Here is a 56750-nt window from a genome sequence, read left to right as displayed (position 1 = left end):
GTCCGCCTCTCGGGCCAGGATTGCACCCGCGGCACCTTCTCGCAGCGCCATTCCGGCTGGATCGACCAGACGACCGAGGAACGCCACTATCCCCTGAACCACATCCGCCCCGGCCAGGCGCGGTATGAGGTCATCGACTCGATGCTGTCGGAATATGCCGTCCTTGGCTTCGAGTATGGCTACTCGCTGTCCGAGCCGAACGCGCTGACCCTGTGGGAAGCCCAGTTCGGCGACTTCGCCAACGGCGCGCAGATCATGTTCGACCAGTTCGTCAACTCGGGCGAATCGAAATGGCTGCGGATGTCCGGCCTTGTGGTCCTGCTGCCGCACGGGTTCGAGGGCCAAGGCCCGGAACACTCCTCCGCCCGCCTGGAACGGTTCCTGCAACTCTCGGCCGAGGACAACTGGATCGTCGCCAACTGCTCGACCCCGGCGAACTACTTCCACATCCTGCGCCGCCAGCTGCACCGCACCTACCGCAAGCCGCTGATCCTGATGACGCCGAAGTCGCTGCTGCGCCACCCGATGGCGATCAGCCGGGCCGAGGATTTCACCGATGGCTCCACCTTCCACCGCGTCCTGTGGGACGACGCGCAGAAGGGCAACTCGACGCTGAAACTGAAGGCCGACGACCAGATCAAGCGCGTCGTTCTCTGTTCCGGCAAGGTCTACTACGACCTCCTCGCCGAACGCGACGCGCAAGGGATGGAGGACACCTATCTCCTCCGCGTGGAACAGCTTTACCCGCTGCCCACCATCTCGCTGGGTCAGGAACTTGCGCGCTTCCCGAAGGCCGATTTCGTCTGGTGCCAGGAAGAGCCGAAGAACCAGGGCGCCTGGTCCTTCGTCGAACCCGAGATGGAAACGATCCTGACCAAGGTCCGCGGCACCACCACCCGGATGTCCTATGCCGGCCGCAAGGCCAGCGCCTCGCCCGCCACGGGCCTGGCCTCCCGCCACAAGTACGAACAACAACAACTCGTCGCCCAGGCCCTGGGCCTGAACTGACCTCGGAAAGACCGGAGACTGACAATGACTGACGTTATGGTTCCCGCCCTTGGCGAATCCGTGTCCGAGGCCACCGTATCGACCTGGTTCAAGAAACCCGGCGATGCGGTGAAGCAGGACGAAATGCTGTGCGAACTTGAGACCGACAAGGTCTCGGTCGAGGTTCCCTCGCCCGTCTCCGGCGTCCTGGCCGAGATCCTGGCACCCGAAGGCACCACCGTGGCCGCCAACGCCCGCCTCGCCATCGTGACCGAAGGCGCGGCCGCCACCCCCGCGCCCACCGCGCAGGCCCCCAAGACCACCGACCCGAACATCCAGGCCGCCGGCGAAGTCGGCTCGCCCGGCGCCGGGCATGAGGAAATGCAGCCCCGCAAGGATGTCGAGGACGCGCCCTCGGCCAAGAAAGCCATGGCCGAGGCCGGGATTTCCCGCGATCAGGTCCAGGGCTCGGGCAAGGACGGCCGGGTGATGAAGGAAGACGTGGCCAAGGCCGCCGCCGCCCCCGCGCCCTCGCCCGCCCCCGCCCCGACCTCGGTCCCCCGCGCCCCGGTCCCGGCCGACGACGCCGCGCGTGAGGAACGCGTCAAGATGACCCGCCTGCGGGCCACCATCGCCCGCCGCCTGAAGGACGCGCAAAACACCGCCGCGATGCTGACGACCTATAACGAGGTCGACATGTCCGGCATCATGTCCTTGCGCAACGAATACAAGGACGCCTTCGAGAAGAAGCACGGCGTCAAGCTTGGCTTCATGTCCTTCTTCGTCAAGGCCTGCACCCACGCCCTGAAAGAGGTCCCCGAAGTCAACGCCGAGATCGACGGCCAGGACGTGGTCTACAAGAACTACGTCCACATGGGCGTCGCCGTCGGCACCCCCTCGGGCCTCGTCGTCCCCGTGGTCCGCGACGCCGACCAGATGGGCTTTGCCGCCATCGAAAAGAAGATCGCCGAACTCGGCCTCCGCGCCCGCGACGGCAAGCTGTCGATGGCCGAGATGCAGGGCGGCTCCTTCACCATCTCGAACGGCGGCGTCTACGGCTCCTTGATGTCCTCCCCCATCCTGAACCCCCCGCAGTCCGGCATCCTTGGCATGCACAAGATCCAGGACCGCCCGGTCGTCGTGAACGGCCAGATCGTCATCCGCCCGATGATGTACCTCGCCCTCAGCTACGACCACCGGATCGTGGACGGCAAAGGTGCCGTGACGTTCCTGGTGCGGGTCAAGGAAGCGCTGGAGGACCCGCGTCGGTTGCTGATGGATTTGTGAGGAGGCAGTCGTGGCGGGCCTGGCAAAGTATTGTGCGCGAAAGGGAAACGAGTGGACCTCAAGGACTTCATTAAAGAGACAGTTAAAGCGATCACTGAAGCCGCCCATGAGCTGAAGTCGGAACTTGCCGACGTTGGGGCAATAGTAAATCCACCGACGAATGGCAGCCGGGCCGACACCTATAAATCGGCTGGGGCAGGCGACATACTTCGCAGGGTTCAAAACATAGAGTTTGATGTTGCACTCACCACGACATCGTCGGTCGCGGCGGGTGGCAAAGCCGGCCTAAAGATCTTTGTGGTTGAGGCTTCTGGAGACGCTGCTCACACCAAGGCTAACGAAGAGGTAAGCCGAATAAAGTTCTCAATTCCAATTGCTTTGCCTCCTAGCGACGAAGAGGCGATGAACAGGCAGCTTTACGATGACCGGATGGCACGCGACTGACATCTTGCGCTTACGGCAAACGACGCGGACGTCCAAGTTCTTCCTCCTGCTCTGGACCACATGACCCATCCCACCCCCACCGCCGCCACAATCGCCTCCCCTCCCCCTCGTGGAGAGGGCATGGGGCTGGGGGACCACACCGCAAGACCCCGCCCCGGCCCTGAGCCGGGGCCTCGGCAAGCCCCTCGGCCAACCCGCAAGGCCCCGGGTCAGGCCCGGGGCGGGGTCGCCCTTTGCCTCGCCGCCCTCTTCGTCACACCCGCCGCCCAGGCCCAGATCATCCCCACCGGCACCCCGGCGGCTGACATCCTTCTGACCAAGGCGCTGGCCGAGCAACGCATCTTCCTCACCTGCTCGGCGCTGGAACCGCAGACCCACCAGCAGATTCTGCAGAACTGGCAGCGCGACGTCACCGCCGCCAGCGCCGCCCTTGCGGCCGCCAAAGTCCCGCAGGACGCCGTCACCGCCTTCACCACCGCCGCGATGCAGGAAAACCTGCTCCCAGCCCCCGATACGCCTTTCGAGGACATCCGCCAGCTCTGCGACAGCCAGCCCGACTGGGCCACCCGCTATGCACAGATGAACTACACCCTTCTTGAATTCCAACTCCCACAGGCGCTGCAATGACCCCCGAACTCACTGCCCTCGCCCTTGCGGGCCTCTTGCAAGCCGTGCAGTTCATCCTGTTCGCCGTCCCCGCCAATATCGAGCTTGGACCCGGCTACACCTCCAGCGCACGCGACCGCCCGCCCTCGCGGCAGTTGTCCACCGTCACCGCGCGGTTGCAGCGCGCGATGAACAACCATTTCGAGGGGCTGATCCTCTTCACCCTCGCCGTCCTGGTGGTCACCCTTGGCGACCAGTCCACCCCGGTCACCCAGACCGCCGCCTGGACCTATCTTGGCGCCCGCCTGCTCTACATCCCCGCCTATGCCCTGGGCCTGCGCCCTTGGCGCTCCGCCATCTGGGCGGTAGGCTTCTTTGCAACCCTGACGATGATCGTGGCCAGCCTCCTCTGACCCGATTTTCTGTCCACAAATATCCCACGGGGGTGCGGGGGTGTGAAACCCCCGCTCCTCGGCCAGACCAAAGGACCTGACCCATGGCAGACTTCGACACCATCATCATCGGCGCAGGCCCCGGCGGCTATGTCGCCGCCATCCGCGCCGCGCAGCTTGGCCAGAAGGTCGCCTGCGTCGAAGGGCGCGAGACCTTGGGCGGCACCTGCCTGAACGTTGGCTGCATCCCATCGAAGGCGATGCTCCATGCCACCCACATGCTGCACGAAACGCATGAGAACTTCGAAAAGATGGGCCTGATGGGCGCGCATCCGACCGTGGATTGGGCCAAGATGCAGGCCTACAAGGACGATGTCGTCTCTGGCAACACCAAGGGGATCGAGTTCCTGTTCAAGAAGAACAAGGTCACCTGGATCAAGGGCTGGGCCACCATCCCCGCCCCCGGCCAGGTCAAGGTGGGCGACGAGGTCCACTCCGCGAAGAACATCGTCATCGCCACCGGGTCCGAAGCCTCCAGCCTCCCTGGCGTCGAGATTGACGAGGAAACCATCGTCACCTCCACCGGCGCGCTGACCCTCAAGTCCGTGCCGAAAACCATGGTCGTCATCGGCGCGGGCGTCATCGGGCTGGAGATGGGCTCGGTCTACGCCCGCCTCGGCACGCAGGTGACCGTGGTCGAATACCTTGACGCCATCACCCCCGGCATGGACGCCGAGGTCGCCAAGACCTTCCAGCGCATCCTGACCAAGCAGGGCCTGAAGTTCGTCCTCGGCGCCGCCGTCCAGTCGGTGACCAAGAGCGACACCGGCGCGACGGTCGCCTACAAGCTGAAGAAGAACGACAGCGAGGCCACCCTCGACGCCGACATCGTCCTCGTCGCCACGGGCCGCAAACCCTACACCGCCGGTCTGGGGCTAGAGGCCCTTGGCGTCGAAATGGGCCCCCGCGGCACCGTCAAGACCGACGCTCACTGGCAGACCAACGTCCCCGGCCTTTACGCCATCGGCGACGCCATCGCCGGCCCCATGCTCGCCCACAAGGCCGAGGATGAAGGCATGGCCGTGGCCGAGGTCCTCTCGGGCAAGCATGGCCACGTCAACTATGGCGTCATCCCCGGCGTGATCTACACCACGCCCGAGGTGGCGAACGTGGGCCTGACCGAGGAACAGCTGAAAGCCGAGGGCCGCGCCTACAAGGTCGGCAAGTTCCCCTTCATGGGCAACGCCCGCGCCAAGGCCGTGTTCCAGGCCGAGGGCTTCGTCAAGCTGATCGCCGACGCCGCCACCGACCGCATCCTGGGCTGCCACATCATCGGCCCGGCCGCAGGCGACCTCATCCACGAGGTCTGCGTCGCGATGGAATTCGGCGCCTCGGCCCAGGACCTGGCGCTGACCTGCCACGCGCACCCGACCTGGTCGGAAGCCGTCCGCGAAGCCGCGCTGGCCTGCGGCGACGGGGCGATCCACGCCTGATCAGGTGCTGTGCAGCTTCGGCTCCAGCGCCTGTGACGGGTCCAGCGCCAGGGAACGGAAGAGCGGGAAGCCCCGCTCGACCTCCTCGCGGCTGCTGACATAGTCGAACAGGCCAAAGAACCGCTCGACCCCAAAGCCCGCCAGGTCCAGGTCCATGTACTCGGCCAGGATCCGGGCATAGTTGTCCTGCAAAACCCGGTTGCCCGGCTGCAGGTTGGTGACGCACAGCAGCCCGGTCGGCCGGCTGTCCAGCATGGTCAGCTTCAACTCCGGCCGCCACTTTTGCAGGATCGGCACCAGCTTCCAGACATCCCCGGTCCACGAGCCCCGGATCGCCGTCAGGTCGCGGGTCGTCATCTCATGCGTAAAGGGGGCGCAGTCATGCAGCATCACCACCCCCTGCGGATGGCTGGCCGCCTCGGTCTGCATGAAATCGCGCAACAGGAACTCGAACAGGTGCATCCCGTCCAGAAAGCTGACCGCCAGCCGGATGTCGTTCTTCGCCAGAAAGCCGCTGGCAAAGAAATCGTCGCTGGTCTGCTGGAACACATGCAACGCGGGCTTCACGCCGATGATGTTCAATTCGGCCCGGAAAAACGGGTCGACGGCCACGGTCTTGCTGCGCGACAAGGCGACGGACTCACCCGTCCGGCAACCGATCTCCAGGTACCAGTCGAACAGAAGCGTCCGGTGCAACGCGGTCAGGAACGCATAGTATCTTGGCCCCAAGGCCCGCTTGAACATCCGCCCGACCCCGCAAAAAGCGCGGGCGGCCGGATCACCGACCGCCCGCTTCTGTGGCTAGCGCCTTGGCGCGCTGTCGTCAAACCGGCTTAATGCGCGGGCTTGATGAAGGTCCCGTTGCGCAACTCGGCAAAGGCCTGGCGCAACTCGGCCTCGGTGTTCATCACGATCGGCCCGGCCCAGGCGACCGGCTCTTCGATCGGCGCGCCGCTGATCAGAAGGAACCGCACACCATCCGGCCCGGCCGTCACCGTCACCTCATCCCCCGCTCCAAAGCGCACCAGGGTCCGGTTGCCGGACAGGTCACGGATATTCACTTCCTGCCCCGCGACTTCCTTCTCCAGCAGAACACCCTCGGGCCGCGCGGCATCGCGGAAGTTGCCTGCGCCGTCAAAGACATAGGCAAAGGCCCGGCGGCGGGTGTCCACCTTGAAGGTCTTGCGCTTGCCCGCCGGGACAAAGACATCCAGGTATTGCGGGTCCGCCGCGATCCCCTCGACCGGGCTTTTCACGCCGCGATAGTCGCCGATCACCACACGGATGCTGGTGCCATCATCCTCGAACCGCTCGGGCAGTTCCTGCCCCGGAATGTCCTGATAGCGCGGCGCGGTCATCTTCAGCGCGCGTGGCAGGTTACCCCACAGCTGGAAGCCATGCATCCGCCCCATCGCGTCGCCCTTCGGCATCTCCTGGTGCAGGATGCCCCGCCCCGCCGTCATCAGTTGCAGCGACCCCGGCCCCAGGATGCCCCGGTTGCCCAGACTGTCGCCATGCTCCACCGTGCCGGCCAGAACATAGGTGATCGTCTCGATCCCCCGGTGCGGGTGCCAGGGGAACCCGGCCTGATAGTCGCGCGGCCGGTCGCCCCGGAAATCGTCGAACAGCAGGAACGGGTCCTCGGCCAGCGGGTCCTGGCCCCCGAAGGCGCGATGCAGATGGACGCCTGCGCCCTCCAGATGCGGCTGGGCGCGGCGGGTCTCGATGACGGGACGGATGGACATGGGTGCCTCCTGATTGCGTTGCGCAGAAGATGGGGCGGTGGGGCCCCCACGCCAAGGCGCAAATGCGGCAGGACATTGTGCGGGAATGCACCGATGCCCGTGCCCGCCCGATCCGGGAACAAAGCTTTGTCCTGCTGTTTCATCCCTCTACAAATGCGGCAAAGGTTACGGAGGACGGCAATGATTGGCTATGTCACGGTTGGGGTGGATGACATCGAGAACGCCCGCCAGTTCTACTCTGCCTTCCTTCCAAGGCTGGGATACGATCTTGACGTGTCGGACGAGGGGCTGGGCTACAGCCTTTCCCGCCCATCGACGCTGCAGAACGCTTTGCCCGATCTTTACGTCAGGCGGCCTTTCGACGACCGGCCTGCCTCGGCCGGCAATGGCACCATGATCGCGTTCCAGGTCCCGACCCAGGCCCTGCTGCGTGACCTGCATGCGGCGGCCCTTTCTGCGGGCGGGCAGGATGACGGGGCTCCGGGTTTTCGGGCCGCTTACGGTGCCGGGTTTTACGTGGGCTATCTGCGCGACCCGCAAGGCAACAAGATCGCGCTTTACTGCGACAACCTGGCCGAACCTCGCCGCGCTGGGTGACGAAAGACTGCTTTTCGGCCGATCTTGGCCTCTCGGCGCGCGCTTAGAACAATTCCAGGATCGTCTGGGTCAGCCCCAGCTGCGCCAGACCCATGCCAAGCACAAGGCCCGCAGGCAGGCTCATCAGCCGCGCCATCGGCCTGCGGCCCCTTGGTTTCGGATTGGCCGCGGGCTGGATACCACCTGGGAAGATCCGGTCGGTCGCCCGGGTGAGCAGCTGGTCAAAGGCCAACACGGCCAGCGCGGCCCCCGCACCGATGACCGCCATGGCCAGCGCCAAGACCCAGAAGCCATCGGCGACCAGCCCCAGCAACCCGTTCAGCGCCAGTCCAAGAAAGAGCCCGATCCCGACGTTGAACGCCGCGCTCATCCAGTCCAGGGGTTCCATCGCGGGTCGCTCACTCATCCTGTCACCTCTCGTCGCTCCGCCCCGACATACCAGCTTTTGCCCCCGGCGTCTGTGGCCTTGCCGCCAAGCCCTGACCCTGGCACCAAGGCGCACGCGACCGGCCCCGCACAATCCTTGCCAAATCCTTAACCCGTCCGGTCAAGCCCTTGCAATCGCTGGATTATCTCGATCTGTCCACCGTGGACACTCACCCCGCCAGATGCCGCAGCCCCTGGGTCACGTCGGTCCGCACCGCCAGCCGCAGGCCCGGCTCGTCCCCCGCCTTCAGGGCCGCCAGGATCACCCGGTGGTGCATCGGCGGCTCCCTCCGCTTGACCCTCGCATAGACCGCCCGCATCGTCGGCCCCAGCTGCAGCCAGACCGTCTCGCACATCGCCAGCATCGCCGGCGTCTGGGCCCGCAGGTAGAGGGTCCGGTGGAACTCCAGGTTGGTGCGGACATAGGCCACCGCATCCCCCCGGACCGCCGCCTCGCCGTTCATCAGGTTGATCGCCGTCAGCCGCTCGATCAGGGCAAAGTGAGCGCGGGGCAGCGCCCGGGCCGCCATCTCGGGTTCCAGCAGCGCCCGGATCGCAGCCAGTTCCTCGATCCGTTCCGGGGTCAGTTCGGGGGTGGAAATCCGGCCCGACGAGGACAGCGTCAGCGCCCCCTCCGCCACCAGCCGCCGCACCGCCTCACGCGCGGGGGTCATCGACACGCCGAACTGCTTGCCCAGGCCCCGCAAGGTCAGCGACTGGCCGGGGTCCAGCTCGCCATGCATGACCTGCTGACGCAGGGTCCGGTACAACCGCTCATGCGCGGCGGCGTTCGGGTCGGTGGGGCGCGGGGTCAGCATGGCGCCAGAGGGAACACCCCGCAGGCCAGCCGGTCAATCCTGAAAGCGCAGCCGGTGCAGCGTCTGGCCCTGGGCGTGCAACCAGGCGCGGTGCAGCCGCCAGTCCGGGCAGATCGCGGTCACGACCTTCCAGTAGGCCGGCGAGTGGTTCAGCTCGACCAGATGGGCCACCTCATGCGCGGCGACATAGTCCAGCACCGCCGGCGGGGCCATGATCAACCGCCAGGAATACATCAGCCGCCCGTCGGGCGAGCAGGACCCCCAGCGCGAGCGGGTGTCGCGCAGGGCCAGCGTCGAATACTGCCGCCCGACCTGCGCCGCATAGCGGGTCGAGGCCTCCGCCAGCCGGTCGCGGGCCAGCACCTTCAGCCAGGCCGCAACCCGCGGCCCGACGCGGGCCGGATCGCCCGGCACCAGCAGCGCCTCGCCCTCGACCCGCAGGGCGCGGCCGGTGCCGGCTGCCAGTTGCAGGGGCCGCCCCTCGACCGGCACGACCGAGCCGAGGCTGACCGGCCGCAGCGCCACCTCCGGGATCGCGGACAGGGTCTGCCGCAACCAGCCCTCATGTCCGCGCAGGAAATCCAGCGCCTCGGCCTCACGCGCGCGGGTGGGAATCGAGAGCGTGACCTTGCCGTCCAGCCGCGACACCCGCAGCGAGAATCGCCGCGCCCGGGCCGAGCGCTTCAGATGCACGTCGAGCGGTGGAGAGCCCGGCAGGACCGGCATGAAAACCCCTTGAAAGCTTTGCCCAGCATAGCCACTTCCACCGGCACACAAAAGGCTTTGACAGTCGCCTGCACCTGTGGCAAGCGGCAGCTTTCCTGCTACCGAGCACTCGAAGGGATCACCATGCCCAAAGCAGAATGGGGCACAAAGCGCATTTGCCCGACGACCGGCAAGCGCTTCTATGACCTGAACAAAACCCCGATCGTCAGCCCCTATACGGGCGAAGTCGTGGACATCGAATCTGTTCGCCGCAAGATGGCCGCCTCGGTCATTTCGCGCGCCGTGCCGGACAAGGACGATGATGTCCTGGTCGAGGATCTGGAGGCCGAAGACGTCCTGCTGGAGGGCGCGGCGGCCGACGACACCGAGTTGGACGACGATCTGCTGGAAGATGATGCAGACGACAACGTGTCGCTGGACGACCTGGCCGACGTGCCGGGCGACGAAGAGGAAGTCTAAGGCGGAAGCCGGGTGAGAAAAGCGCGAATTTTCCGCTTGCACCCCCCGGCGACCTACCCTAAATACCCGGCATCGCGAAGGAAACGACGCGGTTCTTCTCTCCGGTGGGGTCATAGCTCAGATGGGAGAGCGCTTGAATGGCATTCAAGAGGTCGGGAGTTCGATCCTCCCTGGCTCCACCAAAGAGAGACTAAAAACAGCCGCCTTCGGGCGGTTTTGTTTTGTCTTGCGCTGGGTTGCCCGTCCCCGTTGGCCGGGAACAGGCGGGACCGGCTCAGTACATGGAGTTGCGGTAATCCGCGTCCAACCCCTCATCGATCTTCTGCATAGCGGCCGGATCCTGCGGCGCGCCGGTCGTCTGGTCGAGAATCATCTTCAAGAGTGAGGGCATTTCCTTGCGGTTCTGCCGGGCTTCGGGATCCCAAAGTCGCGAACGGCGGAACGCCTTGGCGCAGTGCAGGAAAACCTCGGTCACGGATACGACGATGGCCAGGGTCGGCACACGGTCGTTGACCGCTAGCGGCGCCAGGATCTGCGGGTCGGTCGTCAGCCGCGCGGTGCCGTTCACCCGCAGCGTATCGTCAAAGCCTGGGACCATGAACAGAAGCCCGACGCTGGGGTTGGCCAGGATATTGGACTGGGTGTCGAGCCGGTTGTTTCCCGGGCGGTCTGGAATCGCAAGCGTCTGGTCGTCCAGTACCGCGACAAATCCAGGCGGGTCGCCACGCGGGCTGACATCTGCCTTGCCTTCGGCATTCTGAGTGCCGATGCACAGAAACGGCGAGCGGCGGATGAAGTCGCGCGCATGGCTATCCAATGCGGGCAGGGATTTCAGCGCAGCCAGGGTATGCGTCGCCGGGAAAAGCGCCCGGAGGGCGACCTCGTCCGGAACCAGGTGTTCGGGTTTGAGAGCGTAGGGCATGCGGTGTCCTTCAATGGAGGCGAAAGCCTGCACAGATGCGGGGCGTCTGGTCGGACTGAGGGGTGCGCCAATGAAAACCCAACGGCCACGAACTACAACAATAATTTTTTTCTCTGAATTAAAAATTGTGCGGTTAGCCGAGATGGTGGAGGCGACAACGCGGCCGGGGCAGAAACACCCAATCTGTTTTACGTCGCAGGTGGCCACCCAAAGGTGGACTACAGATTTCTTTCAGCGATCGAATCTATAGTGACCGGCTTGGGCGTCTTTCACTCTGCCGGCTGTGCCCTACCCCGTGCGGCGCGCCAGGCCTGGCGCTTGGCGCGTTGCCAGAACCAGGGCTTCGGATGGTCGTCCCGCATCACCAGCATCAGAAGCGACGGGATGACGATCAGCGTCAGGACCGTGGCAAAGGCCAGGCCATAGACGATGGCGCTGGAGAGCGCGATCCACCACTGGGTGGAGGGCGCGCCGATCGTGACCTCCTGGTGCAGAAGCTCGACGTTCAGGCCGAAGGCGATGGGCAGCACGCCAAGGATCGCCGTCAGCGCGGTCAGGACCACGGGACGCGCCCGCTCGCGGCAGGTCTGCAGGATCGCCTCGATCTTCGGCCGGCCCTCGCGTCGAAGGGTGTCGTAGGTGTCGATCAGCACGATGTTGTTGTTCACCACCACGCCGGCCAGCGCGATGACCCCGATCCCGGTCATCACCATGGTGAACGGCTGGGCCATGAGCATCAGGCCCAGCAAGACACCGATGGTGGACATGATCACCGCCGACAGCACCAGCCAGACCGAGGTGAAGTTGTTGAACTGCGCCAGAAGGACCACGAAAATCAGGAAGATCGCCGCGCCGAAGGCCTTGGCCAGGAAGGCCCCTGCCTCGGCCTGTTCCTGATCCTCGCCGGCAAGTTTCCAGCGGACGCCGATCTTGTCCAGCTCGGCCTGCTCCAGCGCGGCGCTGACGGCGGCGCGGACCTGGTCGGGCTGCACGCCCTCGCGGATGCCGGCCTGCACGGTGACAGTGCGGGCGCCGTCCAGCCGGGTCAGGGTGCCCGTGGTGGGGGCCGAGACGCGGGTGACGAAGTTGGTGATCGGTACCGAGCCTTCGGCGGTCTGGATGCGCAACTGGTCCAGCGCCGCGATGGTGCGCTGGTCGGCTGGCAGGCGCAGGACGATGTCCACCGCGTCGTCGGCCCCGGCAGGCCGGTAATCCGACAGCTTGAGGCCCCCGGTCACCAGCTGCACCATCGCCCCAACGGTCGCGGGTGCGATGCCGTAGCGGGCAGCGGCGGCGCGGTCGACGCGCAACTCCCAGTCCACCCCGGGCGGCGGCAGGCCGTTCGAGATGTCGATCACGTCCGGAACAGCGGCCAGTTGGTCGGCCACCGCGCGGGCCACGTCGTTCAGCCCCGAGGGATCGTCGGCCGAAAGCTGGATCTGGATCGCCTTGCCAGTGGGCGGCCCCGCCTGCGGCACCGAGACCTCGATATCCACGCCGGGTATGCCGATCATGGCGACACGAAGATCGGTCAGGATCTCGGATGCGGGCTTGCGCTCGCGCCAGTCGACGAATTCGTACTGGATCGTGCCGATCACGTCCGGCCCGACCTCGTTGCCCATGCCGCCGCCCGCACCGGTGCGGGTGTAGACCGTGGCGATGCCGGGCCAGCCCAGGATGCGTTCCTCGGCTTGGGCGACCAAAGCGTCCTTTTCCTGGATCGACAGGTTGCCCCGCGCCTTGACGTACAGCAGGCCGAACTCGGGCTCGACGTCGGGGAAGAAGATCACGCCCTTGCCGTACTTGGCATAGGCGAAGGGCACCGCCACCAAGAGGCCCACCGCGACGAAAAGGACGATGAACGGGTGCCGCACCGCCTTGCCGACGACCCACATATAGGCGCCGTCCTTGTGCTGGGGCGGGTGCTTGAACGGTTTGGCGATCAGCGCGCCCAGGGTGGGGACGAAGATCAGCGCATAGACCAGCGAGGCGGAGAGCGTGACGATCAGGGTGATCGGCAGATACTTCATGAACTCGCCCACGATGCCGGGCCAGAACAGCAAGGGCGAGAAGGCCGCAACCCGCGTCAGGGTGGCGGCCGTGACCGGGCCGGTCATGCGATGCGAGGCCTGGGCGAACGCCTCGCGCTTGTCCATGCCTTCGGCCATGCGGCGTTCGGCGTATTCGGTGACGATGATCGCGTCGTCGACCAGCATCCCGACGGCCAGGATCAGCGAGAACAGGACCACGATGTTGACCGTGTAGCCCCAAAGCGACAGCGCCAGCATCCCCATCAGGAACGAAGCCGGAATCGCCAGGCCGATCAGGATCGAGGCCCGCATCGACAGGGCGTAAAGGATGACGATGAAAACCAGGATCACCGCCGTCAGGACCGAGTTCTGCAGGTCGAACAGCAACTGCCGGATGTCCTTGGACTTGTCCTGGCTGAAACTGATCTCGGTCCCTTCGGGCAGGAGGGGACGGAAGGCCTCGGTCACGGCTTTCACCTGGTCCACGGTCTCGATCAGGTTCGCGCCCGAGCGTTTCGAGACCTCAATCGCCACGGCGGGACGGCCGTCAAGGCGGGTGATGGTGGCGGGTTCCTTCAACGTGGGCAGGATGGTGGCGATGTCGCGCACGCGCACGGTGGCGGTGCCGGTCGAGATTACCGGCAGGTTCGCCACATCGGCCACCGTTTCCAGAAGCGACGGAACCTTGATCGCATAGCGGCCTTCGCTGCCCTCCAGCGCGCCGGCGGCGACAAGCTGGTTGCCGGCGGCGAAGCCGGCGATGAGGATATCGGGGCGCAGGCCATAGGTCGCAAGCTTGCCGGGGTCGATCACCACCTCGACCAGATCGTCGCGGACACCTTGCAGGTTCGCCTCCAGCACCGGGGGCAATTCCTCGATGCGGTCCTGCAACTCACGCCCCGCGCGGGCCAGGACACGTTCCGGCACGTCGCCCGACAGGGTCACGACCAGGATCGGGAATTCCGACAGGTTGACCTCGTTGACCGTCGGCTCATCCGCGCCGTCGGGCAATTGCGGGCGGGCGGTGTCCACCTTGTTGCGCACGTCATCCAGCGCCTTGTTCAGGTCGGCCCCGGCCTGAAACTCGATCAGCACGTTGCCCCCGCCCTGATAGGCGGTCGAGGTCATCTTCTTGATACCCGAGATCGATTTCAGCGCCGTTTCCATCGGGCGGAGTAGCAGGCGCTCGCTGTCCTCGGGCGAGATCCCCTCATAGTGCAGGCTGACGTAGAGGATCGGGATCTGGACGTCGGGCTCGGCCTCCTTGGGGATCGAGACATAGGCGAAGGTGCCCGCGACCATCAGGAACAGCAGGATCGAAAGGGTCAGGCGCGCGTTGGCAATGGCGGTTTCGACCAGTTTCATGGTGCGGCCTCCGTCTCGGCGACCTCGACCGTCTCGCCGTCGCGGACCAGGTCCTGACCGGCGACGATGATGCGCTTGTCCTCGGGCACGCCGGTCACGACCAGGCCATCGGGCGTGTCATCGATGATCGAAACCGCCGCAAAGCCCGCGACATTGTCGCTGCCCACGACGCGGATACCCAACTCCCCCGTCTCGGCCAGGGTGATGACCGAGCGTGGCACCACCACGGCCCGGACCGGGGAAGCCGACAGCAGGACCTCGGCCGTCATGCCCGAGGGGATCGCCAGGTCGGGATTGGCAAGTTCGATCTCGACCGGAAAGGTCCGGGTCTGGGCCGAGGCTTCGCGCGCGATCAGGCGGACGGTTCCGTCCAGTTCGGTGCCGTTGACCAGCCGGACCACGGCCTTGGCGCCCTTGGTGACGCTGGCCAGGTCGACTTCGCTGATTTCGGCCTGCACCAGGATCGGGTTCAGCGCCAGGATCGTGGCAACGGGCGCGCCGGTCTGCACCCATTCGCCCAGTTCCACCTCGACCGTGTCGACGATTCCGGTGAACGGCGCCTTCAGTTCCAGCCGATCCACGGCGGCGCGGGCGCGTTCAAGTTCCGCTGCCGCAGCATCGCGGGCAGAGCGGGCGTTGTTCAACTCGATCTCGGGCAGGTTACCGCCGGCGAACAGCTTGTCGGCGCGCTCGAACTCGCGCTCTTTCTGCGCAAGCGAGATTTCGGCGATCTTGGCCTGGGCCAGGGTTTCGGGGCCTTCCAGGGTCATCACCAACGCACCCGCCGTGACGGTTCCGCCCTTGGTAAGCGCAAGGCTTGCGACCACGCCTTCCGCCCGCGCGGCCAATGAGACCCGCTTGTCCGCAGCCGTCAGACCGGACAGCCGGATCGTGCGGGCGTGGTCCACAAAGACCGGCGTCACGGCGGCAACCGTGCGGACCAGTGGTTTCACCTCGGCCACCGGCTGGGTCGGGGATTCCTGACCTTCGACCCCTTGGGCACTGCCGACCGACGAAAACTCGCCCGTGGCAATCCAGGCGCCAGCGGCGACAAGAACGCAGAATGCGGCGATACGATGGAACTTCGGCATGGGGACAGGCCCTGATAAGGTGTTGAAAGTGTGTGCTGTCCTGCTGTCCGGTCTGGGCCGGAGAGCGGGAGGACGGTAAAGGCAGACTCGGCACAAAGGCGGCACAGACATACGCCCAAGCCGCGGCAAGGTCCAGCGACGGCTTCCCCGACCCGGCCCGGGGCGCTTTATTGCGCCAATTTTAGGCATGGCATTGACTTTCAGGGCGATCCGGCCCATGTCCCCCCTGTCCGAAGCCCGTGCCGCGTGAGCACCGAAAGGCCCGGACGCTCTGGTTCCCACAGTCACGCAGGGGCGCCGCTTGCGGCACGGTCACGGGCAATGGTCCGGGACGAGGGTCGTAGGCCCTCTGAACGACGGGACCATTCTCATGGCCACTTTTGCCGACCTCGGCCTTTCGCCGAAGATTCTGAAAGCGCTGGAAAAGACCACGCTCAAGACGCCCACTCCGATCCAGGAGCAGGCCATTCCACATATCATGCAGGGCCGCGACCTGATGGGCCTGGCCCAGACCGGCACCGGCAAGACGGCGGCCTTTGGCCTGCCGCTGCTGCACCGCCTGCTGGACATCGGCCACCCGCCGGGCCCGAAGAACGTCCGCGCCCTGATCCTGGCGCCGACGCGCGAGTTGATCGCGCAGATCAAGGACAACTTCGAGGTCTTTACCAAAGGCACGGCCGTGAAGATCACGATGGTCGTCGGGGGGGCGTCGCTGTTCAAGCAGGCGCAGGCCTTGTCCAAGGGCACCGACGTGCTGGTTGCGACGCCGGGCCGTCTGATCGACCTGCTGGAGCGTGGTGACGTTTCGCTGGAAAAGTGCGGCTATCTGGTGCTGGACGAAGCTGACCACATGCTGGACATGGGCTTCATCCATTCGCTGCGGAAGATCGCCAAGCATATTCCGCTGAAGCGCCAGACGCTGCTGTTTTCGGCCACGATGCCCAAGGACATCTCGGAAATCGCGGATACCTATCTGCGCGATCCGATCAAGGTGCAGGTCGCCCCGCCCGGCAAGCCCGTGGAGCGCATCAGCCAGGGCGTCCACTTCATCCCGAACGGCGACAAGGCCCGGATGCTGGAAGAGTATCTGAAGAAGCACCCGGGCGAGCAGGCGCTGGTTTTCGGCCGCACCAAGCATGGCTCGGAAAAGCTGGCGAAACTGCTGGCGGTCTGGGGCTTCAAGGTCGGCTCGATCCACGGCAACAAAAGCCAGAACCAGCGCGACCGCACCCTCACCGAGTTCCGCAATGGCGAATTGGATGTTCTGGTCGCGACCGATGTGGCGGCGCGGGGAATCGACATTCCGACGGTGCGCCACGTCTACAACTTCGACCTGCCGAACGTGCCAGAGAACTATGTCCACCGCATCGGACGCACCGCGCGGGCGGGGGCGGAAGGCTCCTCGATCAGCTTCTGCGCGCCAGCCGAGATGGGCGAATTGCAGGCGATCGAGAAGCTGTTGAAAAAGCCGCTGCCGATGGTGGGCGGTGCCCCTTGGGCGGCAGATATCGCCGCCGCGGCGCCGAAGCCGGGGCAGAACCGGGGACAGCGGCCCGGCAATGGCGGACGCCAGGGCCAGAAGCTGACCGCAAAGCCGCAGGGCCAGCGCGCGGGCGGATCGGGCAAACCTGCGGGCCAGGGGCGCCCAGCCGGTCAGGGCAAGCCGGCCGGCCAGCGCCCGGCGCAAGGCAAGCCGCAAGGCGGCAGCTTCGCGCCGCGCCGCGACGCGCGCTAGAAATTGCGGGCGGGGTCGGTTTGACCGACCCCGTCAGCTTACTTCTTCTTCCAGGTTCAGCTTCATCTCCAGCAGGACCTGCTGGATCGCCAGCGTCTCGCGCAGCAGGCGCTTCGCCTCATTGACCGAGATTTTCCCGTCGCCGATGGCCTGGTTGTATTCGGCCATCAGCATCCCGAACCGCTGCGCCAGGGCGACCACGTCCTGGTTGACGCCGGTGGACGTGGAATTCCGCTTCTCGCTGTCATAGGACAGCGTGATGCCGCGCAGATCGGCCAGGGCGGCCGTCACATGCGGAAAGCGGCTAGCGGCTTCCAGTTCGGCCACCACGTCGATCGGCATGAAGCGGTCATCGTGTTCCTCGTTGTCCGAGTAGTAGCGGCCCAGCGTCGCCTTCGACTTGCCGGTCAATTCGCAGGCGGCTTCAATGCCAACATCCTTTACCAAGGCCTCGGTGTGCTTCTTCAGGTAGGACGCGACCGACATCATTTACTCCACTGCGCAGGCAATCCGGGGAAAGCCCTTGGAATTTTCCCATTAACCCCGTGGGAACCGTTTGTCATGAATAAAGAGGTGTCGGCAAGTTGCCGGCGCGTTGGTGAGTTGCCGGTGTCCCCAGCACCGGTTTGGGTGGGGGTCCGCTGCCTGTCTCCGGTGGAGGCACAAGCGATCCGCCGGGGTGTGGCGGGCCCTTCCTTAACAAGTGTGGCGACGGTGTCGCCAGGTTACTCGTTCCGGGCCGTCATACCCCTGCCCACCCCTACCCCGTACCAGTCCCCTGGCCGGTCCCGCCGCAGATCTTGCGGCCGGGGTCGGTGATGGGCTAGGTCGGGCACACCATGGCCAAGCTGTATTTTCACTATTCGACGATGAATGCGGGCAAGTCGACCTCGCTCCTCCAGGCCTCGCACAACTACCGCGAGGGGGGCATGGCGACCTATCTGATCACCGCGCAGTTCGACAACCGGGCCGGTCAGGGGCGCATCGCCAGCCGCATCGGCATCGGCGAGGATGCAGACACCTTCGCCCCGGGCGAGGACCTGTTCGCCAAGCTGCAAGTCCGTTTCGCACAAGGGCCGGTCGCCTGTGTCTTTATCGACGAGGCGCAGTTCCTGTCGAAAGAGCAGGTCTGGCAACTGGCCCGTGCGGTGGACGATCTGGGCGTGCCGGTCATGGCCTACGGCCTGCGCGTCGATTTCCAGGGCAACCTCTTTCCCGGCTCGGCCGCGCTTCTGGCCTGGGCCGACGAGATGCGTGAGGTGCGCACGATCTGCCATTGTGGAAAGAAGGCCACCATGGTCATCCGCCGCGGCCCGGACGGACGCGCGCTGCGCGACGGCGAGCAGGTGGTGATCGGCGGGAACGAGACCTACGTCAGCCTGTGCCGCCGTCACTGGCGCGAGGCCGTCGGCGACTAAGCCCGCGCCGGCCGGGTGATCAGCACGCCGGCCAGCGCGATCAGCGCCATGCCGGCGACCGCCAGCCAGGTCAGCGTCTCGCCCCACAACACGAAGCCCCAGGCGGCCGAGGCCGGCAGGATCACATACTCGAACACCGACACGCGGGACGCGTCCGCGATCTGGTACGCCTTCACGATCATCCCCACGCCCAGAAGCGAACCCGCCGCCTGCACGAAGGTCCACCACAGGAAGCCGCCAGTGGGCCAGACCGGGCCGCGTTGCAGAAAGCCCTCCGCCCCCGCAGGCACAGTCATCGGGAACAGGGCCAGCACCGCCATGCCGATCAGGCCGATCCCCCCCAGCATCCCGAAGAAGCCCGCAACCAGCGTCTCGGCGCTTTCGCCCTGGCACCATTGGCGGGTGGCGATGTTGCCCATGGCATACAGCGCACCCGCAATGACCGGCAGCAACGCGGCGAAGGTGGCGCCAGAGACGGCCTCGGGGCCAAGGACCATGACCACGCCGCCGAAGCCGACCAGAACCGCCAGGATTTGCAGGGTGCTGATCGGCAGGCCATAGGCAAAGCGCTGGATCAGCAGGACAAAGATCGGAGCGGTGAACAGGCCCGCCGCGACTTGCGCCACCGGCAGGAAGGCCAGCGCGCCGAAATAGATCACCATCGCCGAACCATGGATCGCCGACCGCGCCAGCACGCGCCCGGGCCGATTGGGCCGCAGCTTCAGCCCCAAGGGCAGCGCGACCAGGGCCAGGATGGCGAACGCCATTGCCGTGCGCGTGGCATGGAACTGCCACAGCCCGCCGTCCTGCGCGATGACCCGGACGTAGTTGTCGGTATAGGCGATCACGCTCGCATAGATCAGCACCGCGCCAAAGGCGGCCAGGGTGCGGTTGGGAAGGTCGGTCATGGTGCCTGCTGTCTTGCCTGCTCGCCGTTCTGCCCGCCCCCGGACCGTGCCGCCCGCCTGAACGCGACGCCCCGACCGGGCTTTCTGGTCGCGGATGGCGCAAGGCGGTCGGTGATTGTGGCCGGCGGCCACAGGCAGTAAGGTCGCGCGAAAGCACGCAAAGACCGGGGCCCGATGACGGCGCTGAAGAAGTATCAGAGGCTGGAATGCTCGGGCCTGTGGCGCGAGACCCCGCAGGACCAGCGCCGCGAGGTGTTGGTGCGCTTTGGCGAGGCGACGCTGATCCTGTCCGACCCCCGCAGCGGCGAGGCGGTCAGCCACTGGTCGCTTCCGGCGGTAGAGCGGACGAACCGCGGCGAAGAGCCCCCGGTCTTTGCGCCGGGTCCGGAATCCACCGAGAGTCTGGAGTTGACCGACCCCGACATGATCGCCGCGCTGGATGCGGTGCGCGCGGCGGTGAAGGCGGCCATCCCGCGTCCGGGCCGGTTGCGCGGGCTGATGCTGGGCGCGACGGCAGTGGGCGTGGTGGCGCTGGCGCTGTTCTGGCTGCCGGGCGCCCTGGTGCGGCACACCGCCTCGGTCGTGCCACCGGCGCAGCGGGCCGAGATCGGGCAGCGGGTGCTGGACGACCTGGTGCGCGTCACGGGTGCGCCCTGCGACAACCAGTTGGGTTTGCAGGCACTGGCCGGATTGTCGGAACGGGTGTTCGGCCCGGTCGATACGCCAATCCTCTATGTCCTGCCCGAGGGGGTCGAACGGCCCCTGCATCTGCCGGGCGATGTCATCATCCTGCCGCGCCAGATGATCGAGCAGATGAACGGCCCCGAGGCGGCGGCAGGGGCAGCGCTGGTGGAACGGTTGCGATCACGGCAGTCGGATCCGATGTTGCCACTCTTGCAGCACGCCGGTCTGCGCGCGACGTTCCAGCTTCTGACCACGGCCGAACTGCCCACCGCCGCCATCGCCGGCTATGGCGAAGCAGCCCTGCGGGATACCCCGCAGTCGGTTGCCGACGATGCCGCACTCGCCGCATTTGAGGCGGCACAGATTCCGGTCTCGCCCTATGCCGTCGCAGTCGACCCGGACGGCGCGGTGACGGGCGGCCTCGTGGAACGCGATCCCTACAAGGGCCTCGCGCCGACGCCGCTGATCCCGGATGAATCCTGGGTCGCGCTGCAGGGCATCTGCAACGCCTAGTCCTGCCGGCGGATCACGGTCGCATCGGGGAAGCCCTGGCCGCGCAGCTTGGACTGTGCGTCCTCGGCCGCCTTGGCCGAAGGCAAGGGACCGGCAAACACTGTCTGGAGGCCAGCTGCTCCAGTCGCCCGACCCTGCGTCGCGGGGTAGCCCAGCACCCGCAACCGCTCGACCGCCCGGTCGACATTGCTGGTCTGGCCGAAGCTGCCGACGGCGACGTACCAGCCCGGTTCCCCGCCATCACTGGCAGCCAGCGTTGCATCAGCCTGATCCGGCGCCACTTCGCCTGTGTCCGCCACCGCTACGCGCTGGCCAGACGTCGGATTGCCGCACAATGGCACCCCCTCACGGGTCACGCGCGGCACCCACAGGACTTCGCCCACGCGACCGGCCCGCAGGAAAAGACAGCCCTTGCTGTCCACATACTGTTGTCCTGCATAGCCCGCAGGTGGCAGCTCGGCAGGCTGCGCCGGCTCATCGGCCAGGACCGGGGCGGCAAGCGCCAGAATGGCCAGCACGGCCCCCCGCGCCAGCATCACTTGGTGCCGAACATCCGGTCCCCGGCATCACCCAGGCCCGGCACGATATAGCCATGGTCATTCAGGCGGCTGTCCACCGCGGCCGTGACGATCGGCACGTCCGGATGCGCCTCTTTCATCCGGGCAATCCCTTCGGGGGCCGCCAGCAGACACAGGAAGCGGATCTGCTTCGCACCCGCCTTTTTCAGAAGCGAGATCGCCGCCGCCGACGAGTTCCCGGTGGCCAGCATCGGATCTACGACGATGGCAATGCGGTCCTCCATCTTCTCGGGCAACTTGCAGTAGTACTGCACCGGCTGCAGCGTCTCGGGGTCGCGGTACAGGCCGACAAACCCGACGCGCGCCGCAGGGATCAACTCCAGAATGCCATCCAGAAGCCCATTGCCGGCCCGCAAGATGCTGACAAGGGCCAGCTTCTTGCCCTCGATCATCGGGGCATCCATTTCTTCCAACGGGGTCTCGATCCGCTTCGTGGTCATCGGCAGTTCGCGGGTGACCTCGTAGGCCAGCAGCAGGCTGATCTCGCGCAGAAGCTTGCGAAAGCTGGCGGTCGAGGTGTCTTTCTCGCGCATCAGGGTCAGCTTGTGCTGGACCAGGGGGTGCGACACGACGGTCAGGTGATCCAGCATTCAGGCCTCCAACAGCTTTCCGATCCTTGCCTTGGTATCCGCATCGCAGAAGGCCGCGTCAAGCGACTGGCGCGCGATCTTGCGGAACTGGCCATCGTCCCAATCGAAGGCCCGGTGCAGTTCTTCGTACTCGCGGGCCATGGTGGTGTGGAAGAACGGCGGATCGTCCGTGCTGACGGTGACCTTCACGCCGCGCCGGTCCAGTTCCGCAATCGGATGGTCGCGGAAGCTTGGGTAGACGCCCAGCACCACGTTCGAACCGGGACACACTTCCAGCACGATGCCCTTTTCGGCCAGCTCATCCACCAAGGAAAGATCCTCGATCGCGCGCACCCCATGTCCGATCCGCTCCACCTCCAGATCGCGCACGGCATCCCGAACGCTGTCCGGCCCGCCCCATTCCCCTGCGTGGGCGGTCAGCCGCAACCCTGCCTCGCGCGCGCAGTCGAAGGCCCAGCGAAAGTCCTTGGGCGCGCCGATCTTCTCATCACCCGCAATTCCAAAGCCGACGATCCAGTCCCCGGCGGTCTCGGCCGCGCACAGCGCCGTCTCGCGCGCTTTGTCCGGGCCGAAATGCCGGATGCAGGTGATGATTCCGCGCAGGGTGATCCCCATCTGCCGTTCCGCCTGGGTCGCAGCCTCCTGCATCGCGTGCAGGTATTCCCGCCAGGCCCCCACGTCGCGCCCACCGCAGAAATCGGGCGACAGGAAGGTCTCGGAATAGACCACGCCGGACTTCGCCGATTCCTCCAGCACTGCAAGCGTCAGCCGCGCGTAATCCTCGGGCGTCTGCAGCGCCGAGGTCGCGGCCTCATAGACCTTCAGGAAGTCCCAGAAGTCCTTGTAGCGATAATTTCCGCGCGTGTCGAAGATGCCGGATATGTCCAGATGCTTCTCCTTGGCCAGCCCCGCGATAAAGCTGGGCGGCGCGGCGCCTTCCAGATGGAGATGCAGTTCGACCTTCGGCAATCCACTCACGCAGCGCTCCTCATTTCATCTTTGCACAAATATCCTCGGGAAGTCCGGGGGGCTAAGCGCCCCCGGGGGCCGTTACAGGAAACTGCGCCCCGGACCTTGGCCAACGACCCCCAGATGCGCGGCGACACTTGCGCCAACATCAACGAACCCGCACATCCCTACCTCGCGCGCGCCAGCGCCCCAGCCCACAACCGGGACCCGCTCCCGCGTATGCTCGGTGCCGCGCCAGGTCGGGTCGTTGCCGTGGTCTGCCGTGAAGATCGCCAGATCACCCGGCCGCAGGGTTGCAAAGAACCGGGGGAGGCCCGCGTCGAACCACTCCAGCGCCCGGGCATAGCCAGAAACATCGCGCGGGTGGCCGTACAGCGTGTCGAACTCGACAAGGTTTGCAAAGGTCAAGGAACCGTCCTCGGCTTCAGCCCCAAGTCGAACAAGATGTTCGAAAAGGTCAGCATCGGACTTGCCTTTCCAAAGCTTTCCGATCCCCCGCATCGAGAAGATGTCGCCGATCTTGCCCACGCCATGCGTCGCCCGCCCAGCGTCCGCGACCCAGTCCAGCAGGGTGGGTGCCGGAGGGGCGATGGCAAAGTCCTTGCGGTTTGACGTACGCTTGAAGTCCCCGCAGCTTCCAGTGAACGGGCGCGCGATCACCCGGCCAACCTTGCGGGCGTGCAGGCTGGGCGCAAGGTCGTGGCACAGCTTCAACAGGCGATCCAGACCGAAAGCCTCTTCATGCGCGGCGATCTGGAACACGCTGTCGGCGCTGGTGTAGCAGATCGGCCATCCCGTCCGCAGATGTTCCTCGCAATGCTCGGCGATGATCGGCACGCCCGAGGCATGGCAGTTGCCCAGGATGCCTTCGGTCCCCGCCAGCCGGCAAACCTCGGCCACCAGATCTTCGGGGAAGGCGGGGACTGTGTCGGGAAAATAGGTCCAGTCCCAGGGCACCGGCACCCCCGCAAGTTCCCAATGTCCCGAGGGCGTATCCTTGCCCTTCGACACCTCGGTCGCAGCACCCCACAGCCCGTCCGGCACCGCGTCCAGTCCCGGGGTGGCCGCCCCCGAAGCCAGCCGGATCGCCGCCCCAAGCCCCAGCCGATCCAGGTTCGGCATCAGCAAGGGTCCGGTCCGCCCGACCTCGGCCCGGCCTTCGGCGCAGGCCTGGGCGATGTGGGCAAGCGTGTTCGATCCGGCATCGCCAAAGGCCGCCGCATCCGGCGCGCCACCGCAGCCGACGCTGTCCATCACGATCAGAAAGGCGCGTGTCATCCGGCAATCCTTTTCTGTATCAGCGCCGGTTCGTCGGGCAGGTCCGGCACGATCCGGTAGGCGGCCTGAACTGCCGCAACGGCCGCCCGCGCGGCCTCTTCCGTGGCGGCGTGGACCATGGCCAGGGGCACGCCCTCGCCCGTTTCCTCGCCAATCCCGGCAAGGTCGGACAGGCCGACCGAAGGGTTCACCTTGTCCCCCTCGCGCAGGCGCCCGCCGCCAAGATGCACGACCGCATGGCCCAGCGCCTCGCCGCCGATCGCGGCGACATAGCCGTCCTGCAGCGCCGGCACTTCCAGCACCACGGGGGCCGAGGGCAGCCGGTCCGGCCAACGCTCGACGAAATCGGCAGGCCCTCCCTGCGCCGTGACCATGCGCCCGAAGATCTCGGCCGCCTGACCCGATTGCAGCGCCTCGGCGATGCGGCCCTCGCCGTCCTTGGGATCGGCGGCCAGGCCCGCCAGCGCCAACGCCTCGCCGCCCAGCGCCACGGTGAGGTCCCAAAGCGCGGTGTTGACCGAGGTGCCGGTCAGCGTCTCCATCACCTCGATCACTTCCAGCGCGTTGCCGGCGGCAGTGGCCAACGGCTGCGACATGTCGGTGATCAGGGCCGTCGTCATGCAGCCCGCGCCCTGCGCCGTCTTGACCAGCGCGCGGGCCAGCGCCTCGGCCCGTTCCGGCGTCTTCATGAAGGCGCCCGAACCGCATTTGACATCCAGCACCAGCGCCTCCAACCCCGCCGCCAGCTTCTTGGACAGGATCGAGGCGGTGATGAGGTCGATGCTTTCCACCGTCCCTGAGATGTCGCGGATCGCGTAAAGCCGCTTGTCCGCCGGGGCGAGGTCGGCACTTGCGGCAACGATGGCGCATTTCACGCCGCCCATCTGTTTGCGCAGGGCCTCTTCCGAAAGGGCGGTGCGAAAGCCCGGGATCGCTTCCAACTTGTCCAGCGTCCCGCCAGTATGGCCAAGCCCCCGGCCCGAGATCATCGGAACATAGGCCCCGCAAGCCGCCAGCGCAGGCGCCAGCAGAAGCGAGGTGCAGTCACCGATCCCGCCGGTCGAATGCTTGTCCACCACCGGACCGGGCAGATCCCAGGCCAGCACCTTGCCGGTGTCGCGCATCCCCCGCGTCAGGGCGACTCGGCCCTCTTCCGACAACCCTTTCAGCAGCACGGCCATGGCGAAGGCCCCGGCCTGCGCATCCGTCACCACGCCCGAGGCCAGTCCGGCCGCGAACCAGCGCAAGTCATCGGCTGCGGGCTGGCCGCCGTCGCGGATCGTGGCGATGACCTGACGCGCGTCAGTCATGCCCGGTCCATATGCGCGGCGGTAAAAACGCCCGGCAGAAGGTCGGCAACCGTCATCACCCGTTGCTTGCCGTCCGTGGTGCAAAGCGTGACCTTCACCTCTTGCCCCGCGAACTCGGCAATCTTTTGACGGCAGCCGCCACAGGGTGGGACCGGATCGGGGCTATCGGCGATCACGCAGACCTCGGCAATCCGGGTGTCTCCGGCCGCAATCATCGCGGCGATGGCCCCGGCCTCGGCGCAGGTGCCTTCGGGATAGGCGACATTCTCGACATTGCAGCCGACATGCACCGCGCCCGACGTGGACCGCAGCGCCGCCCCCACCTTGAAGCGGGAATAGGGCGCATAGGCCCGCTCCCTGACCGCGGTCGCGGCTTCCAGCAACGTCATCCTCGCCCCCCTTTGACCATTTGGTCAGATTGGTTCTGTGTGTGGGCCGATGTGGCGGTGTCCGCTCGCCGGTCGCTCGTCGAGCACTTCGTGCACTCCTCGCTGCGCCGTCGCGAGGAGTGCACGAAGTGCTCGACGAGCGGTCATCTGTCGACGACACGCGTTTCGGGGTTGCCCGGAAGCGTCACCTCCAGCAGCTCCAGGTCCGTCGTGCAGTCGGCATAGCGTGTTGCCATCCCCGGAGGGATCACGAAGGCGTCGCCGGGTTCCAGGCGGAAGGGGTCCTTGCCCTCGCCCTCCAGCGTCATGGCGCCGCGCATCACGAAGGTGAACAGGATATCGCCATCATGCACAGTCCAGGGTGCAGGGCCGGTGGGCCGGGCCACCATGACCGAGGCGACGCCCTTGGTCGCAGCGTGGATCGTGGTATCGCGCGCCTCGAATCCCGGAATGCGGAAGGGCGCGTATACGCCTTTCGCGCCGATGTCGTGGACGAACCTTTGCCCTTCCCATTCCCGGTCGGGCCGGTAGTGCGGGGTGGGCAGGGTCATGTCGTGGTCGATCTCGGTCACATGCTCGGCCGGGACGCCGATTTCCACCACTTGCACCCCTTCCGAGTGCAGGACCTTGTGGCGGATGCCCGGCGGCTGGATGAAGCAGTCGCCGGCGTGGATACGGCGGATGTCGCCCTGATCCTCGTACAGCACGTCCACCCAGCCCGCGACGCAGAAGATCAGTTGGAAGCCGACCTTGTGGAAATGCACCATGTCCGGCACCGGCCCATCGGGCACACGGATGTGGCTGGCGATCATCGCCCCGCCCAGGCGGGTCGGGATCAGGTCGCGATACTCCATCCCCGCGCGCCCGATCACCCAGGGCGCCTGGTCCGCCAGGCGCCGGACCACGAAGGCATGTTCGGTGGCCGGGGTGACGACCGGAGGATTCAGCTCGTCGATTTCCACCCGCGTACCGTTCGGTGCGACCAGTGCCTTCGCGCCACCTGCAAAACCGGGATCATCGGTCAGGATGCGCAGGGTTCCGGGGGCCTCGGCCGCGCCCTTCTGGATACGCAGTCGCAGTCCATGGCCGGACAGGACTGCGACCTCGGGGTTGTCGGCGGGAAAGATCATGTCCAGCCGCATCCCCAGCGTCTTGGTGAAGAAGGGCAGATCTTCGCGCAGTTCCTGTGTCGGCAACCGGATTTCGGCCCGGATTTCCTTGCTGCTCGTTTCCGTCATGGCATTCCCCGTGCTATGGCGGCATCGTGGTCGGCGGGGAAGTGATTTGCAAGCCGGCCCGAAAACGGTTTCAAGGCTTGCCGCATAGGCAAGGGCACGAAACTGGTTTAACGTTGAACCAGTTTCCGCGGGAGGAATGTATGGACGAGGCACGGCAGGACAACGCACGCCAAGCGGCGCTGGATTATCACGAATTCCCGAAGCCCGGGAAGCTGGAGATCCGGGCGACCAAGCCACTGGCCAACGGCCGCGATCTGGCCCGCGCCTACAGCCCCGGCGTCGCCGAAGCCTGTCTGGAGATCAAGGCCGATCCTGCCACCGCCAGCCGCTACACCTCGAAGGGCAATCTCGTCGCCGTCATCTCGAACGGAACCGCAGTCCTGGGCCTGGGCAACATCGGCGCCTTGGCGTCGAAGCCGGTGATGGAAGGCAAGGCGGTCCTCTTCAAGAAGTTCGCCAATATCGACTGCTTTGACATCGAGGTGAACGAACCCGACCCCGTCAAGCTGGCCGAGATCGTCTGCGCGCTGGAACCCACCTTCGGCGCGGTGAACCTTGAGGATATCAAGGCCCCCGACTGCTTCATTGTCGAAAAGCTGTGCCGCGAGCGGATGAACATCCCCGTATTCCACGACGACCAGCACGGCACCGCCATCGTCGTCGGCGCGGCGGCGACCAACGCCATGATCGTGGCGGGCAAGAAATTCGGCGACATCAAAGTCGTCTCGACCGGCGGCGGGGCGGCCGGCATCGCTTGCCTGGAAATGCTGGTGAAGCTGGGCGTCAAGCGTGAGAACGTCTGTCTTTGCGACCTTGAAGGTCTGGTCTACCACGGCCGGGCCGAGCAGATGACCCAGCAGAAGGCCGCCTTCGCCCAAGGCGACAAGCCCGCCACGCTGGCGGACGTGATCAAGGGCGCGGACCTCTTCCTTGGCCTGTCCGGCCCAGGCGTCCTGACGCCCGCGATGGTTCAGACGATGGCCCCGAACCCGATCATCTTCGCGCTGGCCAACCCGACGCCCGAAATCCTGCCCGACGACGCCCGCAAGGTCGCCCCCGGCGCGATCATCGCCACCGGGCGGTCGGACTTTCCGAACCAGGTCAACAACGTCCTGTGCTTTCCCTTCATCTTCCGCGGCGCTTTGGATGTCGGCGCGACCACGATCAACGACGAGATGAAGATCGCCTGCATCGAAGGCATCGCCGCGCTGGCCCGCGCCACCACCAGCGCCGAGGCCGCCGCCGCCTACCGGGGCGAGACCATGTCCTTTGGCCCGGACTACCTGATCCCCAAGCCCTTCGATCCCCGCCTGATCGGCGTCGTCGCCAGCGCCGTCGCCAAGGCAGCTATGGAAACCGGTGTCGCCACCCGCCCGCTGGAGGACCTGGACGCTTACAAGCGCAAGCTGGACGGGTCGGTGTTCAAATCCGCCCTGCTGATGCGCCCGGTATTCGAAGCCTCGAAAATGGCGACCCGCCGCATCGTCTTTGCCGAGGGCGAGGACGAGCGCGTCCTGCGCGCCGCCAACGCGATGCTGGAGGAGACGACGGATGTTCCGATCCTTATCGGCCGCCCCGAAGTGGTCGAGGCGCGCTGCGAACGCTTTGGCCTGCCCATCCGGCCCGGCCGCGACTTCCACCTGGTGAACCCGGAAAACGACCACCGCTACCGTGATTACTGGGGCACCTACCACGAGTTGATGGCCCGCCGCGGTGTCACGCCCGACACCGCCCGCGCCGTGATGCGGACCAACACCACCGCCATCGCCGCCATCATGGTCCACCGCGAGGAAGCCGACAGCATGATCTGCGGCACTTTCGGGCAGTTCAACTGGCACCTGGGCTATGTGCGCCAGATCCTTGCACGCGGCGGCCTTCACCCCGTCGCGGCACTCAGTCTGATGATCCTGGAGGACGGCCCGCTTTTCATTGCCGACACCCACGTCCATCCCGAACCGACCCCGCAGCAGATCATGGAGACGGTGATCGGCGCGGCCCGCCACGTCCGCCGCTTTGGCCTTGCGCCCAAGATCGCGCTTTGCACCCAGTCGCAGTTCGGCAACATGGACACCGCCAGCGCCCGCCGGATCCGCGAGGCGCTGGAGTTGCTGGACGCGCGCGAACCCGACTTCGCCTATGAAGGCGAGATGAACATCGACGCCGCGCTGGACCAGTCGATCCGGGACCGCCTGCTGCCGGGGTCCCGTTACGAAGGTGGCGCGAACGTGCTGGTCTTTGCGTCAAGCGAGGTCGCCTCGGGCGTGCGCAACATCCTGAAGGTCAAGGCAGGCGGGCTGGAAGTCGGCCCGATCCTGATGGGCATGGGGAACAAGGCCCATGTGGTCACACCGGCGATCACCGCGCGGGGTCTTTTGAACATGTCCGCCATCGCAGGCACGCCGGTCGCACATTACGGCTAACCGTTAACTCAAGCTTCAGGGCTTTTGGCAAAACATGGGCGCACCATTCAGATTGGAGCGCCCATGTCCTTTGCCCCGCAGCATCCCTTGACTCGTGCGGAACCTGTAGGGCCGGGCATGCCCACGGGATCGCGGCAGTTGGATGCCGTTGCGGAAGCGGCTGGCAAAGTCGGCCGCTCGGCGGTGGACATTGCCGGATTTCTTGAAGATCTGGGACAGAATGCACAAGCAGAGCAAGGACTTCTGACCTCAATTGGCCGCGGCCTTGAGCGGGTGCTAGAGGAAACGCGGCAGATGGAGGACGCGTCGCAGACCGTACTCAATGCGGCGACCGGAACGCATGACGTCGTCCAAGCTTCGGTCGCCACCATGCAAGAGGCGCGGGAGCAAACGCTGCGAATCACTGGCTGGGTGGCAGGCGTCAAGGGATGGATGGCCGATTTCATGGCCTCGCTGGCCGCGACCGAACAGAACCTTGCCCTGATCACCCACATCGCGCGTGAGGTGAATATCCTGGCGCTCAACGCCCGGATCGAGGCAGCGCGGGCCGGCCCTTCGGGCGCAGGCTTTTCGGTCATCGCCGAAGCGATTGGCAAGCTGGCGCGCGACACCAGCACGGCGGCCGATGGCATCGCGCAAAGCCTGACCCGCGTGCGGAGCGATGCCGAAACCTTCTCCACCGGCGCGGTCGAGGTGATGGAAGATGCCGAACGGGTCGTGGCCGGATCGCAAGGGGTGGACCGCGCGCTTACCGATATCCGGCAAGGCATGGCGGCGCTTGACCACATTGCCGGCGCGATCGGCGCTGCAACAGCCCGTGTGCGCGATGCGGTCGGCGCCTATGTTCCCGATGTCCGCACGCTGGAGGCCAACCTGCGCGGCCGCGCCGATGCGATCACCCATCTCGGCGCCCGCTCGCAGGAACTGATCGACACGTCCGAGACGATGGTTCAGCACGCCGTGGCCCTCGGCGCAGCCAGCAGCGAACAGATGTTCATCGACCGTGTGCGGACCGATGCCGCCGCGCTGTCCCGGTTGCTGGAGGGGGCATTGGACCGCGGCGAAACTTCGGAAAGCGAGTTGTTCAGTTCCGACTACCGGCCGATCCCGGGCTCGAATCCGGCGCAGGTCCTGGCCCCCTTCACTGCGCTGACCGACCGTCTCTTTCCGCCGGTCCAGGAGGCCGCGCTTGGCCTCTCACAGCGTGTGGTCTTTTGCGCCGCGGTCGACCGCAACGGCTATCTGCCGACGCACAACACCAAGTTCTCGCAACCACAGGGGCGTGATCCGGTCTGGAACGCCGCCAACTGCCGCAACCGCCGTGTCTTCAACGACCGCGTTGGCCTGAAAGCCGGCCGGAACGAGGCGCCCTTCCTGTTGCAGGTCTATCGCCGCGACATGGGGGGCGGGGTGTTCCGCATCATGATCGACGTGTCGGCGCCGATCGTGGTGCGCGGTCGGCCATGGGGCGGCCTGCGGCTGGCCTACCTGTGAAGGCTTTGCAAAGTCCCCCGCATCCTCCCGGTGCTGACGCCACGCTTCGCGGTTTTGCAAATATTTCTAGAGGGCACCGGCAAATTCTGCAAAGAATCTCTCTGCCGTTTCCGGTAACAGCGTTGCCAGCCCTGCCACCAATGCCGTAACACCTGCGGCGGAGGAGACATCAGCGGGGGGATGACGCGATGAGCTACGCACAGCTTTACGGGCAGTGGCAAAAGGACCCCGAGGGGTTCTGGCTGGCAGCCGCCGGCGGCATCGACTGGGTCACGCCGCCCACCCGGGCGCTGGATGCCTCTCGGGCACCTTTGTACGAATGGTTCACCGACGCACAGGTCAACACCTGCTGGAACGCGGTAGACCGTCATGTGATCGCCGGCCGCGGCAAACAGGCCGCCATCATCCACGACAGCCCCGTCACCGGCACAAAGCACGTCATCACCTATGCCGACCTGCTTGATCGCGTCTCGCGTCTGGCCGGCGCGCTGAAGGCCAAGGGCATCCAGAAGGGCGACCGGGTCATCATCTACATGCCGATGATCCCCGAGGCTCTGGAGGCGATGCTTGCCTGCGCCCGCCTTGGCGCGATTCATTCGGTCGTGTTCGGCGGCTTTGCGGCCCACGAACTTGCCGTGCGCATCGACGACTGCACGCCAAAGGCGATCATCGCGGCTTCTTGCGGGATCGAGCCGTCGCGGGTCGTTCATTACAAGCCGCTTCTTGACGCGGCCATCGACCAGGCCACCCACAAGCCCGACTTCTGCGTGATCTTCCAGCGCGAGCAGGAAGTCGCCAAACTGACGCCGGGCCGCGACGTTGCCTGGCATGAATTCCAGTTCGGGGTCGAACCCGCCGACTGCACCCCGGTCGAGGGCAACCATCCGGCCTACATCCTCTATACCTCTGGCACCACCGGCGCACCAAAGGGCGTCGTGCGCCCCACTGCGGGACATCTGGTGGCGCTGAATTGGACCATGCGGGCGATTTACAATGTCGGCGCGGGCGATGTGTTCTGGGCCGCCAGTGACGTGGGCTGGGTCGTCGGCCACAGCTACATCTGCTACGGCCCTCTGATCGCCGGCTGCACCACCGTCGTGTACGAGGGCAAGCCGGTCGGCACCCCCGACGCCGCCGCCTTCTGGCGGGTTATCAACGAATACGGGGTGAAAAGCTTCTTCACCGCCCCCACGGCGCTGCGGGCGATCAAGCGCGATGATCCGGACGGCAAACTGGTACCACCCCTGCCGTCGCTTCAAGCCCTGTATCTGGCCGGCGAACGGGCCGATCCCGACACGATCCACTGGGCGCAGAACCACCTGAAAGTCCCGGTCGTCGACCACTGGTGGCAGACCGAGACGGGTTATGCCATCGCCGCCAATCCGCTGGGGATCGAACATCTGCCAGTCAAGATCGGCTCGCCTTCGGTTGCCATGCCCGGCTTCGACGTCCAGGTGCTGGACGAAGGTGGCCACCCCGTCAGCCCCGGCACGCTTGGCGCCATCGCGATCAAGCTGCCCCTGCCGCCCGGCACGCTGCCAACGCTCTGGAATGCCGAAGAGCGGTTCCGCAAGTCCTATCTCAACCACTTCCCCGGCTATTACGAGACCGGTGATGCCGGCTATATCGATGCGGACGGCTATCTCTACATCATGGCCCGCACCGATGACGTGATCAACGTGGCCGGCCACCGCCTGTCGACCGGCGCGATGGAGGAGGTGCTGGCCGCCCACAAGGACGTGGCCGAATGTGCCGTGATCGGGGTGGCGGACGACCTCAAGGGCCAGTCCCCACTGGGCTTTCTGTGCCTGAACAAGGGGTCGAACCGACCGCATGACGAGGTGGTCAAGGAATGCGTGAAACTGGTGCGCGACCAGATCGGCCCCGTCGCCGACTTCAAGCGCGCCGTCGTGGTGGACCGCCTGCCCAAGACTCGTTCGGGCAAGATCCTGCGCGGTACGATGGTCAAGATCGCCGATAGCCAGCCCTGGAAGATGCCTGCGACCATCGACGACCCTGCGATCCTGGACGAGATCAAGGCCGCCCTGCAGACCATGGGGTTGGCGCGCGACTGATCTGGACAGCGGATGCAATTTGCGTCAATCCTTTGCATTATGCAAAGGATTGACCCTCTGCCCCACCGCTTCGACCGCGACCGCTTTCTGCGCTTGATCGAGCTGGTCGGCCCGGAGATGGCGCCGACGCTGCTTGCCCAACTGGTTGCCGATCTGGGTGACTGCAACCGCCGCATGACCGCCGGCTGCGAGACCGCAGATTGGGCACTCTTGCGCGAAACCTCGCATGATCTGATTGCCCTTGGTGGGTCCTGTGGCGCGATGGAGCTTCAGGATCTGGCGCAGCAACTGAACTCTGCCGCCCATGAACAGGACCACGGCGGCCTGGAGCGGCTGGCCCCGGTTGTCGCCAGCCAGATCACGGCATTGCTCGCCCTGATCCGCGCAACGCCCGAAACGGGACCCGTGCCATGGTAAAGTCGTCCGCCCCACCCCGCCAACCGATTCTGCTGGTCGAGGACACGATCTCGCTGCAGATCGTCTACCGCTCGATCCTGACTTCGGCCGGTTATACTGTTGCCGTCGCCGGGACGGCCGCCGATGCCCTGGTGCAGTTCCGTGCGCTGAAACCGGCGGCGGTCCTGTTGGATCTGGTGCTGCCCGACCGCGACGGGCTGGACCTCATGCAGGAAATCCTGGCTGCCGGGCCCGAGACCGGGGTGATCGCGATCACGGCCAATGGATCGGTCAACCGGGCGGTGCAGGCCATGCGGGCGGGCGCGCATGATTTCCTGGTCAAGCCGGTAGAGGAAAGCCGGTTCCTGGATGCCGTCCGCAACGTGATTGCCGAGCGGCGTGTGCGCCGGATCGAGGTCCCGTCACCGAAAGCCGACCACGGCCCGGCCAGCGACACGTCGGGCTTTATCGGCTCGTCCGCGCCGATGCGGCGTATCCATGAAACCATCGCCTCGGTCGCGCGGTCGATGGCGACAGTGTTCATCACCGGCGAAAGCGGAACCGGGAAAGAGCTTTGCGCCCTGTCGGTTCATGCCAACTCTGCCCGGGCGCAAGGCCCGTTCATCGCGCTGAATTGCGGGGCCATCCCGCAAGACCTGCTGGAATCCGAAGTGTTCGGTCACATGAAGGGCAGCTTCACCGGCGCGATTTCCGACAAGCCGGGGGCGGCGGCGGCGGCGGATGGCGGGACGCTGTTCCTGGACGAAATCTGCGAGATGGCGCCCGCCTTGCAGACCAAGCTTTTGCGGTTCCTCCAGACCTCGACTGTGCAGCCGGTCGGGGCGACCAGGCCGCGCAAGGTCAACGTCCGCATCGTCTGCGCGACAAACCGCGATCCCCTGGACGCCGTCCGCCGCGGCCAGTTCCGCGAGGATCTGTACTATCGCCTGTACGTCGTGCCGATCCACATGCCCCCGCTGCGAGAACGGGGCGAGGACGTGATCGAGATCGCCGAAGCCGCCTTGATCCGCTTTGCCGAGGAAGAGGGCCGAACCTTCCTGGGCCTCTCGGACGAAGTCCGCGCGCTTCTGTTGCGGTTACCGTGGCCGGGTAATGTACGGCAGTTGCTGAATGTCATCCGCAACGTGGTGGTGCTCAACCCCGGGGGTCTGGTCACGCCTGACATGCTGCCACCCGGGCTGACCTGGTCGGAACCGACCGCGCCTGCAGCGCCTTTCGGCCCGCCGCCGGCAACCGAGGGGCTAAGCCTGGACGGTTTGGTCGGACTATCCCTGGCCGAGGCCGAGCGCCGGCTGATCGAGGCGACGTTGGACCGGCACGGCGGCTCGGTGCCAAAGGCTGCGCGGGTGCTGGATGTCTCGCCCTCGACCCTGTACCGCAAGATCGAGGGCTGGAAAGCGCGGGCCGGGTGACACCGGGCGCCGGAATTCGCAGAATTCCGGATCGGAAATCGTTCGATTTCCGGTGCCCCGGCCTAAGTGAACTGCTCGCCGATCAGCCGCTCTTCCAGCCCGTGGCCGGGGTCGAACAGCAGCCGGTAGGTGATCGTGGGTTCCGACCGCACCTCGACGCTGACCACATCGCGGACCGAGGACCGGCTGTCGGCATCCGCCATCACCGGCCGCTTCTCGCCTTCCAGAACCTCAAACCGCACCACCGCCGTCGACGGCAGCAATGCCCCCCGCCAGCGCCGGGGCCGAAAAGCGGACATCGCCGTCAGCGCCAGCACGTCCGAACCGATGGGCAGGATCGGTCCATGTGCGGAATAGTTGTAGGCCGTCGATCCGGCCGGCGTCGCCACCAGCGCCCCGTCGCAGACCAGTTCCTCCAGCCGGACCCGGCCGTCGACCAGCACCCGCAGCTTTGCCGCCTGCGGACCCTGGCGCAGAAGCGAGACCTCGTTGATCGCCAAAGCCTCGGTGACCTTGCCCTTCGCGTTCTCGGCCTGCATCGCCAGCGGATGGATCGCCGTTTCCTCGGCCGCGCGCAGTCGGTCGGGCAGGTTCCCCTCGGCATAGGCGTTCATCAAAAAGCCGATCGTGCCGCAGTTCATCCCATAGACCGGCAACCGCCGCCCATGCGATGCGTGCAGCGTCTGCAGCATGAACCCGTCGCCGCCCAGCGCCACGATCACCTCGGCCACCCGCGAGTCGGCCTGGCCGTACTGCGCCGTCAACGAGGCGAAGGCCGCCACCGCCGCCGGGGCCTTGCTGGCCGTGAACCTGATCCGCATCTGCCGCCCTCCTGCAAGACGCCAGACAGTCTTGGCTGCGCCAGCGCCGGAACTCAACCCCGCCCGCAGCTTCCCTTGGGTAAGAAAATTTCGCACCCGGGGCGTTGCATGTCGGATTCTTGCCTTTTCCGCCCCGGCCACCTGCTCTAAATAGCGCCAAACCAGTCAACCCAGAGGACATGACGATGAACGCACCGCACCGCGACACCGGCTTCTTCAGCGAACCCTTGTCCTCTCGTGACCCCGAGCTTTTCGGTGCGGTCACTCAGGAACTCGGCCGCCAGCGGCACGAGATCGAGTTGATCGCCAGCGAGAACATCGTCTCCCGCGCCGTGATGGAAGCGCAGGGCTCTGTCATGACCAACAAGTATGCCGAGGGCTACCCCGGCAAGCGTTATTATGGCGGCTGCCAATACGTTGATATCGCTGAGAATCTGGCCATCGACCGGGCCAAGCAGCTTTTCGGCTGCGGCTTTGCCAATGTCCAGCCGAACTCTGGCTCTCAGGCCAACCAGGGCGTGTTCCAGGCGCTGCTGAAGCCCGGCGACACCATCCTTGGCATGTCGCTGGATGCTGGCGGCCACCTGACCCATGGGGCGGCCCCGAACCAGTCCGGCAAGTGGTTCCATGCCATCCAGTATGGTGTGCGCAAGCAGGACCTGACGCTGGACTATGACCAGCTGGCCCAGCTGGCGACCGAACACAAGCCGAAGCTGATTATCGCCGGCGGCAGCGCCATCCCGCGCATCATCGACTTTGCCAGAATGCGCGAGATTGCCGACAACGTCGGCGCTTATCTTCTGGTCGACATGGCCCACTTCGCGGGTCTCGTCGCTGCGGGCCTCTACCCGTCCCCGTTCCCGCATGCCCATGTCGCCACTACCACCACCCACAAGACCCTGCGCGGACCCCGTGGCGGCATGATCCTGACGAACGACGAGGACATCGCGAAGAAGGTCAACTCGGCCATCTTCCCCGGCATCCAGGGCGGCCCCCTGATGCATGTGATCGCTGCCAAGGCAGTCGCCTTCGGTGAGGCGCTGCGGCCCGAGTTCAAGACCTACCAGGCCCAGGTCGTGAAGAACGCCCAGGCGCTTGCGGACGAGCTGATGAAGGGCGGCCTCGACATCGTCACCGGTGGCACCGACACCCACCTGATGCTCGTGGACCTGCGGCCCAAGGGCGTGAAAGGGAACGCGACCGAAAAGGCGCTGGGTCGCGCGCACATCACCTGCAACAAGAACGGCATCCCCTTCGACACCGAAAAGCCGACCATCACCTCGGGCGTGCGCCTTGGCACCCCGGCCGGCACCACCCGCGGCTTTGGCGAGCCCGAGTTCCGCCAGATCGCCCGCTGGATCATTGAAGTCGTCGATGGCCTGGCCGCAAATGGCGAGGACGGCAACACCGCCGTCGAAGCCAAGGTGAAAGCCGAGGTCGAGGCGCTTTGCGCTCGCTTCCCGATCTATCCGGAACTTTGAAATGACAAGTGCGCCCGGCATTCACCGGGCGCGTCTCCCTTGCCTGCCGTGGATTCGCTGGCGGCCCCCGGCCAACGCGGCGGCTATGCAGGAATGACAGTTCAGACCACCCGATCCCTTGAACACCGCATGGGTGACTGGGCCCGGGCCCGGCTGCCCCTTGCCCTTGCCGAACTGGTCATGTTCGTCCTGAAGCAAGGCTGGGCCTGTCTTTTTGGGGGCCTTCTGCTGGTCGCGATCCTGTTGTCCAAGGCACTCTGGCACCAGGACTGGCCGTTCCACCGCTATGACGCCCTTTTCCTTTTCGCCATAGGGACACAAGCCATCTTCCTTTGGGCGAAACTGGAAACTTGGGAGGAAGCGCGCGTCATCCTGCTTTTCCACCTGACCGGAACGGCGATGGAGTGGTTCAAAGTCCATGCCGGCTCTTGGTCCTATCCCGAGCCGGGGCTGTTCAAGGTGATGGACGTGCCGCTTTTCTCCGGCTTCATGTATGCGGCCGTCGGCAGCTATATCGCCCGGGTGATCCGCATCTTCGACATGGCCTTCGCGCCCTATCCCAGCTTCCCGCTGACCCTGCTGCTGGCGCTGGCGATCTACGTCAACTTCTTCGCCCACCATTATCTGCCCGACATCCGTCTGGTCCTGTTTGCCGCCACGATCCTGCTTTACGCTCGCACCCGCATCTGGTTTCGCATCCATGACCGCCACTGGTGGATGCCCCTGCCGCTGGCAGCGCTGCTGGCCGCAGTTGCCCTATGGATTGCCGAGAACCTGGGAACGGCAACCGGCACCTGGATCTACTCGGGTCAGCTTCCTGGTCAGATGGTCAGTTTGGCCAAGCTTGGCTCGTGGTACCTGCTTCTTTACGTCGCCTTCGTCACTGTGACACTGGTGACGCGCCGCGCGCTGCACGCCCAGCCGCTGGATCTTACAGGAAGCCCCGCCACACCAGCACCGCAATGATCGCTATGGCCAGGAACACCAGGCCATAGCCGACAAAGCCGACCATGCCGGCCACCGTGTCGCGACGACGCGCAGCGGGGTCGATGGCGGTCAGGTGGCGCACACAGACGTCATAGGCCTCGGCTACGGCCGTCATGTCGATCTGGGTCAGCAGCTTGGGACTTTGGGCCCGTTCGGCGGCGACTGAGAGGAACTCCGCCCCCTCTCGCACCTTGCGTGGCAGAAGGCGCCCGCCCTTTGCCACCCGTGCCGCCAGATCGCGACCTGAAAGGCCAAGCCTTTCCTCCAGAAGCTGCGCCACCCGGTCCGCCATCTGCTGGATCGCCACCGCACTCATCGCCGCCTCCCGTCCAAGTCCTTGATGAAGCTAGGCCGAAGCCGGCGCGGCTTCAACCGCTCTGGCCAAATCCGGCCTGTAACGATAGACAGGATCATGCTTGCAACGATCCGCCACCCTGCCGAAACTCCGGCCGCGCCCACCCTCGTCATCGCCCACGGTCTTTACGGTTCGGGCCGCAACTGGGGCGTCATTGCCCGCCGCCTGGCCGACCGACGCGAGGTGGTGGCGGTCGACATGCGCAACCATGGCGACAGCCCCCGCGCCGCCACGCACACCTATCCCGAGATGGCCGCCGATCTGGTCGAGGTGATCGAAAGCCTTGGCGGCCCGGTCGACCTGATGGGCCATTCGATGGGGGGCAAGGCCGCGATGCAACTGGCGCTGAGCCGACCTGACCTGATCCGCCGCCTGGTCGTCGCCGACATCGCGCCGGTGGCCTATGACCATGACCAGACGCGCCACGTTGACGCGATGCAGGCGGTGGACCTCTCCACGATTACTTCGCGGGCCGAGGCCGATGCGGCCCTTGCCCATGACGTGCCGGACCCCGCCCTTCGGGCCTTCTTCCTACAATCGCTGGACCTGCGCAGCCGCCCGCCGCGCTGGAAGCTGAACCTCGCGGTTCTGAAGGCCCAGATGCCGCATATCGTCGGCTGGCCGGGCACCCAAGGGCGGTTCGACGGGCCGACGCTGTTCCTGACCGGCGCGGAAAGTCATTACGTCCGCCCCGAACACCGCGAGGCGATCCGGGCGCTTTTCCCGAAGGCCCGCTTTGCCAAGATCCCCGATGCGGGCCACTGGCTGCATTCCGAAGCCCCCCGCGCCTTTGAGGAAACCGTGCGCGTGTTCCTGGAAGCCTGACGTTAGCCCAGCTCTCGCGTCAGCAGCCAGGCGACCGGCAGCGCCAGACCCGCCCCAAGCGCAGCGGCGACAAGGATCGGCGTCACGCCAACCATGCCCAGCGTCAGGACGACGATGACACCCGTTCCGGCCATCGCCGTTGCCGCGAGCGTATACAGCAGCATGAAAAGTCGCATCGGTCACCTATGGCAAAGTTCGCATCTGCCCCTGCTTCGCGCGAATCCGGGTTCGGCGCCTTGATCAGGATCATCCCCCTTGAACGCGGGAGTAGGGTGGGCGATACCGCCCACCTTACGCCCGCCTTCAGAATTCCGCGGTCAGTGCCCTGGGGTCCAGAAGCTCGATCCTCTGCCGCGCACTGCGGATCGCGCCCTTCTTTGCCAGGACGCCCATGACCCGGCTGACCATCTCGCGGTTCGACCCGATCGAGGCTGCGATCTCGGCATGGGTCGGCGCGTCTTCGATCCACCCGCCGGCTTGCAACTGGCCACGCTCGACCGCCAAGCCTATCAGATAGGACGCAACGCGCTCCTCCACGCTGAAGGTGGTCAGTTCCAGATTCCGGGCCGTCAGGCTGCGGATGCGCGCCACCAGGTCCCGCGCGATGCGCCAGCGCAGGACGGGAATGCGATCGAAAAAACTGCGGAAGATGGCAGCCGGGATCACCAGCACGCTGACTTCGCTGCGGGCGACCACGGCCAGCGAACGGTCGCCCTCGTCCAGCGCCGCAAGTTCGCCGAAATAGGCCCCGGTGGCGAAGCGAGTAAAGATGATCTCGCGCCCCTCGGCCGTCCAGTAAAGTGCCAGCAGCGTACCGGACAGCAGGAAATGCACGTCCCGGCCCTTGTCCTGCTGGTTGAACAGGATTTCCCAGGGGGCCAGGTCGCGGGTGCTGATGCTGACCGGAATCCCGTCGAAATCCGCTGCGCTCAGCCCCGAGAACAGCGGCAGATCATGCGCCAGGAGAACCTCGACACTCATTGTGCGGACAGCAGCGCCCGGGCTGTCTCCAACTCGGGTAGTCGGGCGGTGGCAGGGAAACGGCCCACGGCTGCGGCCAGGCCGTCCGTCGGACCACCCGCCTCGACCTGGTCAAGCAAGGCACGGATCAGCCACAATGCCGCGCCTTGCCGGTTGGCAAGCTCTGCCGCCTGAGCCAGCGCCGCCTGGGCCTCTCCCGGACGCTTGACCAGCCGACAGTTCCGGGCATGCAGCCGAAGCACCTCGGCCTGCCAGCAATGCAGCCCGCTGGCCCGCCCCTCGGCCAAGGCGCGCGAGGATGCAAGCCATGCCTCTTCGGGCCGGCCAAGGTCGGCCAGACGGGCAGAATGGACCGCGGCGAAATAGGGCACCCCCACATTGGCGCCGATCGCGCGCTGGGTGTCGACCAACGCGCCGAAGCCCGCCACCCCCTCCGCATCTGCGGCAAGCGCCGGGTTCATCACATAGGCCCAGGTGCGACCGGTGATCTGCCAGAACACCGCGCCCTGCGCCTCAGCCACCGCAATGCCGCGCTGCAAGCGCGCTTCAGCCCCGGCCTGATCGCCGGCATAGAACAGGGGGACCGCGCCCCAGACCAGCGCATAGGGCTGCATCGCCGGAATACCAAGCGCCCCCTGGTGGGCATCGGTCTCGGCCACCAGATCGGGCACGCGGTCAACCTCGCCGCAGATCGCGCGGGCTGGAGTCTCGAACATCTGGGCGGCGGCGAAGATGTCCATTCCATAGCGGGCAATCATCGCGGCATGGCGATCCAGGCGATACAGCGGCCGGATCGCGGCAATGCAGTCGAACTGGCGGGCAAAGCTGCCCTGATAGAAGCTGGCACAGTTGCGCGCCGCCATTGCGGCCAGCCGGATCTCCAGCCCCTCGTCCGTGTCGGGCGCCTGGGCGGCCATATCCTCAAGCAGGCGGCAGAATCGCCCCGACTTGGCATCGTCGCCCGCAATCACCGCATGGGAAAAGCTGCCAAAAAGGGCTGGCGCGGCGCGCGGTCCCAGTCGCGGCTGCGCGGTCGAGATGTCCAGCACCGCGTCGAAAGCCTGGCGGACCGGATCGGCGGTGAACCCTTGCACCTGCATCAGGATCGAGCCGATGGCCGTATGGCAGGCGATTTCCAACTCCCAGCGCTGCGCGTCCTCGATCTCGGCGCATAGGGCCAGTGCCGCACGGGCCATGGATTCCGCGTCGGCAAAGGCACCCTGCAGCAGGAGCCACTGGCTGGCGGCCAGGTAGCTGTGGATCGCCGGCAAGGTCAGCCGGGCCTTTTGCTGGTGGTCGGCCAAAAGGCCCGGCTCGCGGGTCAGGACCTCGGGGAAGCGGGTCCGCAAAAGCTCGGCGATGCGGGCATGCAACGCCTCGCGGGTGCGCCGTAGCATCGACTGATAGGCGGCCTGCGCCAAGAGGGCATGGGCGAATTCGAAACGTTGGTTCGGGCGGGTCACCAGAACACCCGAACGGGCGGCGGCACGCAGATGCGGCAGTGGGTCCGCCCCGTCAGGGTCCAGCGCGCGCAGCATGTCGATACCAAAGCTGCGGCCCAGGGCGGCAGCGCGCTGCAGGATCGGCTTCGCCTCGGCCGTGCTGTCGATGCGCTCGCCCAGAAGGTCCATCAGCGTTGCCGGCAGCCCCTCGCCGATGCTGGCCCCGCGCCGGGCCAGTTGATGCAGGAACAGCGGCACGCCGCCCGCGCGGTCCAGGATCTTGCGGCGGCTATCCAGGTCCAGCGGTCCCGGCGCCAGGCGGTCCAGCAGCACTTCGGCATCGTCCGGCGGCAGCGGCTCCAGTGCCAGGGTGCGCGGGGCCGGGTCGGCCAGATAGCGGCCAAGCTTTGCATCCTCGCGGCTGGTCAGGATGATCCGATAGCGTTCGGCCTCTGGCGCGGCGAAGATATGGGTCAGCACCCCAAAGCTGGCCACATCGAACCAGTGCAAGTCCTCGAACAGCAAGAGCCCGCGCGGTTGCCGCGCCCGGATCGCCCGCCACAGCGCCGCCTCGATCAGGGCTTTCAGCGCCAGGCTGGACATCGAGATCAGCAGCGCCTGCCCCTCTGGCAGACCCAGGATCAACGCCAGGGCCTGATGATCCGACGGGGCAAGATCGGAAAAGCCAGCGGCAAGGTCGGCATGGTTGGGCGCGGCCTGGCCCAACTGCTCCAGCAGCCAGTCACGGAACGGCTGATAGCTGGACCCGCGCCCGATTGCATCGGCGAGAAACACGGATTTGGCCGCAAACTGGCTGGACAGGTGCGACACGAAGGCCGTCTTGCCCACCCCCGCCTGACCGATGACCAGGATCGGTCCCTCGGCGGCAAAAACCTTGGCCATCTCTCGCGCGCGGCCGACAAAGGTCTGGGGCTGGTCGATACCACCGGCCGGCAGGCGGGCGATCACCTCGAACAGGGCCATGCGGTCTGGAAAACCTTTCAACCGCTGCATCGGCAGGGCCCGGGTCTCGAACCTTCCGCGCAACAGGGCACGGGTGTCCTCGGCGATGACCAGCGTGCCGGGGTCGGCCACTGTCTGGATGCGTTGGGCCAGCGTGGTGACGGACCCCGTCAGGCGCGGCAGACCGTCCTGAGAGGCACCCGCGCGGATGACGACCTCGCCGGTTGCGACGCCGGCGCGCAGGCGCACGGCGGCACGGTTATGGTAGGACAGCCGGATCGATCGCACCGCCCGCAGCGCCGCGTCCACCGCGCGGTCAGCCGAAAGCTCTTCGGCCCGGGTCAGGCCAAACACCGCGACCACGCCGTCGCCCAGATACTCGGTGATCTCGCCGCCCCCTGCCTCGAACAGGATGCGGGTCTGGCGATAATAGTCGTCCAGCCAGGATTGCAGATCCTCGGCGTCGGCGCCGCTGGCAATCGAGCTGAAATCCTCAAGATCGACGAAAACCGCCGTAACCTGCCTGCGCTCGCCGTCTGACGCGGCGTCCGACCTTGCCATCTCCCCCTCGCCCCCCGGACCTGACGTCACGGCAATCTGGTCCTTCGGCCTTCTAGACGGGCGATCCTGCGGCTGTCAAAGGGATTGGACAGCGTCCAGCTGGTGCGGATGCGGAAGGCCCCCGGCAGACTGGGCGCGTGCAGCGCCTGGCCGGGCATGGCCAGCGCCCGCGCTGTCAAGCGCCCTTCAGGAAGCTGGGCAAGCACCTGATCCCAAACGTCAATTTCGGCCGAAACCGGAGCAATGGCCGCCGAGCCCAGGTTGAAGTCGAAGGACGAGAACTGCCAGCGCGAAAACTTGCCCTCGCTGACCACCACCTGGTCGCAGATCGACTGGACCAGCCCCGCCTCGGGACTGTCGGCCAGCGGCCGGGCAAAGCCCCTTTGCTGATAGCGCGCCGACCAGATCGGGCGGTCATCAGGCGACCGGACCGAATAGTCGGCATTGCCCATCGCCAGTTTGCCCATCCGTTTCTGGTAGCCGTACATCCAGACGCCCGCCAACTGCGCGCCCCGGTTGGTCAGGTACAGGTTCGGCAGATAGCTGAAGCAGCCCGGGTGCCCCTCGACCTGGACGAAATTGACCGCGATGATCGCCTCATAGTAATTCCGGTAGCCCAGGAACTTGGGCAGCACCGACATCCGCACGCCGATCTGCTGGTTCGCAAGGATCGCTACAGGATGGGTGCCCGCCGGGGTCAGCGCCTGGGGATGCAGGGTCATGCCCGGCGGCAGGATCGCCTGCACCGCCGCTGCGTCCACCGCATGGAAGCTGAACCAGCCGTCGATCTGGCCAGTGCCGAACATCGGCGTCAGCGGCCAGGGCGCCACCTGCGCGAAGGGGCTGGCCAGTTCGGTGGCGTCCGTCGGCCCCGCATCGGGGGCCAGGTCGCCCTCGCCCACCACCTCGAACGCGTGGCCGGTGAGGCCCCGCGCAGCCACCAGGCCCGAGATCGTGGCCGCCTCGACACAGCCCGCATTGATGCCGCAGCGCGTCCAGTCCCCAGCGAGAAACAGGTTCTCGAACCCTGAATCATCCGGCGGCAAGCGGTATTGCACCGACCCCGGCACCGACAGGACATAGCGTTCCGAACCGTAGAAATTCTGCCGGAAATACTGCGACTTGAACCGATCCTCGGGCGACTGCTCGCCGGGTCCGTACAACAGCGACAGGTCGAACTTTCCCCCCTTGGCCGCGCCCGGCCACATCCGCGTCAGGTCGCGGTCGGCCCAGTCGCGCACCCGGTCGCGGAAGTCGCCCTTGTCGATGCCGATGTCGTGGCAAGGACTGCAGAAATAAGCCAGTTGCACCGGCCCGTCCTGCTGCCAGTCCTCGTGCGGCAGAAGGTCGGACATGTCGGCCCAGGTGTCCAACGGTTCGGTGAAGCTGGTGATGACCGTCTTGAGGTCGTTCTGCGGCCCCGGATTGTGCTGTTCAACCAGCGCGTTCCAGCCCAGATCCTTTGCCGTGCGGTTCAGCCAGAACTGCGCGGCATGGGTGGCGACGGTCGGCACCTTCTGCACCATCATCCGCCAGCGCGGCGAGGCGGCGATCAACTCTTCGGCCAGATAGGGGATCGACCCCAAGGATGCGCCCAGGATCACCTGATCAAAGTCGCGCCCCCGCTCCAGCCGGAAGGCAGTTCCCGTGGGCGGGTCCTTCTCGCACTCGAAGTCCACCCCCAAGGCCTGCAAGGCCGCGCCGCCTTCCAACTGCGACCAATCGGGCTCTGACGGCCAGCAGGGTAGCCCCTTCACATCGACCAGTGGTTGATAGTCGCCGCCAATCACTTGCGCCTGTTCCACCATGTCGATGGCCGCAATGCCCTGCCCTTCCGCATCCAGCCGCAACGCACGGGCTGCGGTGAAGAAGCGGAAGTGGACCCCCCGCGCGCGCAGCACCTGGTAGTAGGGCGCAAAGATCGTGTCGCCCATCCCCGCCTGCATCTTGAAGAACAGCGCGCCCTTGTAGGTGAAGGCCAGCCGCAAAAGGCCCCGGATCGCCGTTCCCGCCCCGACCGAGCGGTCGTCAGTCACCCCGCCCGGATAGCCAAAGACATAGTCGTAGCAGCCCTGGAACACCGCGGAATAGACCGCCTCGTGGGTGGCGCCATAGTGCAGCAGCCACTGGCTGATCTCCCAATCGTCGATGGCGTCAAACCCCGCACGGAACAGGCCCGAGTGGATCGCGCCGCGGAAGAACGCCCCGGAGAGACTGATCAGATACCCGATCCGCCGCGCCTCATCGCCATGGCTGTCGGTGTCTTGCGTGGCGTGCCAGTCCTGCGCATGGGCGGCCAGCGCGGCCAGTTGGTGCAACTCATGCGCCCGGTGGTCATGGGCGTTGTGGGACAGCGAGCGGGCATAGGCGCGCAGGTGATGGAACGGCGAGGGGGCGCCGAGGGACAGGCCCTTGCGCGTAAAACTGGCGTGGAACTGGACCGGCAGGGTATGGCCGGCCTTGGGCGTTGGTCCGGCCAGTTCCCGCTCGATGAAGTCGGCTACCGTTTCGACCAGCATCTGGAAATAGGCGAAGGGTGTCGGCAGCAGGCCCCCGCTCCCCGGTTTTTCGTCGTTCGGCGGAAAGTCGATCCGCCAGGGATGCAAGCTGACCGAGCCGTCGGGCTGGGCCAGGTCCTCGGCCAGGAAGAAATGCGACAGGCCCTTGAAGGCCTTGTCCAGCGTGCCCAGTGGCGCATCGGGCGACCGCAGGCCGGTGGCGTTCATCGTGTCATAGCAGTCACGCATCAGGCGGAAGGCGTTCTCGTAGAAGCCGGCCCAGATGTGCAGGCCATGCTCCTCGATCCGCTGCGCATGTATGGCGTTGCGCCCCGAGGCCCCCTTGCCGCCGCAACGCCAGCCCAGCTGATAGATCGTCAGGTCGTAACGGTTCTGCCAATCCGGCAGCGTGGTGATGGCATAGGCGGCGGTGATCGCCCCCACCCCACCGCCGATGATTGCGATCTTCTGACGGTCGGCAGGCGGCATCTGCAACTCCTTGCGGGCCTTGTCGGCCGATGAGGTTTGGGTCCGTTTCCGGGGCACAACTCCTGACACTCGAACAAACAGCTTAAAGCTGTCCACAGAAACATTGGCGCAATCATGGCAAGTCGAACGCTCTGCCACATTCACCAAATGATCGGCAAAGAAATTGCGGCGGCCCCGGAAGGCCGCCGCAGAACGTGCTGCAATTGCAATGATCGCCTTCGGGGAGTGGGCGGACTAGAACTTGAACTGCAGCAAAAGGTCGGCACCCCAGGCTTCATAGTCCTTGGCCCCGATGCCGTCGTAATAGGCGCCCAGGGTCAGGCTTCCGGTTTCGGACAAGGCGATATCCGCACCCATGTCGATCCGCCCGCGGAAACGGTCGCGCTCATCTGTGCCGGATTCGTCGGCAAAGATGCCCGACACCCGGCCTGTCAGGACCACATCGCCGGTCCGCGTCCGCAGGCCCTTCTCGAAGCCCAACCCGAAGCTGGCCTCGGTCAGGGTGACGGTCTGTTCGGGCACAAGGTTCGCCGCTGCGTCGAGATAGGCCTCCTGCCGGTCGCGGACATGCGCCAGATCGAAGGACGGGATAAGGATCAGCCCGTTTGCCATGACGAACTGTCCCTCGACCCCGGCGGTCAGCAGCAGCCGCCGCGTGTCGAACCGGTCGGTTCCCAGCCCCACGCGAGTAAGACTGTTCTGTGTCTCGCCCGCCAGGATCGAAGCCGAAAAGACCAAGGGCTGTTCAGCCGCGCGGATGACCAGGTAGGGACCGACCAGCCAGCCCTCGCCGCGGAAGGTCTCGGTCGGGCTGACGGTGCGGGCATCGTCGAACTGGACCATGGCCCCCAGGATCACGTTCTCGCCGCGCATCAGGTGGCCGCCGAAGGCAAGGTTCACATAGTCCTGCTCGTCCTCACCGGTCTTGGACCATTCGCCGTTCAGCGCGACCCAGACCGGGCTGTCCTGGCCCAGCGTCAGCCCCAGCGTGCTGCGGTTCTGCGTCACGCTGGCGACAAAGGTATTCGAGCCGCCCGGCAACAGGAACCGGCGCAGCTTCGGCTGGCTGTTGATCAGCGCCCGCGCCCGTTGCATCATTGCCTCGGCCACCGCCTCGGATGCTTCTGCAACCAAGGCGGGACCGATCGAGACCTCGCCCGCCGCCAGATTGCCCAGCCCCTCGATGTCGACTGCGACATTCTCGGGCACGGCAACTGTGATGGGGGACGGATAGGCGGTCGGCGACAAGGTCACGGTAAAGGCTTGCGGACCGCCGGCAACCGATGCGGTTGCATTCGTCACCTGCAAGTCGCCGGCCTCGAAGCCGGTGACCGGTTCCGAGAAACTGACGGTCAGCGTGATCGGACCGGACCCGTCATAGCTTGGCGGGACTGCGACAAGGGTGGCGACCGGACGTTCGCCTGAACCCGGCGCAGTCACTGTGATCGTGACGGTGTCTGGCGGGGAATCCACCGTCCCGTCGTTCACCACCAGCTGGAACACCAACTCGGCATCCGCCACGCCCAATGCCAGCACCGGCGCGTCGAAGCTGGGGGTCACCGAAGTCGTCGAAGACAGTACCACGGTCGGCCCGGAGAGCTGGGTCCAGGCATAGCTCAGCGAACTCCCATCAGCATCCGACGACGCCGACCCATCCAGCGTGACTGAAGCAGCCGACGCCACCTGCTGGTCTGGACCGGCATTGGCCAACGGAACTGCGTTCGGCGCTCCTGCCACCCGGATCACGACCGTATCTGTGGTTGTGCTGTAGCCGTCACTCACCCGCAATTCGAAGGTCAACTCCTCGACCGTGCCAGCAGGCACGGCTGGGGAGGTGAAGCTGGGACCAGAGGTATCGCCATCAGTCAGGCTTACGCTGGGACCGGCAGTCTGCACCCAAAGGAAGGTCAGCGGACCCGAGGCCGGATCCGGATCGCTGGATGCGCTGCCATCCAGGCTTACAGTCTCGCCGGTCGCCACGTCCTGGTCCGGCCCGGCATCTGCCACCGGCGCGGTGTTGGCGGCGGGGATGACGCTGACCTCGACGATATCGGGCTGGGAAAAGTCGAACCCGTCGAAAACCCGCAACGAGAACACTATCGGCACCGGCGGAGCACCAGCCGGAACTGGCGGCGTCACGAACCCCGTGTTGGCGATATTGATCACGAAGTTGACCTGCGGGCCTGATATTTGCGACCATTCATAGGAAAGCGTCTGTCCGGGCTCGCCCGCGACCGATCCACTTCCGGTCAAGGTCACCACAGTGCTGGCCAAGGCTACCTGATCTGCACCCGCATTGGCGGTGGGGGGCGTGTTGGGTGCGGGCAGTACCGTTATCGTCACGGTATCCTGGAGCGAGCTATCGGTCCCGTCGTTCGCGACGACCCCTAGGATGATGTCATATGGCGCCTCGCCGAATTGCAGCGGTTGCGGCGTGACAGTCACGCTTGGGCCGCCGTCGTTCACCAGCACCGCGCCCGTAGCCGACAGCTCTTCCCAGGTGAAGGTCTGCGTCTGACCGACATCCGGATCAATGACCGTGGCAGTAACGACAAAGGAACCTGTGGACGGAACACTGTCATCCGCACCGGCATCAACGATGGGTGGCGTGTTCGGCGACGGTTCGACCGTGATGCTTACGCTGTCGGTCACAGTGGCTATCCCATCCGAAACCGACAGCTGGAACACCAGGACTTCATCCGGCGACCCAACGGGCAGCACCGGCGAGGTGAACGAGGCGATGGCACTCGACGCGTTGGTCAGTGGCACTGCAAGGCCCGAAGTCTGCAGCCACTGGTAGGTCAGGACCGACGCCGCATCCGCGTCGGACGAGGCGCTGCCATCCAGGCTGACCGCGACCCCGCCGTCCACTGTCCGGTCAGCGCCAGCAACCGCCACCGGGGCGGTGTTGTCAGGCGGCAGGACGGTGACCACAACCGTATCGGGGGCCGAGGAATCTTCGCCGTCGTCGACCACCAGTTCAAAGACCAGCTGCACCGGGGGCTGGCCCACGTCCAGCGCCGGAGCCGTGAACTGGGGCGTTGCGGTCCCCTGGTCGTCCAAGGTTACGGTCGGACCGGACAGCTGCTGCCAAGCGTAGGACAGGGGTTGGTTCACGTCCTGATCCGACGAATTGCTTCCATCCAGGAACACCTGCTCTTCCGACAGAACCTGCTGGTCGCTGCCGGCATCCGCCACCGGCGGCGTATTCGGTTCGGGCTGGACCTCGATCATCACACCAGCGGCGATAGAATCTTCCAGCCCATCGTTTACGAGAAGGTCGAAGGTCAGGACCTCGGGCGGTTGGCCGTAAGGCACCACGGGCGCCACGAAAGTCGGTTGCGCGGCGTTCTGATCGTCCAGCACGACGCCCGGGCCACTGGTCTGAACCCAGTTGTAGGTCAGGGTCTGCCCGACGTCCTCGGTGCTGGACGCCCGGCCATCCAGGGTGACCAGCGCGCCGCTGGCCACAGTCTGCGACGGCCCGGCATCGGCGATTGGCGGCGTGTTGAGGGGCGGGTCGATCGTGATCCGCACCGTCGCGGGGGCGGATTCCTCGATTCCATCATTCACCACCAGTTGGAACTCCAGATCCACTGGCGCCGAAAGGGGCGGCAGGGGCGGGGCCGTGAAGGTCGGCGAAACCGTCGTCGCCCCGGCCAGCGTCACCGCAGGGCCGGACACCTGCGTCCAGGCATAGGTCAAGGTCTGCAGCGCATTGTTCGCGTCCGAGCCGGACCCGTCCAGACTGGTCGCGGTGCCGGAAACCACCCGGCGATCCTCTCCGGCGTCGGCCGTGGGCGCAATATTGGCCGGCCCCTCGACAAAGATCGACACCTCATCCGGCACCGAGTCGGCGAAACCATCACGGACCACCAGCGTCAGGACCACCTCACGCGTGACGCCCGGCGCAAGTTGCGGCGCGGTAAAGCTGGGGGTGGCCGTATCCGCACCGGTCAGCACGATCCCCGAGCCGAGGGGCGCAGTCCATTCGTAGATGAACGCGACCGGTGGCGTCAGCGGATCGGGGTCGAATGAACCTGTCCCGTCAAGCTGGACCGGTGCGCCTGCCGCAACGGTCTGGTCGTCTCCGGCCACGGCGACCGGGATCTGGTTCACGCCAGAGACTTGAACCAGCACAAGGTCAGTGTCCTCAAGCTCGCCGTCCGAGACGCGCAGGCTGAACAGCAACCCAACCGGATCATCACCGAACGCCACCTCGGGCGCGGTAAAGCTGGCCTGCGCCTGATTGGCCCCTGTCACCGTCATCGTCGGCCCGGACAGTTGCGTCCAGGTATAGGTCAAGGGCTGGCCCGCATCCGGGTCGGTCGAGCCGGTTCCATCCAGCGTCACCGCCGACAGCGAGTCAACGGACTGCTGATCGCCAGCATCCGCCACGGGGGGACGGTTCGCCGGCGGTTCGACGGTGATATCGACAGTGGCCGCGGTCGAGGACGCAATGCCGTCAGACACGATCAGCGAAAATGTAAGGACTTCCGCCGGGTCGCCCAGTACCAGCGTCGGAGCGGTGAAGGATGGCCGCGCGACCGTCGCACTGGACAAGGTGACCCCGGTTCCGGCGGTCTGGGTCCAGGCATAGGTCAGCGTCTGGCCATCGTCATCAAGCGAACCCGTCCCGTCCAGCTGATAGATTGCGCCCGATGCGATGGTCGCGTTCGTCCCGGCATTGGCCACCGGCACCGTGTTCGGTGGGCCGTTCACAGTGACCTGCACATCATCCGTGCGTTCCACGATCCCGTCCGAAACCGCCAGGCGGAACCCCAGGACCGTGCTGGCACCGATCGCCAGCGTGGGCGCGGTGAAGCTTGGCGTGGGGCTCGTGCTTCCGCTCAAAGTGACCGAGGTGCCAGAGATCTGCGTCCAGCTATAGGTCAGCGTCTGACCCACATCCGGGTCGGTCCCAGACCCGCTCAGCGTGACCGAAGCACCCGAATTGGCGATCTGGTCCGACCCGGCATTGACCGTCGGCGGCGTGTTCGGAACCTCAACCCGCGTATTCACCACCGTGGTGGTCGTCGGGCCGGTCAGGCCGATCACATAGTCATAGATCTTTCCGTCGGCGTTCGAGGTTCCCCGGAACCGCACCCCCATGAAGTCGTCGCTTTCATAGGTGCCGTTGGCCCCGTCCGATACGAAGCCGGTGATGTTCGAGATGCCGCATTCGGTCGAAACCATTGCGGCAGTGATGGCGCCGGGCGCAAAGGACGTGATCGCTCCTCCCAGCCAATAGGTTCCGCCCGAGGTCGGGCTGGCCCCCGATCCGCCGCTGATGAACAGCTGCACCTGCGATTCACGGCCCACGCCGTCGTGGTAGATGTTGAAGTTGCAGCCGTGTCCGGTCAGCAGATAGCCATCGTCGATGAACCCCGGCCCTAGCGCCTGCGCCGACTGCGCCGTTCCCAGACACAAAAGCGCCGCCGCCACCAACCTGCTTGTCTGCCCCGCCATGACCCATCCCCCTGAACGACCGCCCGCAGCACAGACTGCGGACTTTGAGCCGTTCTAAAGGGCGGCGGCTTATCGCTCGGTGCGTTTTGCCACAGAAGCCACAGTTAACGCCGTTCTAGGGCTAGGGAGAAGAGACCGGGCAGACCCTGCGCCGGTAAAGGACAAGAGGACAGCCATGGACCCGATACTCGGTACGATCATCATGTTTGCCGGTAATTTCGCGCCCAAGGGCTGGGCGTTCTGCAACGGCCAGTTGATGTCGATCTCGCAGAACTCCGCGCTGTTCTCGCTGCTTGGCGTTGCTTATGGCGGTGACGGAATAACCACCTTCGGCCTGCCGGACCTGCAGGGTCGCGTGCCGATGCATCCGGGCAACGGCAGCGGCCTCACGCCGCGCGTGCTGGGCGAAAAGGTCGGGACCGAGACCGTCACCCTTCAGGCCTCCCAGGTGCCGCCGCACAGCCACGATCTGCTCGTCGCCAACGTCGCTGGCGACAATGACCGGCCGCAGGGTGACATGCTGGCGCGCTCGCAGATATACACCGACAAGACCGATGCGACCGTGACGCTGAACGCGCTGTCCTGCGCGCCGGCCGGGGGCGGCCAGCCGCACGACAACATCCAGCCCAGCCTGTGCGTGAACTACATCATCTGCACCGAAGGGATTTATCCCTCGCGCCCCTGAACCCGCAATGTCCCTGTTGCGGTGACTGGCCGGAGGTCGACCCCCTCGCCCCGGCCCGGACCTGTAGGCCTCCCCGTGGCCTGCAGGTCCTTCTCGTTTCAGATGCTGCGCGTGGTGCCGCCGTCGACGATCAGGGTCTGACCGGTCACATAGCTGGATTCGTCGGTCAGCAGGAAGGCTGCCGCCTTCGCCTGCTCCTCGACCCGCGCGATGCGCTTCAGCGCCGCCAACTCACCGTACTTGGCCACGTCCAGGCTGTCGGTAAAGCCCGGCGCCAGGCAGTTCATCCGGATGCCCACCGGGCCATAGCGGTCCGCGTAAAGCTTGGCGAAGGACTGCACCCCCGCCCGATAGACGCACGAGGCCGGGAACCACAGCGACGGCTCCATCGCCGCATAGGTGGTGACATTCACGATCGCGCCCCCGCCCTGCGCCTCCATCACCGGCGTGACCAGCCGCGCCATCCGCACGACCGACTTCACGATCATGTCGTTGGCCAGATCCCAGTTCTCGTCGGTGATGGCCAGAAGGTCGCCCTTCGGCGGGTGGCCGGTGTGGTTCAGCACCGCATCAATGCGGCCATGCGTCGCCATGGCCAGGTCCACGACGCCTTTCAGGTCCTCGGCACTCTGCGCGACACCGCGCCGGGCCACGCCGCCCAGTTCCGCCGCCAAGGTTTCGCAGCTTTCAGACGGCGACATCAGCACCAGCGCATAGCCCCGCGCCGCCATCTCGCGCGCGACCGCAGCGCCGATCCCCCGCCCGCCGCCTGTGACCAGACAAACCTTCTGCATGACTCCACGTCCCCTGCTCGTTGCGGGGCAAACCTGTCAGAGCCGGGGACAGATGTCACCCCGAACTGCGTCATGTTCTGGAAGGGAGGATCCTGGTGGAGCAGAGGGGGATCGAACCCCTGACCTCGTCATTGCGAACGACGCGCTCTCCCAACTGAGCTACTGCCCCAAGACCTGCGCCGGTGTCTCGCGCATTGGGCGGGCGTTGTCAAGCCGGCCGGCGCGGCGATCAGCCCAGGTTCTGGCGGACAAAGGCCACGATATCGGCCGCCGGACGGGCCCCGGCCAGCCGTGCAACCTCACGCCCGTTCCGGTACAGGATCAACGCCGGGATGCCCCGGATTCCCGCCCGCGCCGAGACCTGGGGATGGTCCTCGGTGTTCAGCTTCATCAGCCGGACCCCGGGTGCCAAGGCCTTGGCCGCCTTGGCGAATTCCGGCGCCATCATCCGGCATGGGCCGCACCAGGGCGCCCAGTAATCGACCAGCACTGGCAGACCGTCGTTGCGGGTGGCCTTGTCATGCGTCGCCGCATCCAGTTCGGCCACGCGGCCATCCGCCAGGGCCGCGCCACAGACAGCGCATTTCGGCCCCTCGGCCAGCCGGTCCACCGGAACCCGGTTCCCTTGGCCGCAGTCGGGGCAAGTCAATCTCACAGCATCGGCAAGCGCCATGGCACACCTCACATCTTGTCAGCTTCGAAGATGTGCAGCTCGGCCGACGGGCGCAAGACCCTCCCGTGCTACAGTCAGAGGAAATCCTCTTCCTCGCCCGACACGTCGACACCCAGCGCCTCCAGCCCTGCTTCCAGGTTCTCGGCCAGATGCGGCATGCCCATCAGGTAATCGGCGGTGGGGGTCGTCGCCTCGGCCGTGGCAGTGGCGACGGCTTCGTCGAAATCCTCGGGCTCGAAGGCGCCGCGCCCGACCCAGGCCACGGCGGTCAGCTGCGACTTCTCATCGTCGTTCAGCCCATCGATGAAGGCGTGCAACTCGGTCGCGCCGGCGCCTGCTTCACGCGCAAGGAAGATCACTTGCACCACCGTCCGCGGGCTGATCTCAAACATGGCGCGTCTCCTTCTTCCTGTGCCCATGGTCGCCGATGCCAGCGCCCGGCGCAAGCGGCGTTCAGCCCAGCAGCCAGACGGTGCAGCCATGCGCGACCGCCCCGCCCAGCGTCGCCAGCACGACCGAGCGTCGGGCAACCCACAGCGCCAGCACCGCCAGGGTGCCGGTCACCACCGGCAGAAGGCGCAGCAGGTCCGGGGTCAGAGCGGGCAGGATCGCCGCGACGAACAAGGTGGCGATAGCGGCGGGGCCTGTCGCAGACAGGAACCGCTCCAGCCACCCGCCCGCGGCCATCCGGTCCGTCCGCGCCAGAATCGGCAGGGCGCGAAAGGCCCAGGTCGCCGCACCGGCCAGCAGCGCCACGGTCAGCAGGTCCAGGTTCATCGCCGCACCAGCCCCGCCAGCGCGCCCGCCAGCATCCCCAACAGGATGCCGCTTGTCGCGCTGATTGCCAGCGTTGCCGCCACCGTCACCAGGCCGGCCACGGCGACCACGGGCACCTGGCGGCGGCTAAGGATCGACAAGAGCAGCGCCAGGAACAAGGCCGGCAACATGAAGCCCAGCCCCGCGCTGAGGGCGGGCCACCCCTCCAGCGCGCCGCCACCGGCCACCGCGCCCACGGCCGTCCCTGCCAGCCAGCTGGCATAGGCGCCGATCCCCAGGCCGAACATGTAGCCTTCCGAGAACCGCTGCCCCCGCGCCAGCGCGCCCAGCGCCTGGCCAAAAACCTCGTCCGTCAGCCCCCAGGCCCAGGCCCAGGCATGCCGCTTGCCCGCACCCGTCCCAGCCGCGCGCATCAGGGCCGGCCCATACAGTACATGGCGCAGATTCATCGCGATCAGCGTGAAGGCCGAGACCAGCACCGGCGCGCCCGACGACAGCAGCGCCACCGCAAGGAACTGCGAGGCCCCGGCATAGATCAACAGCGACAGGGCGAACGCCTCGAGCCCGGTGAACCCGGCCTGGGTCGCCGCAACTCCGAAGGAAAAGGCGATCGGGAAATAGCCCATGGCGATCGGCAGGCTGGCCATCAGGCCGTCAAGCAAGGGTGGGCGGGTGCGGGTCATTGCGCCACGGCTAGCGCGCGGCCGGGCGGCGGTCAATGCCACGCGCCCCTTGCGGAAAGCCTGACTTGCGCGGTCCCGCCCTGCCCTGTCATGCTGCGCGGCAAACCGCAGCAACATTGGACCACCCATGCGCAAGCTTGCCCTCGCCGCCACTCTGCCTTTCATGGCCGTCCTGCCCGCCCTGGCCGAGCCGATTCAGGGCTCGGATTTCTCCACCGGCTATTGGGCCGGGGCGGCGCATACCTCCAACGGGGCCTATTCCCATTGCGACGTCTCGGTCGCCTACACCAACGGCGAGGTGCTGTGGCTTGGCCTTTACCCCGATGACACGATCTCGATCCTGTTGTCGCACCCCGAGGTCCGGTTCCAGCCCGGGCAGCAGTTCGATGTCTGGATAATGCTGGAGACCGGCCTGCCCTGGACCGGCACGGGCGAGGCCTGGGACGAAGCCTACGCCGGGATCACCTTCCGCGAGATCGTGCCCACGTCGGAATTCCTGGCCAGCGGCCAGTGGCTGCGCATGCTGGGCATCGGCATCGACGAGGCTTATGATGTGACCGGGATCGGCACCGCACTTGGCATGGCCCAGGCCTGTAACGCCAGATATTCAGGCAGCAATCCCTTTGCCACCGGCACCCAGCCCCCGGCCGGACAGCCCGCCGATGCGCCTCAGCCGCCCGCGTCTCAGCCCGAACCTCCGGCGGAAACCGCCGCTCCGGCGCTTGGCACGCCGCCGATGCCCAAGGTCCCAGACCTCAAACCCAAGACCGGCGGCGGGCTTGGCACGCGCCCGGGCGGCACCCTGGGCACGCCCGCCCCGAAGCCGGCACCTTGAAAATTCGGCCCCCGGCATCAACCGGGGGCCAAATTTCTTAAGCAAGGAATTTGAAATAACCCTTGCTCAAGGATTTTGGCTCCCTATTCCGCCGCCTCGGCATAGCTTTCGACGGGCGGGCAGGTGCAGATCAGGTTGCGGTCGCCATAGACGTTGTCGACCCGCCCAACAGGCGGCCAGTACTTGTCCACCCGGAACGACCCCGGCGGGAAGCAGCCCGTTTCGCGGCTGTATTTCCGATCCCACTCGCCCACCAGTGCCGCCACCGTGTGCGGTGCGTGGCGGAGGGGAGAGTCCTCGGCCGCAATCTCGCCGCGTTCCACCGCCCGGATCTCCTCGCGGATCGACAGCAGCGCGGTGATGAAGCGGTCGATCTCGGCCTTGGTCTCGCTCTCCGTCGGCTCCACCATCAGCGTCCCTGCCACTGGCCAGGACATGGTCGGCGCGTGGAACCCGTTGTCGATCAGGCGCTTGGCGATGTCGTCCACAGTGACGCCTGCCTCGGCAAAGGGACGGGTGTCCAGGATGCACTCATGCGCGACGCGGCCCTTGTTGCCCATGAAGAGGATCGGGTAGCTGCCTGACAACCGGGCCGCGATGTAGTTCGCGTTCAGG

51 protein-coding genes and 2 tRNA genes (2 of these 53 cut by a window edge) are annotated in these 56750 nt (G+C 66.1%); 22 read left to right on the top strand and 31 right to left on the bottom strand.

Features of this window, described 5'->3' with window-relative positions; genetic code table 11:
• The 6 genes from CXR42_RS16790 to lpdA all read left to right on the top strand — a co-directional run.
• Positions 1–1008 carry the 3' end of a 2-oxoglutarate dehydrogenase E1 component gene (locus CXR42_RS16790; RefSeq protein ID WP_103258749.1) on the top strand. Its footprint begins 1962 nt before the window's first position, so the window shows 1008 of its 2970 coding nt (coding positions 1963–2970); its start codon lies off the left edge, out of view; it ends in the stop codon at positions 1006–1008.
• A 24-nt stretch (positions 1009–1032) separates the two neighbouring features.
• The gene (gene odhB / locus CXR42_RS16785; RefSeq protein WP_245875475.1) at positions 1033–2274 is read left to right on the top strand and encodes a 2-oxoglutarate dehydrogenase complex dihydrolipoyllysine-residue succinyltransferase; all 1242 of its coding nucleotides are present in this window, start codon (positions 1033–1035) and stop codon (positions 2272–2274) included.
• A 51-nt stretch (positions 2275–2325) separates the two neighbouring features.
• Positions 2326–2718: a trypco2 family protein gene (locus CXR42_RS16780; RefSeq protein ID WP_103258748.1), complete on the top strand. Its 393-nt coding sequence runs from the start codon at positions 2326–2328 to the stop codon at positions 2716–2718.
• A gap of 120 nt (positions 2719–2838) precedes the next feature.
• Positions 2839–3345 (top strand): hypothetical protein, encoded by a 507-nt coding sequence (locus tag CXR42_RS16775; protein WP_103258747.1) that lies wholly within the window; start codon positions 2839–2841, stop codon positions 3343–3345.
• Positions 3342–3737 (top strand): MAPEG family protein, encoded by a 396-nt coding sequence (locus CXR42_RS16770; protein ID WP_103258746.1) that lies wholly within the window; start codon positions 3342–3344, stop codon positions 3735–3737. The genes CXR42_RS16775 and CXR42_RS16770 overlap by 4 nt, the downstream gene beginning before the upstream one ends.
• A gap of 83 nt (positions 3738–3820) precedes the next feature.
• Complete coding sequence (lpdA, locus tag CXR42_RS16765) at positions 3821–5209, top strand: dihydrolipoyl dehydrogenase (protein ID WP_103258745.1); 1389 nt, start codon at positions 3821–3823, stop codon at positions 5207–5209.
• Here the strand turns inward: lpdA and CXR42_RS16760 are convergent, their stop codons facing one another.
• Positions 5210–5953: a class I SAM-dependent methyltransferase gene (locus CXR42_RS16760; protein WP_245875474.1), complete on the bottom strand. Its 744-nt coding sequence runs from the start codon at positions 5951–5953 to the stop codon at positions 5210–5212.
• A gap of 89 nt (positions 5954–6042) precedes the next feature.
• Entirely contained in the window at positions 6043–6954 is a 912-nt protein-coding gene (locus CXR42_RS16755; RefSeq protein WP_103258744.1) for a pirin family protein, read from the bottom strand.
• A 180-nt stretch (positions 6955–7134) separates the two neighbouring features.
• Between CXR42_RS16755 and CXR42_RS16750 the strand changes: the two genes are divergently transcribed.
• Positions 7135–7551, top strand: coding sequence for a VOC family protein (locus tag CXR42_RS16750; RefSeq protein ID WP_103258743.1), 417 nt, complete (start codon positions 7135–7137; stop codon positions 7549–7551).
• Positions 7552–7594: 43 nt separating this feature from the next.
• Here CXR42_RS16750 and CXR42_RS16745 read toward each other — a convergent pair whose 3' ends face one another.
• From CXR42_RS16745 to CXR42_RS16735, 3 genes are all read right to left on the bottom strand, one after another.
• A complete protein-coding gene (locus CXR42_RS16745; RefSeq protein ID WP_146038095.1) occupies positions 7595–7957 on the bottom strand; it encodes a hypothetical protein in 363 nt (120 codons plus the stop codon).
• Between the two features lie 190 nt (positions 7958–8147).
• Positions 8148–8795 (bottom strand): GntR family transcriptional regulator, encoded by a 648-nt coding sequence (locus CXR42_RS16740; protein ID WP_103258741.1) that lies wholly within the window; start codon positions 8793–8795, stop codon positions 8148–8150.
• Between the two features lie 33 nt (positions 8796–8828).
• Positions 8829–9521, bottom strand: a complete 693-nt coding sequence (locus CXR42_RS16735; protein ID WP_103258740.1) for a M48 family metallopeptidase — start codon at positions 9519–9521, stop codon at positions 8829–8831.
• Between the two features lie 123 nt (positions 9522–9644).
• Between CXR42_RS16735 and CXR42_RS16730 the strand changes: the two genes are divergently transcribed.
• Together CXR42_RS16730 and CXR42_RS16725 are read left to right on the top strand one after the other, a co-directional pair.
• On the top strand, positions 9645–9980 hold the full coding sequence (locus CXR42_RS16730) for a TIGR02300 family protein (RefSeq protein WP_103258739.1): 336 nt from the start codon (positions 9645–9647) through the stop codon (positions 9978–9980).
• A 106-nt stretch (positions 9981–10086) separates the two neighbouring features.
• Positions 10087–10162 (top strand) — tRNA-Ala (locus CXR42_RS16725).
• Positions 10163–10254: 92 nt separating this feature from the next.
• Here CXR42_RS16725 and CXR42_RS16720 read toward each other — a convergent pair.
• The 3 genes from CXR42_RS16720 to CXR42_RS16710 all read right to left on the bottom strand — a co-directional run bounded on the left by CXR42_RS16720 (position 10255) and on the right by CXR42_RS16710 (position 15388).
• Positions 10255–10902, bottom strand: coding sequence for a pyridoxamine 5'-phosphate oxidase family protein (locus CXR42_RS16720; protein WP_103258738.1), 648 nt, complete (start codon positions 10900–10902; stop codon positions 10255–10257).
• Between the two features lie 269 nt (positions 10903–11171).
• Positions 11172–14297, bottom strand: coding sequence for an efflux RND transporter permease subunit (locus tag CXR42_RS16715; protein ID WP_103258737.1), 3126 nt, complete (start codon positions 14295–14297; stop codon positions 11172–11174).
• Positions 14294–15388, bottom strand: coding sequence for an efflux RND transporter periplasmic adaptor subunit (locus CXR42_RS16710; RefSeq protein WP_103258736.1), 1095 nt, complete (start codon positions 15386–15388; stop codon positions 14294–14296). Before CXR42_RS16710 ends, CXR42_RS16715 begins: the two co-directional genes overlap by 4 nt.
• Positions 15389–15758: 370 nt before the next feature.
• Between CXR42_RS16710 and CXR42_RS16705 the strand changes: the two genes are divergently transcribed.
• Positions 15759–17123 carry a DEAD/DEAH box helicase gene (locus CXR42_RS16705; RefSeq protein ID WP_103258735.1) on the top strand — a complete coding sequence of 455 codons (1365 nt, stop codon included), beginning with the start codon at positions 15759–15761 and terminating at the stop codon, positions 17121–17123.
• Positions 17124–17156: 33 nt separating this feature from the next.
• Here CXR42_RS16705 and CXR42_RS16700 read toward each other — a convergent pair whose 3' ends face one another.
• Positions 17157–17612, bottom strand: coding sequence for a hypothetical protein (locus CXR42_RS16700; protein ID WP_103258734.1), 456 nt, complete (start codon positions 17610–17612; stop codon positions 17157–17159).
• Positions 17613–17962: 350 nt separating this feature from the next.
• On the opposite strand from CXR42_RS16700, the gene CXR42_RS16695 reads away from it, so the two are divergent.
• A complete protein-coding gene (locus CXR42_RS16695; protein ID WP_103258733.1) occupies positions 17963–18541 on the top strand; it encodes a thymidine kinase in 579 nt (192 codons plus the stop codon).
• Here CXR42_RS16695 and CXR42_RS16690 read toward each other — a convergent pair.
• Complete coding sequence (locus tag CXR42_RS16690) at positions 18538–19449, bottom strand: DMT family transporter (protein ID WP_103258732.1); 912 nt, start codon at positions 19447–19449, stop codon at positions 18538–18540. The two genes, CXR42_RS16695 and CXR42_RS16690, sit on opposite strands and share 4 nt — an antisense overlap.
• Positions 19450–19623: 174 nt before the next feature.
• Here CXR42_RS16690 and CXR42_RS16685 point away from each other — a divergent pair, with 174 nt between their 5' ends.
• Positions 19624–20646 carry a hypothetical protein gene (locus tag CXR42_RS16685; RefSeq protein WP_103258731.1) on the top strand — a complete coding sequence of 341 codons (1023 nt, stop codon included), beginning with the start codon at positions 19624–19626 and terminating at the stop codon, positions 20644–20646.
• Here CXR42_RS16685 and CXR42_RS19950 read toward each other — a convergent pair.
• From CXR42_RS19950 to CXR42_RS16650, 7 genes are all read right to left on the bottom strand, one after another.
• Entirely contained in the window at positions 20643–21182 is a 540-nt protein-coding gene (locus CXR42_RS19950; RefSeq protein ID WP_103258730.1) for an SPOR domain-containing protein, read from the bottom strand. The genes CXR42_RS16685 and CXR42_RS19950 overlap by 4 nt on opposite strands.
• Entirely contained in the window at positions 21182–21814 is a 633-nt protein-coding gene (upp, locus tag CXR42_RS16675) for a uracil phosphoribosyltransferase (protein WP_103258729.1), read from the bottom strand. The genes CXR42_RS19950 and upp overlap by 1 nt, the downstream gene beginning before the upstream one ends.
• A complete protein-coding gene (locus CXR42_RS16670) occupies positions 21815–22792 on the bottom strand; it encodes an adenosine deaminase (RefSeq protein ID WP_180996094.1) in 978 nt (325 codons plus the stop codon).
• A gap of 72 nt (positions 22793–22864) precedes the next feature.
• Positions 22865–24061: a phosphopentomutase gene (locus CXR42_RS16665; protein ID WP_103258727.1), complete on the bottom strand. Its 1197-nt coding sequence runs from the start codon at positions 24059–24061 to the stop codon at positions 22865–22867.
• Positions 24058–25371 carry a thymidine phosphorylase gene (locus tag CXR42_RS16660; protein ID WP_103258726.1) on the bottom strand — a complete coding sequence of 438 codons (1314 nt, stop codon included), beginning with the start codon at positions 25369–25371 and terminating at the stop codon, positions 24058–24060. Before CXR42_RS16660 ends, CXR42_RS16665 begins: the two co-directional genes overlap by 4 nt.
• Positions 25368–25760, bottom strand: coding sequence for a cytidine deaminase (locus CXR42_RS16655; RefSeq protein ID WP_103258725.1), 393 nt, complete (start codon positions 25758–25760; stop codon positions 25368–25370). Before CXR42_RS16655 ends, CXR42_RS16660 begins: the two co-directional genes overlap by 4 nt.
• A 143-nt stretch (positions 25761–25903) precedes the next feature.
• Positions 25904–26998: a cupin domain-containing protein gene (locus CXR42_RS16650; RefSeq protein ID WP_103258724.1), complete on the bottom strand. Its 1095-nt coding sequence runs from the start codon at positions 26996–26998 to the stop codon at positions 25904–25906.
• Between the two features lie 140 nt (positions 26999–27138).
• Between CXR42_RS16650 and CXR42_RS16645 the strand changes: the two genes are divergently transcribed.
• The 5 genes from CXR42_RS16645 to CXR42_RS16625 all read left to right on the top strand — a co-directional run bounded on the left by CXR42_RS16645 (position 27139) and on the right by CXR42_RS16625 (position 34816).
• Positions 27139–29418 carry an NADP-dependent malic enzyme gene (locus tag CXR42_RS16645; RefSeq protein ID WP_103258723.1) on the top strand — a complete coding sequence of 760 codons (2280 nt, stop codon included), beginning with the start codon at positions 27139–27141 and terminating at the stop codon, positions 29416–29418.
• A gap of 294 nt (positions 29419–29712) precedes the next feature.
• Positions 29713–30912: a methyl-accepting chemotaxis protein gene (locus CXR42_RS16640; protein ID WP_180996093.1), complete on the top strand. Its 1200-nt coding sequence runs from the start codon at positions 29713–29715 to the stop codon at positions 30910–30912.
• A gap of 188 nt (positions 30913–31100) precedes the next feature.
• A complete protein-coding gene (locus CXR42_RS16635) occupies positions 31101–32987 on the top strand; it encodes a propionyl-CoA synthetase (protein ID WP_103258721.1) in 1887 nt (628 codons plus the stop codon).
• A gap of 39 nt (positions 32988–33026) precedes the next feature.
• Entirely contained in the window at positions 33027–33404 is a 378-nt protein-coding gene (locus CXR42_RS16630; RefSeq protein ID WP_103258720.1) for an Hpt domain-containing protein, read from the top strand.
• A complete protein-coding gene (locus CXR42_RS16625; protein WP_103258719.1) occupies positions 33398–34816 on the top strand; it encodes a sigma-54-dependent transcriptional regulator in 1419 nt (472 codons plus the stop codon). The genes CXR42_RS16630 and CXR42_RS16625 overlap by 7 nt, the downstream gene beginning before the upstream one ends.
• 62 nt (positions 34817–34878) lie before the next feature.
• Here the strand turns inward: CXR42_RS16625 and CXR42_RS16620 are convergent, their stop codons facing one another.
• Positions 34879–35637 (bottom strand): NAD kinase, encoded by a 759-nt coding sequence (locus tag CXR42_RS16620; RefSeq protein WP_103258718.1) that lies wholly within the window; start codon positions 35635–35637, stop codon positions 34879–34881.
• 185 nt (positions 35638–35822) lie between these two features.
• Here CXR42_RS16620 and glyA point away from each other — a divergent pair, with 185 nt between their 5' ends.
• The gene (glyA, locus tag CXR42_RS16615; protein WP_103258914.1) at positions 35823–37118 is read left to right on the top strand and encodes a serine hydroxymethyltransferase; all 1296 of its coding nucleotides are present in this window, start codon (positions 35823–35825) and stop codon (positions 37116–37118) included.
• A gap of 129 nt (positions 37119–37247) precedes the next feature.
• Positions 37248–38084 (top strand): DUF817 domain-containing protein, encoded by an 837-nt coding sequence (locus CXR42_RS16610; RefSeq protein ID WP_103258717.1) that lies wholly within the window; start codon positions 37248–37250, stop codon positions 38082–38084.
• Here CXR42_RS16610 and CXR42_RS16605 read toward each other — a convergent pair.
• Positions 38050–38421: a hypothetical protein gene (locus CXR42_RS16605; RefSeq protein ID WP_103258716.1), complete on the bottom strand. Its 372-nt coding sequence runs from the start codon at positions 38419–38421 to the stop codon at positions 38050–38052. The genes CXR42_RS16610 and CXR42_RS16605 overlap by 35 nt on opposite strands.
• Positions 38422–38517: 96 nt before the next feature.
• Here CXR42_RS16605 and CXR42_RS16600 point away from each other — a divergent pair, with 96 nt between their 5' ends.
• A complete protein-coding gene (locus tag CXR42_RS16600) occupies positions 38518–39285 on the top strand; it encodes an alpha/beta fold hydrolase (RefSeq protein WP_103258715.1) in 768 nt (255 codons plus the stop codon).
• Between the two features lie 2 nt (positions 39286–39287).
• Here the strand turns inward: CXR42_RS16600 and CXR42_RS16595 are convergent, their stop codons facing one another.
• From CXR42_RS16595 to CXR42_RS16575, 5 genes are all read right to left on the bottom strand, one after another.
• Entirely contained in the window at positions 39288–39461 is a 174-nt protein-coding gene (locus CXR42_RS16595) for a CTP synthetase (protein ID WP_103258714.1), read from the bottom strand.
• Positions 39462–39588: 127 nt separating this feature from the next.
• Positions 39589–40266, bottom strand: coding sequence for a Crp/Fnr family transcriptional regulator (locus CXR42_RS16590; RefSeq protein WP_103258713.1), 678 nt, complete (start codon positions 40264–40266; stop codon positions 39589–39591).
• Positions 40263–43232: an ATP-binding protein gene (locus CXR42_RS16585; protein WP_103258712.1), complete on the bottom strand. Its 2970-nt coding sequence runs from the start codon at positions 43230–43232 to the stop codon at positions 40263–40265. The genes CXR42_RS16590 and CXR42_RS16585 overlap by 4 nt, the downstream gene beginning before the upstream one ends.
• A gap of 26 nt (positions 43233–43258) precedes the next feature.
• Positions 43259–46219, bottom strand: coding sequence for an NAD(P)-binding protein (locus tag CXR42_RS16580; protein WP_146038094.1), 2961 nt, complete (start codon positions 46217–46219; stop codon positions 43259–43261).
• Positions 46220–46453: 234 nt separating this feature from the next.
• The gene (locus CXR42_RS16575; protein ID WP_103258710.1) at positions 46454–51688 is read right to left on the bottom strand and encodes a PKD domain-containing protein; all 5235 of its coding nucleotides are present in this window, start codon (positions 51686–51688) and stop codon (positions 46454–46456) included.
• 175 nt (positions 51689–51863) lie between these two features.
• Here CXR42_RS16575 and CXR42_RS16570 point away from each other — a divergent pair, with 175 nt between their 5' ends.
• A complete protein-coding gene (locus CXR42_RS16570; protein ID WP_103258709.1) occupies positions 51864–52373 on the top strand; it encodes a phage tail protein in 510 nt (169 codons plus the stop codon).
• 98 nt (positions 52374–52471) lie between these two features.
• On the opposite strand, the gene CXR42_RS16565 is transcribed toward CXR42_RS16570, so the two are convergent.
• The 6 genes from CXR42_RS16565 to CXR42_RS16540 form a co-directional block, all read right to left on the bottom strand.
• Positions 52472–53167, bottom strand: coding sequence for an SDR family oxidoreductase (locus CXR42_RS16565; RefSeq protein WP_103258708.1), 696 nt, complete (start codon positions 53165–53167; stop codon positions 52472–52474).
• A gap of 93 nt (positions 53168–53260) precedes the next feature.
• Positions 53261–53336, bottom strand: a tRNA-Ala gene (locus CXR42_RS16560).
• Positions 53337–53396: 60 nt separating this feature from the next.
• A complete protein-coding gene (gene trxC, locus CXR42_RS16555) occupies positions 53397–53840 on the bottom strand; it encodes a thioredoxin TrxC (RefSeq protein ID WP_103258707.1) in 444 nt (147 codons plus the stop codon).
• 74 nt (positions 53841–53914) lie between these two features.
• Complete coding sequence (locus tag CXR42_RS16550; protein ID WP_103258706.1) at positions 53915–54232, bottom strand: DUF3775 domain-containing protein; 318 nt, start codon at positions 54230–54232, stop codon at positions 53915–53917.
• A gap of 61 nt (positions 54233–54293) precedes the next feature.
• Positions 54294–54617: an AzlD domain-containing protein gene (locus CXR42_RS16545; protein ID WP_103258705.1), complete on the bottom strand. Its 324-nt coding sequence runs from the start codon at positions 54615–54617 to the stop codon at positions 54294–54296.
• Positions 54614–55300, bottom strand: a complete 687-nt coding sequence (locus CXR42_RS16540) for an AzlC family ABC transporter permease (protein WP_103258704.1) — start codon at positions 55298–55300, stop codon at positions 54614–54616. The genes CXR42_RS16545 and CXR42_RS16540 overlap by 4 nt, the downstream gene beginning before the upstream one ends.
• A gap of 127 nt (positions 55301–55427) precedes the next feature.
• Here CXR42_RS16540 and CXR42_RS16535 point away from each other — a divergent pair, with 127 nt between their 5' ends.
• Positions 55428–56135, top strand: coding sequence for a hypothetical protein (locus CXR42_RS16535; RefSeq protein ID WP_103258703.1), 708 nt, complete (start codon positions 55428–55430; stop codon positions 56133–56135).
• A gap of 83 nt (positions 56136–56218) precedes the next feature.
• Here CXR42_RS16535 and gcvP read toward each other — a convergent pair whose 3' ends face one another.
• Positions 56219–56750, bottom strand: partial view of an aminomethyl-transferring glycine dehydrogenase gene (gene gcvP / locus CXR42_RS16530; RefSeq protein WP_103258702.1) — the final stretch only. It continues 2306 nt past the right edge of the window; only the last 532 of its 2838 coding nucleotides appear in the window; the start codon falls outside the window, past its right edge — the gene reads right to left on this strand; its stop codon occupies positions 56219–56221.

This window comes from Tabrizicola aquatica (assembly GCF_002900975.1).
GTDB lineage: Bacteria > Pseudomonadota > Alphaproteobacteria > Rhodobacterales > Rhodobacteraceae > Tabrizicola > Tabrizicola aquatica.
The sequence above is the reverse complement of the archived record's forward strand: the minus strand, read 5'-3'. Positions and strand labels throughout refer to the sequence as shown.

Coding starts and splice junctions, on each gene's coding strand:
- odhB (WP_245875475.1), top strand. CDS start 1,033: ATGACTGACGTTATGGTTCCCGCCCTTGGCGAATCCGTGTCCGAGGCC.
- CXR42_RS16775 (WP_103258747.1), top strand. CDS start 2,839: ATGGGGCTGGGGGACCACACCGCAAGACCCCGCCCCGGCCCTGAGCCG.
- CXR42_RS16770 (WP_103258746.1), top strand. CDS start 3,342: ATGACCCCCGAACTCACTGCCCTCGCCCTTGCGGGCCTCTTGCAAGCC.
- lpdA (WP_103258745.1), top strand. CDS start 3,821: ATGGCAGACTTCGACACCATCATCATCGGCGCAGGCCCCGGCGGCTAT.
- CXR42_RS16760 (WP_245875474.1), bottom strand. CDS start 5,953: ATGTTCAAGCGGGCCTTGGGGCCAAGATACTATGCGTTCCTGACCGCG.
- CXR42_RS16755 (WP_103258744.1), bottom strand. CDS start 6,954: ATGTCCATCCGTCCCGTCATCGAGACCCGCCGCGCCCAGCCGCATCTG.
- CXR42_RS16750 (WP_103258743.1), top strand. CDS start 7,135: ATGATTGGCTATGTCACGGTTGGGGTGGATGACATCGAGAACGCCCGC.
- CXR42_RS16745 (WP_146038095.1), bottom strand. CDS start 7,957: ATGAGTGAGCGACCCGCGATGGAACCCCTGGACTGGATGAGCGCGGCG.
- CXR42_RS16740 (WP_103258741.1), bottom strand. CDS start 8,795: ATGCTGACCCCGCGCCCCACCGACCCGAACGCCGCCGCGCATGAGCGG.
- CXR42_RS16735 (WP_103258740.1), bottom strand. CDS start 9,521: ATGCCGGTCCTGCCGGGCTCTCCACCGCTCGACGTGCATCTGAAGCGC.
- CXR42_RS16730 (WP_103258739.1), top strand. CDS start 9,645: ATGCCCAAAGCAGAATGGGGCACAAAGCGCATTTGCCCGACGACCGGC.
- CXR42_RS16720 (WP_103258738.1), bottom strand. CDS start 10,902: ATGCCCTACGCTCTCAAACCCGAACACCTGGTTCCGGACGAGGTCGCC.
- CXR42_RS16715 (WP_103258737.1), bottom strand. CDS start 14,297: ATGAAACTGGTCGAAACCGCCATTGCCAACGCGCGCCTGACCCTTTCG.
- CXR42_RS16710 (WP_103258736.1), bottom strand. CDS start 15,388: ATGCCGAAGTTCCATCGTATCGCCGCATTCTGCGTTCTTGTCGCCGCT.
- CXR42_RS16705 (WP_103258735.1), top strand. CDS start 15,759: ATGGCCACTTTTGCCGACCTCGGCCTTTCGCCGAAGATTCTGAAAGCG.
- CXR42_RS16700 (WP_103258734.1), bottom strand. CDS start 17,612: ATGATGTCGGTCGCGTCCTACCTGAAGAAGCACACCGAGGCCTTGGTA.
- CXR42_RS16695 (WP_103258733.1), top strand. CDS start 17,963: ATGGCCAAGCTGTATTTTCACTATTCGACGATGAATGCGGGCAAGTCG.
- CXR42_RS16690 (WP_103258732.1), bottom strand. CDS start 19,449: ATGACCGACCTTCCCAACCGCACCCTGGCCGCCTTTGGCGCGGTGCTG.
- CXR42_RS16685 (WP_103258731.1), top strand. CDS start 19,624: ATGACGGCGCTGAAGAAGTATCAGAGGCTGGAATGCTCGGGCCTGTGG.
- CXR42_RS19950 (WP_103258730.1), bottom strand. CDS start 21,182: ATGCTGGCGCGGGGGGCCGTGCTGGCCATTCTGGCGCTTGCCGCCCCG.
- upp (WP_103258729.1), bottom strand. CDS start 21,814: ATGCTGGATCACCTGACCGTCGTGTCGCACCCCCTGGTCCAGCACAAG.
- CXR42_RS16665 (WP_103258727.1), bottom strand. CDS start 24,061: ATGACACGCGCCTTTCTGATCGTGATGGACAGCGTCGGCTGCGGTGGC.
- CXR42_RS16660 (WP_103258726.1), bottom strand. CDS start 25,371: ATGACTGACGCGCGTCAGGTCATCGCCACGATCCGCGACGGCGGCCAG.
- CXR42_RS16655 (WP_103258725.1), bottom strand. CDS start 25,760: ATGACGTTGCTGGAAGCCGCGACCGCGGTCAGGGAGCGGGCCTATGCG.
- CXR42_RS16650 (WP_103258724.1), bottom strand. CDS start 26,998: ATGACGGAAACGAGCAGCAAGGAAATCCGGGCCGAAATCCGGTTGCCG.
- CXR42_RS16645 (WP_103258723.1), top strand. CDS start 27,139: ATGGACGAGGCACGGCAGGACAACGCACGCCAAGCGGCGCTGGATTAT.
- CXR42_RS16640 (WP_180996093.1), top strand. CDS start 29,713: ATGGAGGACGCGTCGCAGACCGTACTCAATGCGGCGACCGGAACGCAT.
- CXR42_RS16635 (WP_103258721.1), top strand. CDS start 31,101: ATGAGCTACGCACAGCTTTACGGGCAGTGGCAAAAGGACCCCGAGGGG.
- CXR42_RS16630 (WP_103258720.1), top strand. CDS start 33,027: ATGCAAAGGATTGACCCTCTGCCCCACCGCTTCGACCGCGACCGCTTT.
- CXR42_RS16625 (WP_103258719.1), top strand. CDS start 33,398: ATGGTAAAGTCGTCCGCCCCACCCCGCCAACCGATTCTGCTGGTCGAG.
- CXR42_RS16620 (WP_103258718.1), bottom strand. CDS start 35,637: ATGCGGATCAGGTTCACGGCCAGCAAGGCCCCGGCGGCGGTGGCGGCC.
- glyA (WP_103258914.1), top strand. CDS start 35,823: ATGAACGCACCGCACCGCGACACCGGCTTCTTCAGCGAACCCTTGTCC.
- CXR42_RS16610 (WP_103258717.1), top strand. CDS start 37,248: ATGGGTGACTGGGCCCGGGCCCGGCTGCCCCTTGCCCTTGCCGAACTG.
- CXR42_RS16605 (WP_103258716.1), bottom strand. CDS start 38,421: ATGAGTGCGGTGGCGATCCAGCAGATGGCGGACCGGGTGGCGCAGCTT.
- CXR42_RS16600 (WP_103258715.1), top strand. CDS start 38,518: ATGCTTGCAACGATCCGCCACCCTGCCGAAACTCCGGCCGCGCCCACC.
- CXR42_RS16595 (WP_103258714.1), bottom strand. CDS start 39,461: ATGCGACTTTTCATGCTGCTGTATACGCTCGCGGCAACGGCGATGGCC.
- CXR42_RS16590 (WP_103258713.1), bottom strand. CDS start 40,266: ATGAGTGTCGAGGTTCTCCTGGCGCATGATCTGCCGCTGTTCTCGGGG.
- CXR42_RS16585 (WP_103258712.1), bottom strand. CDS start 43,232: ATGGCAAGGTCGGACGCCGCGTCAGACGGCGAGCGCAGGCAGGTTACG.
- CXR42_RS16580 (WP_146038094.1), bottom strand. CDS start 46,219: ATGCCGCCTGCCGACCGTCAGAAGATCGCAATCATCGGCGGTGGGGTG.
- CXR42_RS16575 (WP_103258710.1), bottom strand. CDS start 51,688: ATGGCGGGGCAGACAAGCAGGTTGGTGGCGGCGGCGCTTTTGTGTCTG.
- CXR42_RS16570 (WP_103258709.1), top strand. CDS start 51,864: ATGGACCCGATACTCGGTACGATCATCATGTTTGCCGGTAATTTCGCG.
- CXR42_RS16565 (WP_103258708.1), bottom strand. CDS start 53,167: ATGCAGAAGGTTTGTCTGGTCACAGGCGGCGGGCGGGGGATCGGCGCT.
- trxC (WP_103258707.1), bottom strand. CDS start 53,840: ATGGCGCTTGCCGATGCTGTGAGATTGACTTGCCCCGACTGCGGCCAA.
- CXR42_RS16550 (WP_103258706.1), bottom strand. CDS start 54,232: ATGTTTGAGATCAGCCCGCGGACGGTGGTGCAAGTGATCTTCCTTGCG.
- CXR42_RS16545 (WP_103258705.1), bottom strand. CDS start 54,617: ATGAACCTGGACCTGCTGACCGTGGCGCTGCTGGCCGGTGCGGCGACC.
- CXR42_RS16540 (WP_103258704.1), bottom strand. CDS start 55,300: ATGACCCGCACCCGCCCACCCTTGCTTGACGGCCTGATGGCCAGCCTG.
- CXR42_RS16535 (WP_103258703.1), top strand. CDS start 55,428: ATGCGCAAGCTTGCCCTCGCCGCCACTCTGCCTTTCATGGCCGTCCTG.